41 protein-coding genes (2 of these 41 running past the window's edge) are annotated in these 57,671 nt (G+C 63.4%); 23 read left to right on the forward strand and 18 right to left on the reverse strand.

The features are described 5' to 3' along the window. The 8 genes from PSCI_RS12345 to speA all read left to right on the forward strand — a co-directional run. On the forward strand, positions 1 to 322 hold the end of the coding sequence (locus PSCI_RS12345; protein WP_045487032.1) for a GntR family transcriptional regulator. Its footprint begins 383 nt before the window's first position; 322 of the gene's 705 nt are visible here — the last part of the coding sequence; the start codon falls outside the window, past its left edge; its stop codon occupies positions 320 to 322. A gap of 169 nt (positions 323 to 491) precedes the next feature. Next, entirely contained in the window at positions 492 to 1,199 is a 708-nt protein-coding gene (locus PSCI_RS12350; protein ID WP_045487035.1) for a GntR family transcriptional regulator, read from the forward strand. A gap of 348 nt (positions 1,200 to 1,547) precedes the next feature. Beyond that, positions 1,548 to 3,875, forward strand: a complete 2,328-nt coding sequence (locus PSCI_RS12355) for a TonB-dependent siderophore receptor (RefSeq protein WP_045487036.1) — start codon at positions 1,548 to 1,550, stop codon at positions 3,873 to 3,875. A 69-nt stretch (positions 3,876 to 3,944) separates the two neighbouring features. Further along, positions 3,945 to 5,438: a class I SAM-dependent methyltransferase gene (locus PSCI_RS12360; protein ID WP_045487040.1), complete on the forward strand. Its 1,494-nt coding sequence runs from the start codon at positions 3,945 to 3,947 to the stop codon at positions 5,436 to 5,438. Positions 5,439 to 5,755: 317 nt separating this feature from the next. Beyond that, the gene (locus PSCI_RS12365; protein ID WP_045487043.1) at positions 5,756 to 6,826 is read left to right on the forward strand and encodes a DUF2333 family protein; all 1,071 of its coding nucleotides are present in this window, start codon (positions 5,756 to 5,758) and stop codon (positions 6,824 to 6,826) included. 3 nt (positions 6,827 to 6,829) lie between these two features. After that, positions 6,830 to 7,387: an NUDIX hydrolase gene (locus tag PSCI_RS12370; RefSeq protein WP_373568487.1), complete on the forward strand. Its 558-nt coding sequence runs from the start codon at positions 6,830 to 6,832 to the stop codon at positions 7,385 to 7,387. Between the two features lie 162 nt (positions 7,388 to 7,549). Beyond that, positions 7,550 to 7,921 carry a translation initiation factor Sui1 gene (locus PSCI_RS12375; protein WP_045487045.1) on the forward strand — a complete coding sequence of 124 codons (372 nt, stop codon included), beginning with the start codon at positions 7,550 to 7,552 and terminating at the stop codon, positions 7,919 to 7,921. 96 nt (positions 7,922 to 8,017) lie between these two features. Beyond that, positions 8,018 to 9,931 (forward strand): arginine decarboxylase, encoded by a 1,914-nt coding sequence (speA, locus tag PSCI_RS12380; protein WP_045487048.1) that lies wholly within the window; start codon positions 8,018 to 8,020, stop codon positions 9,929 to 9,931. Between the two features lie 108 nt (positions 9,932 to 10,039). On the opposite strand, the gene PSCI_RS12385 is transcribed toward speA, so the two are convergent. The 5 genes from PSCI_RS12385 to PSCI_RS12405 form a co-directional block, all read right to left on the reverse strand. After that, positions 10,040 to 12,514 (reverse strand): TonB-dependent receptor plug domain-containing protein, encoded by a 2,475-nt coding sequence (locus PSCI_RS12385; RefSeq protein ID WP_045487055.1) that lies wholly within the window; start codon positions 12,512 to 12,514, stop codon positions 10,040 to 10,042. A 161-nt stretch (positions 12,515 to 12,675) separates the two neighbouring features. Next, a complete protein-coding gene (locus PSCI_RS12390; protein ID WP_045487058.1) occupies positions 12,676 to 14,931 on the reverse strand; it encodes a TonB-dependent receptor in 2,256 nt (751 codons plus the stop codon). A 325-nt stretch (positions 14,932 to 15,256) separates the two neighbouring features. Next, on the reverse strand, positions 15,257 to 16,825 hold the full coding sequence (locus PSCI_RS12395) for a hypothetical protein (RefSeq protein ID WP_144403240.1): 1,569 nt from the start codon (positions 16,823 to 16,825) through the stop codon (positions 15,257 to 15,259). Positions 16,826 to 16,891: 66 nt separating this feature from the next. Further along, complete coding sequence (locus PSCI_RS12400; RefSeq protein ID WP_045487061.1) at positions 16,892 to 18,622, reverse strand: hypothetical protein; 1,731 nt, start codon at positions 18,620 to 18,622, stop codon at positions 16,892 to 16,894. 119 nt (positions 18,623 to 18,741) lie between these two features. After that, the gene (locus PSCI_RS12405; protein WP_045487064.1) at positions 18,742 to 19,236 is read right to left on the reverse strand and encodes a hypothetical protein; all 495 of its coding nucleotides are present in this window, start codon (positions 19,234 to 19,236) and stop codon (positions 18,742 to 18,744) included. Between the two features lie 142 nt (positions 19,237 to 19,378). Between PSCI_RS12405 and PSCI_RS12410 the strand changes: the two genes are divergently transcribed. Continuing rightward, positions 19,379 to 19,861: an Lrp/AsnC family transcriptional regulator gene (locus PSCI_RS12410; protein ID WP_173426683.1), complete on the forward strand. Its 483-nt coding sequence runs from the start codon at positions 19,379 to 19,381 to the stop codon at positions 19,859 to 19,861. Between the two features lie 33 nt (positions 19,862 to 19,894). On the opposite strand, the gene PSCI_RS12415 is transcribed toward PSCI_RS12410, so the two are convergent. The 6 genes from PSCI_RS12415 to PSCI_RS12440 form a co-directional block, all read right to left on the reverse strand. Beyond that, positions 19,895 to 20,953 carry an ABC transporter substrate-binding protein gene (locus tag PSCI_RS12415; RefSeq protein ID WP_045487067.1) on the reverse strand — a complete coding sequence of 353 codons (1,059 nt, stop codon included), beginning with the start codon at positions 20,951 to 20,953 and terminating at the stop codon, positions 19,895 to 19,897. Positions 20,954 to 20,974: 21 nt separating this feature from the next. Continuing rightward, on the reverse strand, positions 20,975 to 22,027 hold the full coding sequence (locus PSCI_RS12420) for an ABC transporter substrate-binding protein (RefSeq protein ID WP_045487070.1): 1,053 nt from the start codon (positions 22,025 to 22,027) through the stop codon (positions 20,975 to 20,977). Further along, positions 22,024 to 23,169, reverse strand: a complete 1,146-nt coding sequence (locus tag PSCI_RS12425; protein WP_045487073.1) for an LLM class flavin-dependent oxidoreductase — start codon at positions 23,167 to 23,169, stop codon at positions 22,024 to 22,026. The genes PSCI_RS12420 and PSCI_RS12425 overlap by 4 nt, the downstream gene beginning before the upstream one ends. A 206-nt stretch (positions 23,170 to 23,375) precedes the next feature. Next, entirely contained in the window at positions 23,376 to 25,259 is a 1,884-nt protein-coding gene (locus PSCI_RS12430; protein ID WP_045487077.1) for an ABC transporter ATP-binding protein, read from the reverse strand. Further along, the gene (locus PSCI_RS12435) at positions 25,252 to 27,033 is read right to left on the reverse strand and encodes an ABC transporter ATP-binding protein (protein ID WP_045487080.1); all 1,782 of its coding nucleotides are present in this window, start codon (positions 27,031 to 27,033) and stop codon (positions 25,252 to 25,254) included. Before PSCI_RS12435 ends, PSCI_RS12430 begins: the two co-directional genes overlap by 8 nt. A gap of 108 nt (positions 27,034 to 27,141) precedes the next feature. Next, positions 27,142 to 28,392, reverse strand: coding sequence for an acyl-CoA dehydrogenase family protein (locus tag PSCI_RS12440; protein ID WP_045494189.1), 1,251 nt, complete (start codon positions 28,390 to 28,392; stop codon positions 27,142 to 27,144). Between the two features lie 364 nt (positions 28,393 to 28,756). Here PSCI_RS12440 and PSCI_RS12450 point away from each other — a divergent pair, with 364 nt between their 5' ends. The 7 genes from PSCI_RS12450 to PSCI_RS12480 all read left to right on the forward strand — a co-directional run bounded on the left by PSCI_RS12450 (position 28,757) and on the right by PSCI_RS12480 (position 37,197). Beyond that, a complete protein-coding gene (locus PSCI_RS12450) occupies positions 28,757 to 29,809 on the forward strand; it encodes an ABC transporter substrate-binding protein (RefSeq protein WP_045487084.1) in 1,053 nt (350 codons plus the stop codon). A gap of 14 nt (positions 29,810 to 29,823) precedes the next feature. Next, the gene (locus PSCI_RS12455) at positions 29,824 to 30,564 is read left to right on the forward strand and encodes a class II aldolase/adducin family protein (protein ID WP_045487085.1); all 741 of its coding nucleotides are present in this window, start codon (positions 29,824 to 29,826) and stop codon (positions 30,562 to 30,564) included. A 12-nt stretch (positions 30,565 to 30,576) separates the two neighbouring features. Beyond that, positions 30,577 to 31,758, forward strand: a complete 1,182-nt coding sequence (locus tag PSCI_RS12460; RefSeq protein WP_045487089.1) for an LLM class flavin-dependent oxidoreductase — start codon at positions 30,577 to 30,579, stop codon at positions 31,756 to 31,758. Between the two features lie 83 nt (positions 31,759 to 31,841). Next, entirely contained in the window at positions 31,842 to 33,428 is a 1,587-nt protein-coding gene (locus PSCI_RS12465) for an ABC transporter substrate-binding protein (protein ID WP_045487092.1), read from the forward strand. Then, a complete protein-coding gene (locus tag PSCI_RS12470; RefSeq protein WP_045487095.1) occupies positions 33,421 to 34,512 on the forward strand; it encodes an ABC transporter permease in 1,092 nt (363 codons plus the stop codon). The genes PSCI_RS12465 and PSCI_RS12470 overlap by 8 nt, the downstream gene beginning before the upstream one ends. Before the next feature lie 10 nt (positions 34,513 to 34,522). Next, on the forward strand, positions 34,523 to 35,371 hold the full coding sequence (locus PSCI_RS12475; RefSeq protein ID WP_045487098.1) for an ABC transporter permease: 849 nt from the start codon (positions 34,523 to 34,525) through the stop codon (positions 35,369 to 35,371). 14 nt (positions 35,372 to 35,385) lie between these two features. Then, positions 35,386 to 37,197, forward strand: a complete 1,812-nt coding sequence (locus PSCI_RS12480; protein ID WP_084709950.1) for an ABC transporter ATP-binding protein — start codon at positions 35,386 to 35,388, stop codon at positions 37,195 to 37,197. 221 nt (positions 37,198 to 37,418) lie between these two features. Here PSCI_RS12480 and PSCI_RS12485 read toward each other — a convergent pair whose 3' ends face one another. The 5 genes from PSCI_RS12485 to PSCI_RS12505 all read right to left on the reverse strand — a co-directional run bounded on the left by PSCI_RS12485 (position 37,419) and on the right by PSCI_RS12505 (position 45,365). Beyond that, positions 37,419 to 38,504, reverse strand: coding sequence for an LLM class flavin-dependent oxidoreductase (locus PSCI_RS12485; protein WP_045487101.1), 1,086 nt, complete (start codon positions 38,502 to 38,504; stop codon positions 37,419 to 37,421). A gap of 12 nt (positions 38,505 to 38,516) precedes the next feature. Further along, positions 38,517 to 41,120, reverse strand: a complete 2,604-nt coding sequence (locus PSCI_RS12490) for a TonB-dependent receptor (protein ID WP_045487104.1) — start codon at positions 41,118 to 41,120, stop codon at positions 38,517 to 38,519. 133 nt (positions 41,121 to 41,253) lie between these two features. Continuing rightward, positions 41,254 to 42,825, reverse strand: a complete 1,572-nt coding sequence (locus PSCI_RS12495) for an ABC transporter substrate-binding protein (RefSeq protein ID WP_045487107.1) — start codon at positions 42,823 to 42,825, stop codon at positions 41,254 to 41,256. Positions 42,826 to 42,850: 25 nt separating this feature from the next. Beyond that, on the reverse strand, positions 42,851 to 44,050 hold the full coding sequence (locus PSCI_RS12500; RefSeq protein ID WP_045494195.1) for an LLM class flavin-dependent oxidoreductase: 1,200 nt from the start codon (positions 44,048 to 44,050) through the stop codon (positions 42,851 to 42,853). 85 nt (positions 44,051 to 44,135) lie between these two features. Continuing rightward, positions 44,136 to 45,365 (reverse strand): lipase family protein, encoded by a 1,230-nt coding sequence (locus tag PSCI_RS12505; protein ID WP_045487110.1) that lies wholly within the window; start codon positions 45,363 to 45,365, stop codon positions 44,136 to 44,138. A gap of 335 nt (positions 45,366 to 45,700) precedes the next feature. On the opposite strand from PSCI_RS12505, the gene PSCI_RS12515 reads away from it, so the two are divergent. Continuing rightward, positions 45,701 to 46,774, forward strand: coding sequence for a sigma-54 interaction domain-containing protein (locus PSCI_RS12515; protein ID WP_045494198.1), 1,074 nt, complete (start codon positions 45,701 to 45,703; stop codon positions 46,772 to 46,774). Positions 46,775 to 46,780: 6 nt separating this feature from the next. Here PSCI_RS12515 and tatA read toward each other — a convergent pair whose 3' ends face one another. After that, positions 46,781 to 47,002 (reverse strand): twin-arginine translocase TatA/TatE family subunit, encoded by a 222-nt coding sequence (gene tatA, locus PSCI_RS12520; protein ID WP_045487118.1) that lies wholly within the window; start codon positions 47,000 to 47,002, stop codon positions 46,781 to 46,783. A 149-nt stretch (positions 47,003 to 47,151) separates the two neighbouring features. Here tatA and gspK point away from each other — a divergent pair, with 149 nt between their 5' ends. Beyond that, complete coding sequence (gspK, locus tag PSCI_RS12525) at positions 47,152 to 48,108, forward strand: type II secretion system minor pseudopilin GspK (protein WP_045487119.1); 957 nt, start codon at positions 47,152 to 47,154, stop codon at positions 48,106 to 48,108. 254 nt (positions 48,109 to 48,362) lie between these two features. Then, the gene (locus tag PSCI_RS12530; RefSeq protein WP_045487120.1) at positions 48,363 to 49,586 is read left to right on the forward strand and encodes an RNA-guided endonuclease InsQ/TnpB family protein; all 1,224 of its coding nucleotides are present in this window, start codon (positions 48,363 to 48,365) and stop codon (positions 49,584 to 49,586) included. Positions 49,587 to 49,845: 259 nt separating this feature from the next. Here PSCI_RS12530 and PSCI_RS12540 read toward each other — a convergent pair whose 3' ends face one another. Continuing rightward, on the reverse strand, positions 49,846 to 51,900 hold the full coding sequence (locus PSCI_RS12540) for a PhoX family protein (protein ID WP_045487123.1): 2,055 nt from the start codon (positions 51,898 to 51,900) through the stop codon (positions 49,846 to 49,848). A gap of 431 nt (positions 51,901 to 52,331) precedes the next feature. Here PSCI_RS12540 and PSCI_RS12545 point away from each other — a divergent pair, with 431 nt between their 5' ends. The 4 genes in view from PSCI_RS12545 to PSCI_RS12560 are tightly spaced (at most 5 nt apart) and all read left to right on the forward strand, a layout consistent with a single transcriptional unit that may run on beyond the window. Continuing rightward, positions 52,332 to 53,972: a lipoprotein UxpA gene (locus PSCI_RS12545; RefSeq protein ID WP_045487126.1), complete on the forward strand. Its 1,641-nt coding sequence runs from the start codon at positions 52,332 to 52,334 to the stop codon at positions 53,970 to 53,972. Continuing rightward, the gene (locus PSCI_RS12550) at positions 53,969 to 54,394 is read left to right on the forward strand and encodes a pilus assembly protein PilZ (protein WP_045487129.1); all 426 of its coding nucleotides are present in this window, start codon (positions 53,969 to 53,971) and stop codon (positions 54,392 to 54,394) included. Before PSCI_RS12545 ends, PSCI_RS12550 begins: the two co-directional genes overlap by 4 nt. Positions 54,395 to 54,396: 2 nt before the next feature. Continuing rightward, complete coding sequence (gene gspD / locus PSCI_RS12555; RefSeq protein WP_084709952.1) at positions 54,397 to 56,343, forward strand: type II secretion system secretin GspD; 1,947 nt, start codon at positions 54,397 to 54,399, stop codon at positions 56,341 to 56,343. Positions 56,344 to 56,348: 5 nt separating this feature from the next. After that, positions 56,349 to 57,671, forward strand: the 5' portion of a protein-coding gene (locus tag PSCI_RS12560) for a GspE/PulE family protein (RefSeq protein ID WP_084710227.1). Its footprint extends 126 nt past the window's final position; only the first 1,323 of its 1,449 coding nucleotides appear in the window; its start codon is at positions 56,349 to 56,351; its stop codon lies beyond the right edge, outside the window.

Here is a 57,671-nt window from a genome sequence, read left to right on the forward strand (position 1 = left end):
CGGCAACTTCCAGAACATGTCAGAACTGAACAAGGCTTTTCACATGCAGATCGCCCGTGCCGGGCGCAACGCTTACCTGACCCATGCTTACGAAAAGCTGCTTGGTGAAGGCCAGCGTTTGCTGCACCTGCATTTCGATTTCATCATGAGCACCCAGAGCCACAGTACGCCGCATCAGGATCATGAGCGGATCATTCAGGCTCTGACGAGACGTGACCCCGAAGCCGCCGAAGCGGCCGCCAGCGAGCACACGCTATTGTTCCGTGACCGGTTTTTGGCGTTCATGAAACAGAACATGACGCGATCGATCTCGGTTCAGTGAGCCCTGTACATGACAATCCGCACTTGCCTGTGCCAGCTCAGCCGTACTGATCCAGGCCACCCTTGCCGGCTGCGCTGTCGCAATGCCTGCATCCGACGTGCCGATAGCCTGCGTCAGGTGACTGGATTATCCTTGCGGCCTTGCAGGACCCTTCAGCAGAGAGCGGTAGATGAGTAACGATCAAGCAGTGCCGGAAAGTGGTGGCCGTCGCCACGGCGGGCGATACATCTATGAAGAACTGCGCAAGCAGATCCTCACCCTCAAGCTCAAGCCCGGTGCGCCGCTTGATGAGGTGTCGCTGGCAACCCAGTTCGGCCTGTCGCGCTCGCCGGTGCGCGATGCTCTGGCGCGGCTGGTCACTGAAGGGCTGGTTACCATCCTGCCCAACCGCACCCTGCTGGTCACTCCGTTCGAGATCGAAGAATTTCCGACCTACGTGTCGGCACTGGACCTGATCCAGCGCGCAGTCACCCGGCTGGCAGCGTTGCAGCGTACCGATGAAGAAATGCTACAGATCCGCGCCACCGAAGATGCCTACATGCGCGCCATCGCCGAAGGCGACTTCCAGTCGATGACCGAACTGAACAAGGCTCTGCACCTGGACATCGCCCGGGCCGGCAAGAACCCTTACCTGACCGACTGCTACGAGAAACTGCTCGGCGAAGGCCAGCGCCTGCTGCACTTGCAACTTGACTACATCGTTAACAGTGGCTCGACGACGCGCCTGGGCCGTGACCATGAGGACATCGTCGAAGCCATTGCCGCCAAGGACGCCGATGCCGCCGAACAGGCTGCCCATGAGCATACGATGCTGTTCCAGCGCCGCTTCCTGGATTTCATGCAGCAGAACCTGACCGCGCCGGTTCGGGTTTACTGACCATACAGTTAGGTACTGTTTATCTCGGTGGGAGCGACCTTGGTCGCGAAAGGGCCGGTAAGGTCACAGCATCTGCTGTGAATGTGCCGCAGTCTTCGCAAGCAACCGGAGCGCGGGCCGGCTGCTCCCACCGGTCTAACCGAACAGATTGGCTGATCGCCCGACACTCATTGTGTAAATAACGTAAAAACAATTTACTCCTATATGAGATTAAATATCATTCCGCCCGTTGGAGCGGCGGGGAAGCCTCTGGAGCAAGGTTTCAGGCACTATTAAGCAGGTTTGGATAAAGCCTTTTCCGCCGTTTTTCTGCCCGTCTCGGGCGCACGATCAATGGGGAAGATGGACATGAATCCGAAGTACAAGCCTAACCTGCTGGCGTCAGCCATCGTTCTGGCCTGCAGTGCGCCGGTCGGCGCTGCCGAAGTGATCGGCGCAGCCGCTGACGAAGTCGTCAAACCGGACAGCGTACTGCCTGCCGATGGCTCGCCAGAGGCGCTGGAACTGGGCGATACCCATGTCATCGGCACCGCCGAGCAGGAACTCAAGCAGGCGTCGGGCGTGTCTATCATCACCGCCGAAGACCTCAAAAAGCGTCCGCCGGTCAACGATATTTCCGAGATCGTGCGCAAGATGCCCGGCGTCAACCTGACCGGCAACAGCACCACCGGCAGCCGTGGCAACAACCGGCAGATCGACCTGCGCGGTATGGGGCCGGAAAACACCCTGATCCTGATCGACGGCAAGCCGGTGACTTCGCGTAACTCGGTGCGCATGACCCGTACCGGCGAGCGCGATACCCGTGGCGACAGCAACTGGGTGCCGGCTGAAATGATCGATCGCATCGAGGTGCTGCGCGGCCCGGCGGCGGCCCGTTATGGTTCCGGCTCCATGGGCGGGGTGGTCAATATCATCACCAAGCGCCCGACCGACAAGCTGCAAGGCTCGATTACCGCTTACACCAACCTGCCTGAAGACGACGCCGAAGGGGTGACCAAACGCACCAATTTCAGCCTCGCCGGCCCGCTGACCGACGCCCTGAGCTTCCGGGTCTACGGCAACCTCAACAAAACCGATGCCGACGATCTGGACATCAACTGGGCCAAGACCGATGCGGCAGCGGCGGCTGATGGTATTTCGCCGACCTACGCTGCCGGTCGTGAAGGGGTGCGTAACAAGGACATCAACGGCCTGCTGTCGTGGCGCCTGGATGAAGCGCAGACCATCGACTTCGAAGCCGGCTACAGCCGTCAGGGCAATATCTACGCGGGCGACACCGGTGGCGATGCGATCAACGACTCGGCGGCCCTGCAAGAGCGTATTTCGGCGCTGTATGGCCGTGAAACCAACACCCTGTACCGTCAGACCTACTCGATTACCCATCAGGGCGATTGGGCGTTCGGCACCTCGAAGCTGACCGCGCAGTACGAAGGCACCCAGAACCGCCGCCTGCAGGAAGGCTTGTCGGGCGGCAGCGACGGCAACATCAACGCCGATGCCAGCGAGATCACCAGCGATTACGACAGCTTCCTGGTCAGTGGTGAGGTGAACATCCCGCTGGAGATGCTGGCGCATCAAGTGCTGACCATCGGCGCCGAATGGAACCGGCAGACGCTCGATGACCCGTCGGCGCTTAATCAGACCGTCAGCGGTGCCGGCTCCGGCGGTTCTGCGCTGCCTAATTCGGTGGCCGGGTCGCGGCCGACCGATATGGACGCAACCATCGCCGCCGTGTTCATCGAGGACAACATCGAACTGACCCCGGACTGGATGCTGACCCCCGGCGTGCGCCTGGACCACCATGACCAGTTCGGCTCCAACTGGAGCCCGAGCCTCAACACATCGTACAAACTGACCCCCGATATCACCCTAAAAGGCGGTATCGCCCGGGCCTTCAAGGCGCCGAACCTGTACCAGTCCAACCCCAACTACCTGCTGTTCAGCATGGGCATGGGCTGTGATCCGACCTTCAACCTCGGTGGCGGGTGTTACATCCTGGGCAATGACAGCCTTGAGCCAGAAGTCAGCGTCAACAAGGAAATCGGCATCAGCTTCGATCGTGATGGCTGGAGCGCAGGCCTGACCTACTTCCGCAACGATTACGACAACAAGATCACCTCGGGTATTACCGTGCGTGAACTGGCCACCGGCGGCACCAACGCCTCGCCAGTGCTGCGTTGGGAAAACGCCACCGACGCGGTGGTCAAGGGCTGGGAAGGTAACCTGACCGTGCCGTTGCTGGGCGAACGTGGCGAGACGCTGAGCTGGAGCACCAACTTCACCTATATGGATGAAAATGCTGATCGTACCGGCCAGCCGCTGTCGGTGATCCCGGAGTACACCATCAACTCGTTCCTCGACTGGCAGGCCACTGACAAGCTGGCGCTGAACCTCAATGCCACTTGGTATGGCAAACAGGAGCCGCGTACCCTGAACCCGACCCTGCCGTCTTCGGGGCCGATCACCGCCGCCAATGCCTTGTCCACCCGTGACCCTTACCACCTGTGGGGCGTGGGCGGCAGCTACGAGTTCAGCAAGAACCTGTCGGTGGGTGCCGGTATCAACAACCTGTTCGACAAGCGGATGTACCGTGAAGGGCAGGGCACCAGTCAGGGCGCCAACACCTACAACGAGCCAGGCCGTTCGTTCTACGCTTCGGTTACCGCTTCGTTCTGATGATCCGAGCGTTACCGCCTGCAATGACCGCTTCGCTGTGAGGCGGTCTCTGCGTTTTCAGGGATCACCATGAGTTCTGCCAGCTACCTCACCGACGTTGCCTACCCGCATCACTTCCAGACCCAGGCCACCTCCAACTGGCTGGCCTTTGTTGCCACCGCGCTGGGCCGTGCGGTGCCGGATATCAGCCGCGCTTACCGCAGTTGTGAACTGGGTTGCGGGCAGGGCTATGGCGCCGTTATCAACGCCGCTGCCAACCCCAACGGGCACTTTGTGGCAGTGGATATCAACCCTCGGCATATTGCGCATGGGCGCGCCTTGGCCGCTGCGGCCGGAGTGGCCAATATCGAGTTTATCGAGGCGAACTTCCGTGATTTCGCTGAATCTTGTGCGCATGACACATTCGATTTTGTGATCAGCCACGGGGTCTACTCCTGGGTCAGCCCGGCGGTGCAAGGCGAGATGCGCCAGGCTGTCGCGCAGTTGCTCAAGCCCGGCGGGCTGGCTTACCTGGGGTATATGAGCCAGCCGGGGTTGTTCTTCCTGGGCCCGTTGCAGCAGTTGTTGCGCCGTCATGTGCAAGGGGCGACGGGCAGCCTTGAGCAGCGGGTCAGCGCTGCCCTGAACCTGCTGCAAGGCATGGCCAGCGCCCGCGTGGGGTTCTTCGCCGAGCACCCGCAGGCCAGCATTTACCTGCAAAGCCTGGCCAGCCGCCATGTGCATTACGTGGCCCATGAGCTGTTCAACGAACACTGGAGCTCGATCAACAGCGGCGAACTGATCGAGCAAATGAGTGAACTGGCCTGTGACTTCATCGGCAGCGCCACGGCGCTGGAAAACATCGACGAAGTCTCGGTGCCGGGCAACGTCCTGGCGCTGCTCAATCAACTGCCCGGTGTCGCCGAGCGGGAATTGTTCAAAGACCTGGCACGCAACCAGTCGGACCGTTGCGACCTGTTCCAGAAGCGCGGTGTCGCAGCACTGACCACCGGCCAGCATCGTCAGGCGCTGTGGCAACAATGTGTGACCCGCCTGCCCGGCGCGCCGCTGGCCGGGCCAATCGAATTCGATACCCGGATCGGCCCGGTCCAGGGACCGGCCGGGTTGTTCGGGCCGTTGCTCAAGGCGCTGGCCGATTATCCACAGACCTTCGCCAGCCTGGCCGGGCTGCCAGCGCTTGGCGGCCAGACCGGCGCGATCAGCCCGGCCTTGCAAATGCTGGCCTGGGCTGGCCATGTACATCCGCTGCTGCCGGGCGAACTGGACGTCGAACGTTGCCAGGCCCTGAACCGGGTGATCAGCGAACGCGCGCTCAAGGGCGAAACCTACCAATGGCTGGCCGCCCCGACCCTGGGCTCGGCAGTGGCTGCCAGCCCGCTGCAGATGCTGCTCGCACGGGTCCTGCTGGACTACCCGCAATTGCGCGGCAAGCTGCTCAAACAAACCGTACTGGCCAGCGCCCGGCAACTGGATATTCACGCCACAGAAGTTGGACTGGACGCCGAACTGGAAGCGTTCGAACGACAAGTCTTGCCGGTATGGCAACAACTGGGCGTGGTTTAAAACAGAGGGAAGTTCGCCCGCAGGGCGGACCCAAGCCAGGAGCAAGCGCTTTGGTTCCTTTGGCGCCCCAAAGGAACCCGCCCGTCGGGGCGGAACCCGCGGTCCAGTCAACCGCGGCAAAAAGCCTTGCGCTGGTCGAAAGGTCTTCGCGGATAAATCCGCTCCTACGGCCATTTACCGAAGTCGCATTGCGACGCCCAATCGCTGCCCAGCGACCTGCACACCGACAAAAAACACACAATGGGTGCCGGGCAAACGCACCTTGGGGTAAGGTTGCGGTCACAGCTTCTGAGCCCAACCACCGAAAGGACCCTGACATGCTGGATTGGAAAAACCGCGCAGGCAGCGCGGACGAACGCCCTGCCGACACGGCTGCGGTCAAAAGACGCGGCTATCTGGGCGGGATCTTCTTCAGCCGCGCCCTCGGCGTACTGGTCCTCATCTACCTGTTAGTGACCGCTCTGGTTGGCTGGTACTGGAGCAACGAACCGGGCCTGTTTCCGGTCCAGCAGAACGCCCAGGCCGCCGCCGAGCGTGAAGGCAAACAGATGGTGATCGGCTACACCACCGTTGAAACCCTCAAATCGGTGACCGGCACCCTGCTCAACAAACCCGGTGGTTACCTGGCCAACGACCGCTTTCCACCAGGGGTGTGGCTGGACAACATGCCGAGCTGGGAATACGGCGTACTGGTCCAGGTACGTGACCTGAACCGGGCCCTGCGCAAGGACTTTGCCCGCTCCCAGTCGCAATCGACCGAAGACGGCGATCTGGCACGTGCCGAACAACTGTTCAACTTCAATGATCGCAGCTGGATCATGCCTTCCAGCGAGTCGCAGTACCAGGAAGGGATCAACGCCCTGAGCCGTTACCAGGCTCGTCTGGCGAGCCAGAACGGTGCGCAGTTCTATGCCCGCGCCGACAACCTGAACAGCTGGCTGGGTGATGTCGGAACCCGCCTGGGCTCAATGTCCCAGCGGCTGTCGGCCAGTGTCGGCCAGGTCAAGCTCAATGCTGCTGCGCGCACCGACAACATCAACGTCAAGCCCGGTGAAGTATTGAAGGTTGACGAAGAAGTGGTCGAAACCCCCTGGATGCAGATCGACAACGTGTTCTACGAGGCCCGTGGCCAGGCCTGGGCGCTTTCGCATTTGCTGCGTGCCATCGAGGTCGACTTCGCCGACGTACTGGCCAAGAAGAATGCCACGGTCAGCGTCCGCCAGATCATCCGCGAACTGGAAGCGTCGCAGGCTGCGGTGTGGAGCCCGATGATCCTTAACGGCAACGGCTTCGGCGTGCTGGCCAACCACTCGCTGGTAATGGCCAACTACATCTCGCGGGCCAACGCCGCGGTCATCGACCTGCGTCAGTTGCTGTCGCAGGGTTGAGTGGTGAGTGAGTCAGTGACTACGCTGGAACAGGAGGCCGCTCATCGGGCGGCCTCCGACGCTGAGCTGGTGGCCTGGGTTGATGAACAGGACCGCCTGCTCGGCGGTGTGCCGCGTGCCGAGCTGCGCGACAAGGGTCTGATCGGCCGTGGCACCTTCATCCTGTTATTCAACTCTGTGGGCGAGCTGTGTGTGCATCGTCGCACCTTGAGCAAAGCCGTTTATCCCGGCTACTGGGATGTTGCGGCCGGCGGCATGGTCCAGCCGGATGAAACTTACGCTGAATCAGCGGCCCGCGAACTCGAAGAAGAGCTGGGGGTGGGCGGTGTGGCGTTGCGAGATCACGGCCGTTTCCTGTTTGACGAGCGCGGCAACCGGCTTTGGTGCGCGGTGTTCTCGGCGGTCTCGGACAGCCCGTTGCGGTTGCAGCCAGAAGAGGTCCTGGAAGCCTGTTTCCTGCCCATCGAGCAGGCTCGGCGCCTGAGTGAACAAAAGCCTTGCTGCCCCGACTCGCTGGTGGCGTTGCAGACCTATCTGCAGCAGGTCGCAAAAACCCAGTAAATTGCCGCATTCCGGCCCTTAGCAATCAGGAAATTTGCCGTTACACTGCGCGGCCTTCGGGCAGTGTCGTTGCCCGATCAGCGCTGCCCCTGCCAGAGTGGGGCTTCGCGGCCGCAGGTCCCCTGACGGTCCAGTGTTCAGTCCTCAAGCCGAGGATTTCCCGTGGTCAAGAAAGCCGCTTCCTTCGCAGCCCTCGGTGGGCTGGTGTATTCAACTGACGCCGGGCGCCATTGCCCCGATTGCAGTCAACCCGTCGATGCCTGTATCTGCAAGCAAACGGTTATCCCTGCCGGTGACGGTATCGCTCGCGTGCGCCGCGAAAGTAAAGGCCGTGGTGGCAAAACCGTAACTACAGTTAGCGGTGTGCCACTGGCTGAAGATGCCCTCAAAGACCTGGCCAAAGCGCTCAAGCAGCGTTGCGGCACCGGTGGTTCGCTCAAGGACGGTGTGATCGAGATCCAGGGCGATCATGTCGAACTGCTGATCGCCGAGCTGGTCAAGAAAGGTTTCAAGGCTAAAAAATCCGGCGGCTGAACCGCGCCGCTGGAGCCAAACCGTCATTTCCGCGCTTTAAACTGCGCCCGGTCGGCCTTTGGCCGACGTTTACCGACTTATAGACAGGGGACTTCGATGTCCGTACGACGCACACGCAAAGACGATGGCAGCCAATGGACCGTGGCGGACAGCCGCAGTGTTTATGGAATTCGCCATTGGGGCGCCGGTTATTTCGCGATCAACGAAGCCGGTCGCGTTGAAGTTCGTCCCAACGGTGCCGGTAGCACCCCGATCGACCTCTACGAGCAGGTCGACGACCTGCGCAAAAGCGGCCTGACCCTGCCGTTGCTGGTGCGCTTCCCGGACATTCTGCAAGATCGCGTGCGCAAGCTGACTGGCGCTTTCGATGACAACATCGCGCGCCTGGAATACCAGAGCCGTTACACCGCGTTGTACCCGATCAAGGTCAACCAGCAAGAAGCCGTGGTGGAAAACATCATCGCCACGCAAAACGTTTCCATCGGCCTGGAAGCCGGCTCCAAGCCCGAGCTGATGGCCGTGCTGGCGCTGGCGCCGAAGGGCGGCACCATCGTCTGCAACGGTTACAAGGACCGTGAGTTCATCCGTCTGGCGCTGATGGGCCAGAAGCTGGGCCACAACGTGTTCATCGTCATCGAGAAAGAATCCGAAGTCGAACTGGTGATCGAGGAAGCCGCCGAACTCAAGCTGGCGCCCCAGGTCGGTCTGCGCGTGCGGCTGTCGTCGCTGGCGTCGAGCAAGTGGGCCGACACCGGCGGCGAGAAATCCAAGTTCGGCTTGTCTGCCGCGCAGCTGCTGTCGGTGGTCGAGCGTTTCCGCAAGGCCGGCCTGGATCAGGGCATCCGGCTGGTGCACTTCCACATGGGCTCACAGATCGCCAACCTGGCCGACTACCAGCACGGTTTCAAGGAAGCGATCCGTTACTACGGTGAACTGCGCAGCCTCGGCCTGCCGGTGGACCATATCGACGTCGGCGGCGGCCTGGGCGTCGATTACGACGGCACCCACTCGCGCAACGCCAGTTCGATCAACTACGACATCGACGACTACGCCGGTGTGGTGGTCGGCATGCTCAAGGAATTCTGCGACGCGCAGGGCCTGCCGCACCCGCATATCTTCTCGGAAAGCGGCCGCTCGTTGACCGCTCACCATGCGGTGCTGGTGGTCCAGGTCACCGACGTGGAGCGCCACAACGACCAGGTTCCCGAAATCGAAGACAAGGCCAGCCTGCCGGAAACCGTGCAGTGGCTGGTCGACCTGATCGATCACAACGACATCGAGATGGTCACCGAGACCTATTGGCGCGCCACGCACTACATGAGCGACATCGCCACCCAGTATGCTGATGGCAAGATCACCCTGGCCCAGAAGGCGCTGGGCGAGCAGTGCTACTTTGCCCTGTGCCGACGCCTGCACAACTCGCTCAAGGCTCGCCAGCGTTCGCACCGCCAGGTGCTGGACGAACTCAACGACAAGCTGGCCGACAAGTACATCTGTAACTTCTCGGTATTCCAGAGCCTGCCTGACACCTGGGCCATCGGCCAGGTATTGCCGATCATCCCGCTCAACCGGCTGGACGAAGAGCCGGTGCGCCGCGCTGTGCTGCAAGACCTGACCTGCGACTCGGACGGCAAGATCAACCAGTACGTCGACGAGCAGAGCATCGAGACCAGCATGCCGGTGCATGCCCTCAAGGACGGCGAAGATTACCTGCTGGGGATCTTCCTGGTCGGTGCCTACCAGGAAATTCTCGGTGACATGCACAACCTGTTCGGTGACACCGACTCGGTGAACATCTACCAGAACCAGGACGGCAGCGTGTACCACGCCGGTATCGAGACCCACGACACCATCGAAGACATGCTGCGCTATGTGCACCTGTCGCCGGAGGAGTTGATGACCCACTACCGCGACAAGGTCGCCAGCGCCAGGATCAGCCCGCGTGAACGCACCCAGTACCTCGATGCCCTGCGGCTGGGCCTGACCCGCTCTTCCTACCTGTCGTCCTGACGGGTATACCCCGGCACGCGAGCGGCCAGTTGGCCCGCTCGCGAATGCCTGTTGGCCGGTAGGAGCGGCCGGGCGGCGATCCTACAGGGTCTGGCAGCATTCAACCGATCAGAAGTCGTAACTCACACTCGTGTAGTAGAACGCGCCCTGGGCGCCTTCCGGTGAGGTGATGCTGTACTTCGGCACGCCATACAACTGCGACCCTTCCAGTTTGTCCGGGTGGCTGTCGAACAGGTTGATCGCACCCACGGTCAGCTTTACACCTTTGGCGAAGGTGTATGAGACATCCAGGTCGGTGACCCATTGTGCGCTGAAGGTCTGGTCCAGGGCCGGGTTGGTTGCATTACGGCTTTTCCACTCGCCGTAGCGCCGTTGCGCGACGTTCACGCCCCAGTTGCCATAAGCCCAGTTCGCGCCCAGGGTGAATTTGTTCTCTGGCGTGCCTTCCTCGATCAGGCCTTGCGTGTTGCGGCCCACAATCTGCGAACCGCTGATACCGCCCACATCCCGCAGCCCGGTGATTTTGGTGTCATTCTGGCTGAAGCCGGCATTGAGATTGAGCTTGCCGAATTCATTGAGGTTCAGCCGATAGTTACCGGTCACCTCAATCCCGTTGGTCCGGGTGTCGGCCACGTTGGTGTAGAACGCTGCGCTCTGAATGTTGCTGTACTGGGTGCCGGCAAACACCGGTGCGACCGTGGCGGCGGTCAGTTGGTCCGACAGGGTGATCCGGTTGTCGATCTCGATACGGTAGGCATCGACCGTCACCGAGGCATTTTCCAGCGGTCGCCAGACCAGACCCAGCGAGAAACTGGTCGACTCTTCCGGCTTGAGTGCCTGGCCGCCCAGCAAGCGGGCTTCAGGGCTGTCGGCACGCAGCAGGCGCTGTTGCACCTCGACCCAGTTGCCGCTGCCGGTCGGTTGCTCGACCGCCTGGACGCTGAACGACGACAGGCCGCTCTGCACCAGTGACGGGGCGCGGTAGCCGGTGCTGGCGGTGGCGCGGGCGGCGAGTTGCGGGGTGAAGTCGTAGCGCAGCGACAGCTTGCCGTTGGTGGTGTCGCCGAAGTCAGAGTAGTGCTCGGAGCGCAGCGCGACGCCAGCCTGGAATTTCTCGGTGATCTGCCCCTCGACATCGACATAGCCGCCGAACACCTTGCGCTCCAGCGAGGCCGCGTCAACCTGGGTAATCCCCGAGTAGTAGCCGGCCAGGCGGCGGTTGGTGACCGGGTCCAGGGTATTGAACAGCGGACCGTTGGCCCAGCCTTCGGCTTGCCCCGCACTCAGCTCGTAGTTTTCCTTGCGCCAGGCCACGCCGGCCGAGACCGTCAGCGGCTTGTACAGCAGTCGGGTATCGAAGTCGCGTACCCAGTCCAGGGTCAGGTTGGTCTGGTCGGCTTCACGCTCGCCGGTGTAGATCTTCGATGGGCTGGCGTTGCCGTAGCTGGGGTTGATCGCATTGCGGTCGGTGGACTTGAGCGTGTTGTTGCCGTAGTTCAACGCCAGGTCGAACTTGCCCAGTTGCGCATCCTCCCAGCGCAGGCCGCCGGTGGCCGCGTAGTCTTCAAGGTTGTAGCGGGTGATCGGAATCCGCCCGTCCGGGTAGCGTGCCAGGGCCACGCTGCCGTAGTTGCTGGCCAGGGTGGTGGGTGGATCGTAGAAGTTTTCCGAGTCGGTGTTCTTGTGCCCGTAGCTGGCAAAACCGTAGGCGGTGAGCGAGTCGCTGAGATTGATTTCGCTGTTGGCAATGAAATTGTACTGATCCGAGACCGCGCCCGAGCCCCAGCGCCAGTTGCGGTAACCGTTGTTCTGTTCGCGGGCGGTGTTGATGTTTGGTGAACCGGCATAAAAAATCCGGTTGTCGTCGCGGGTATCGCTGGCCGGGTCCTGATTGCCGGCGTCGAAGCTCAGGGTCAGGAAGCCGTCGTTGGGCAGGGCAAAGCCTTTCCAGCCGCTGAGTTTGCGTTGCAGACCGTCGCCCTTGTCGTAGCCGCCGAAGCGGTAGCCGATGTTGCCGCCTTCATCGCGCTCCTTGAGCACGATGTTGATCACCCCGGCAATGGCATCGGAGCCGTACTGCGCGGCGGCGCCGTCACGCAGGATTTCCACCCGCTCGATGGCACTGAGCGGAATCAGGCTCAGGTCCACGGCCGCCGCACCACGGGCGTTGACCACCCCCTGGCGGGTGACGTTGGCGCTGGCGTGACGGCGCTTGCCGTTGACCAGCACCAGTACCTGGTCAGAGGCCAGGCCCCGCAGCGAAGCGCCCTGGGCGATGGAACCGGCGAATGCGCCTTGGGGCGATTGCGGAAAACTGAACGACGGCGAAAGTGCCGTCAGCGCCGACTGTAAGTCGTTGGCGCCGGTGGTTTGCAGTTGCTCTGAAGACAGCACATCGACCGGTGCGGCACTTTCCAGTGCGGTGAGGTCACTGCGCCGGGTGCCGACCACCACGACGGTGTCGAGTTTACCGGCGCTGTCGCTGGCTGCCGGGCTTGAAGTTTCTGCGGCCAGCGCGGGCAAGGCCAGGCCGCTGGCGACCAGTGCAATGGCACCGGCCAGTGGGTTGAGACGCACGTTCATGATGACCCCTATAGGGAAAGGCAATTTTTCAGGTACGCAGGAGGGCCGTAGGGGGGCGTAGGAGGGGCCGTAGGAGGGGCTTCAGCCCCGAATCTTCTAAACCCCTAAACCCCTAAACCCTAAACCCCGTTCGCGGATCGAGCCGCTCCTGCCGTTGATCCTCAGAACCGCTGGGTCACCGAGACGCCCACGGTGCGTGGGTCGCCGTAGACGATCACGTTCTGCCCGGTGGCGCCGTTGGGGCGGCCGTGAACCTGGTATTCGCGGTTGGTAAGGTTGTTGGCAAAGCCGGTGACGCTGAGTTTTTCGTCCGGGCTGAACCAGGTCAGGCGTGCGTTGGCCAGGGTGTAATGCGGCTGGCTCAGTTCCTTGTCGACACTGCTCTGGCGGTCGGCGAGGAAGTATTCCTTGTCGCGCAAGCTCACGTCGCCGCCCACCACCAGCTTGCCGCCAACCTCAAGCGGTATGGTGTAGTCGGCGCCCAGCGATACCACGTACTTGGGCGAGCGCACGAAGCGGTTGCCGCTGTAGTCGGCGGTCACTGCGCCGGTGGTCGGGTTGACGTTCTTGAAGTCGGTGTATTCGGTGTCCAGATACGACAGCGCGGCGCGCAGGTGCAGGTACTCGGTCGGCTGGCCTTCGAGTTCCAGCTCGGCGCCCTTGACCTTGCCCTTGGCGCCGTTGGTCAGTGCTGTGGTCAGGATGCCGTTGTTGACGGTCAGCAGGTTCACCTGGATGTCGGAGTAGTCGTAGTAGAACACGTTGGCGTTGGCGATCAGCCGGCCCTTGAACCACTCCGACTTCAGGCCCAGCTCGTAGGCATCCAGTTCTTCCGGGTCGACAGTGCTGAGCTGCGCCAGGCTGGTGGACAGGCCGGTGTTGAAACCGCCGGAACGGAAGCCGTGGGCGTAACGGGCGAACACCCGCACGTTGTCGTTGATGCGGTATTCAGGCGTGACGTCGTAGGTCCAGGCGTCCCAGGTCTTGTCGCGCTCGCTGCTGCCGTTCGCCCCGGCGCTGCTCAGCGGGATCAGCGGGCCGGTGGCGGTGGCGCGGGTCAGCTGGGTCAGGTTCAGATCAATGTCTTTCTTTTCCTGGGTGTAGCGCAGGCCGGTGGTCAGGGTGAAATTGTCGGTCAGGTCAAAGGCGACGTTGCCGAACAGCGCGTAGCTGTCGGTGCTGTGGTCAAAATTCAGGTCGCGCAGCACGGTTGCACCGACCTGATTGGAGCCGGTGCCGTTGGGCGAGGTGCCCGGTGCGATGCTGCGGATGCCGGAGCTGTCGAGGTCTTCGTGGAAATAATGCGCGCCTGCCAGCCAGCGCAGGCGCTCCTGCTGCGGCGAGGCCAGGCGCAGTTCCTGGGAGTACTGGCGGTACTCGTTGTCGCTGAGTGAGGTGCCGTTGACTTCGTAAGGGGTGTAGTCGCCGTCGCTGAACGATTTGCTGCGGATGTAGTCGTAAGCAGTGATCGAGGTCAGGGTGTAGTCGCCCAGGTGCCAGTTCAGGGTCAGCGAACTGCCGTCATGGTCCAGGCGCGAGCTTTCATTGACGTTGAGCTCGATCCGGCGGCCTTCAGGGCGCTGGTAGCCAACGTTGTAATAAGTGCCGGTCGGCAGCGAACCGTTGCTGCCGTCGCCCTTGTACTCGCGGCTGTGGATTTTCCACAGGGCGTCCAGGTCCGGGGTCAGTTGAGCGAGAAACTGCACGCGGGCGGCTTTCTTGTTGACGTCGCCGTAGGTGTGATCGTTGGTTTCGTTGGTGGTGAAGCCATCGCGCTCTTCGGAGTACAGCGACACCCGTGCGGCGAGTTTTTCATCCACCAGCGCACCGCCCAGCGCGCCGCTGAGAATACGCTCGTTCTTGCTGCCAAAACCGATGGTGCCGTAGCCGTCAGTGTCGAAGCCGGGTTTCTTCGAAATGATATTCACCGCACCGGCGGTGGTGTTCTTGCCGTACAGGGTGCCTTGCGGGCCACGCAGGATTTCGATGCGCTCAAGGTCAAACAGTGGGCCGCCGCCGGCGATAGGCGCATTGAGGTACACGTCGTCGGCGTAGATACCGACCGGATAAACCGTAGCAGCACCGGTATCGCCAGTGCCCAGGCCGCGAATGTACCAGCGCGGACGACCGTCGCCGTCGGGGTTCTTGGCCGCGGCGTTGGGGACGAAGGTGGTGATGTCGCCCACCGTGCGCACGCCGTCGGCGGTAATGCTCGAACCGTTGACCACCGACACGGCGGCAGGCACTTCCTGCACGGTCTGTTCGCGGCGCTGTGCGGTGACGGTCACGGTTTTCAGGGCTGGCGCCGGTTCGGCGGCGGTGCCGGTCTGCTCGGCAGCCCAGGCCAGGCTGGTGCCGCTGCCACCCAGGGCCAGCGTCAGCCAGATGCCCCGGGTAATCGGATTGATCTTCAACATGATGAAATCCCCATAAGACGCAAGAAGTAACGACTGCGCATTCTTGTCGGTGGTGGATGCGCTAGATGCTCAGAGGGGGAATAGCAGGGTCTGTGCCAGTTGCCGAAGCCATGGCCAGAGAAACTTTTTAATTTTTAACTAATTGATTAAAAAGGATTTTTATTTTCATCAGCAGGCCGCGTGGACGGCTTTTGCGGCCGCGCGGCTCATTGCTCGGGCCAGACTGCGTCCTGGCCGTCAGGGGTTGCTGGCGGGCTGCTTCTGGAGCAGCACTGCGCTGCTGGAGGCGAGACAGCCAGGCAGCCAGCGGCTGCCTGTCGAACGCTCAGGGCAAGCTTCTGATTAACGTCGGCTGCTTGGCCGAGTCGGCGTTTTCGAACAAAAACGAGAAATCCGCGGCCAGGCCGCTCTTGCCGGCGATTTTCGCGTTCTTGTGGCAACCGTCGCACGAGACATTCTGAATATAGGTTTCCAGCACGGTGTTGGCCGCCGGAACATTGCCGTCGCTGTTGAAGGTGCCGTACACCAAGGGTGCAGGCGCGTTGGCGCCAGGTTCGGGGCTCGGTGCGGTCGGCGAGCCATCCCACAGGACGTTGATCAGTTTGTAGTACTGAAACACCGACTGGCCGTTGGTCTTGCTGGCAATGGCCTGCTGCACGGCGCTGTTGAGGGCGTTCATGTAGCTGCTCAGCGGGTACTCGCGGCTGACCTGAACCGGCTCGCTGCGCGGGAAGTTATCGGTGCAGCCGGAGGCATTGCAGGTGATGCGTTCCTGGTTGGGGGGGCAGCTGCTGCCTGTGCAGTTGGGGTTGTTGAAGGTGTAGCCGGCCGCCGGCGCCGGGCCGCCGTCGGGGACGTTGTCGACATGCTCGAAGGTGGTCCAGACGAAGTCCGGCAGGCTTTCGGTCTTGTGAATGATGTGCAGGCCGACCAGGCCCACCACTTCCTGGGCGCACTCGCCAGTGTCGGGACGTTGCAGCCAGGTCACGCTGGTCAGGTAGCGCGAATACAGCTGCGGCTTGCCGGTGAGGATACGCCACGCCGCCTTGATCTCGAATGCCCCCAACTGTTCCTGCGCGACCGGTTTGGCGGGCGGGTTGCGAAAGTGGGCGCCAGCTGGCAGCGACAGGCCTTGCGGGCTCTTGCCATCCTGGTTGGTGGCGACTCGTAGCTGGTCGGCGGCGTCATACAGTGAATTGGCGACAATGTAGTCGAACTCGGCCTTGCCAACCTTGCGCTCGAAGTACACCAGATTGCCGGCCTGGTCGGTCAGCCAGCCGCCAGTGGCCTCAAGGGTCGGATCAGGGGTGGTGGCCGGGGTGCTGGAAGAAATATGAAAGCGGTGTCTGGCGCTCACCGCACTTTCGGAGGTGGCGGTCAGAAATTTGCGCGCACCGCTACGCACCGAGCCGAGGCTGGCCCTGGCCTGGCAGCCGACCGGTGCCGGCGCCTGGACGCCCCAGGCGCTGGGCGGCACCGCGCCGGGCAGGAAGATATCGTTGGCATCTTTATAGCTGGACCACAGCGGCACGATGCTCATCGGCTGGCTGGTATGGGTCGGTACGCCGAACTGGCTGGCAGGGCTGTGCAGGTCTGGCTCGCCGGCCAGGCTCGGGTTGGTTGGCCAGCCTGGATTGACCGGCCAGTTCATCGCGATGAACATCTGCCAGGCGTAACAATTGATGGTTTTCTGCGACAGCAAAAATGGATTGTCGCTGGTCAGAAAGCTGCCACTGTTGGGGTCGAACACCAGCTGCTGTACGCATTGTTCCGGTGTCTGCGGGTTGGCCGCCGCCAGGCTGGTCTGGGCAGTCAGACCCCACGACAGCAGCGCCAGCAAGGTGCCGAGCAGGCCTGCACGGCCTCGTTCGATGAGGGCGGTAAACAAGCGCATGATACTGCTCCCTGCAAGCCGCAGACCCGCGCCAGCGAGTGCGCTGCGCGGGTCCGGCGTGATTGGTTAAAGGACCGGCACGATCGCCAGTGAGCTGGCCCATGGATGCTCGTCAGCACTTGGGTTGGCGGCTTCGGACGGGTTCAGCGCACGCAGTTGCACCAGCCCGGGCGCGGCGTTGGCCGCCACCTTGATGGTCATGACATAGCCTTGGGTACCGTTGGCCGATGTTACCCCCGGAACCGGCGTGGCGTTGGCCAGAAATTCGCTGACCTGCGCTGTCACCCCGGGGTTGGAGAACTCAATGCGCGCCGTTGCGGCGGTGGTGCCGGCGTCGGCGCCTTGCACCACCAGCACGAACTGATGACTGCTGCCGGGCTTGAGCAAGGCCGGCAGGTCGCTGGGCGACTCGCCGTAGAACAGCTCCAGTGGCAGCAACTGCACCGGATAAGGCTGGATCGCCGTGGTGCGGTCAGCCACGCAAGGGGTGATGGGCGGCTCAATGCTGTTCAGTGTGCTGGCCGACAGCGCCACTTTCATCTGGTTGGCAATCTGCCCGATGTACTCGATCGGCTTGCCGTCGATGGTGACGTCGCTGATTGAAAAACCGGCACTTTCCGGGATTTCGAACACCGCATGGAGGATCTGGTCGATGCCGCCAGGGCCTGTACCGGCGCTGCCACGGGTGACTTTCCAGTACTGGCTGACATCCTCGCCCTTGGGGCCTTTCCAGTTCGCGAAGCTCTGCGGCTGCTGCAGATACAGGCCCACCGGGTCGGTCAGGGTGATGCGGTTAGCGCCTGCCAGGCTATTGGCACTGAAACCGATGAACGGGTCGGAGTTACGGAAATTCTGTCCGTACTGTGCACAGCAGATCAGGGTCTGCGCGTTGACGCTGCTGGCGTCGGGACGCTGAATGGTTGCGGCCCCCGCCAGGTAGATTTCGGCGCTCAGGGTATTGGGCCCGGAAGTCAGGTGCAGCGCGCCGCCATATTGGCCGGGAACGCGTGCGGTGCCCGAGTTCCACTTATTGGTCACGTCGTAAGCCGCCCGCCCGGTGGTCGGATCGATCACCGGCTCGCCTTTCTTGCCGGTCGGCTGATCGTAGGCGTAGCGCAGGTACAGGTCTTCAATCACCACCGACGGATCGATGTAGTCCTTGTACAGGCCCAGCACCGCTTCAGGATTGATACGCCACAGGGTCAGGTAATAAGCCGGGTTTTCGCAGGTGAACATGACGCTGCGCAGCTTGCCGTTGGCATCGCGGGTGATCGACCACTCGCAGTATTCGTCCAGCCAGCCACGTGGGCCGGACGGCGAGAACGGCTTGTAGGGGCCGTTCCAGTCGATCTGCGGACAGCGAACGGTTGGCAGGTTGAGCAGGTTGCCAGTGCCTTGCGGGTCATACAGCTTGAGGGCCGTGCCGTTGATGTCGATCTCGCCGTTGTCGGCCAGGGCCATGACCTGTTCCATGCTCAGTGGTTTGCCGCCCAGTTGCGGGTTGGCGGCCGAGCCTGCCTGGGTCAGGTAGACAATCAGGCGGTTGGGGAACGGTGTCCATTCAACCGGCGTTGCGTTGTCGTCGAAGCCCTCGACCAGCGGGTTGTAGTAACCCGCTCGTGGTGCGTCATTGAGGCTGCTCCACGGGTTGCCGATGATCGCCGCCTGGGTCCAGCCATCGAGGTTGTTGCTCCAGTCGGTTTCAAACTGCGGCAACTGCTGCTCCAGGCCCAGTTTCTGAAAGTCCTTCGGGGCCTGCCCGGCGGGTGAGGTGAACTGCTTTAAAGGCGTACTCATGACAACTCTCCAACGGCAAGTGGTGAATGAAAGAGGGAGCAGAAAGCATTACCGGAGGGACTCCGGTCGAAACCTGATGCAGATCCTGTGCATCAGGTCAGCGGCGTGAGGTGTTGAGATCAGAACTGACCGATGCGCCTCGGTGCCTGTTCGGCAAAGAGTGCAGGGGCGCTGCGTGCCTGCTCGCGGCACAGATTCAGGTGGCGCACCGCGAACGGCTTGCGGTCATGGGAATGCAGGCCGGCGTGGCCGTGCCAGGGTTGCTCGGGGAGGGGGCGGCGTGGGCTTCGAGCGATGCGTTCGGCGACGTTCATCGGTGCATGGGCATCGATGCGCCAGCCTTGATTGACCCAGCGGCGGAAGATTTCCAGCGAGTCCTCGAACCACACCGACGGGCTCAGCTCAGGATGCGCGAGCGTTGAGGCCGTCAGATGCTGATAGATAAGCGGCGACCATTGCCGGACCGACTCGATCTGACGCAGATTGATGATTTGGCCTTGCGTGGCTTCAATCCAGGAGGGGCTCAGTGCGACTCTTTGCAGCGGCAATTGCCAGCACGATTCACTGACCAGGCGCTGAATATCCGTCGTCCATGTCGGTTTTGTAGCGCTCATCGGTCCTTCTCCGGCCCTGACTGCTTATTGAGCTGACGTTGATTCGCGCAATGATGTTAATTTGAAGGCGCGACGATTTCGTGCAAAGTGCCACCGTGCAGTGGCTGTTTTTTTGCATTTTTTCAGGGAGGACGCAGTAAATATGGCAGATGCGATAGATCTGAGGATTCTGGGGCGCTTACAGAAGGATTGCAGCCAGAGTCTGGAGTTGCTTAGCGACAACGTGGGCCTGTCACCGACCAGTTGCTATCGACGCATCAAGCGCCTGGAGGACAACGGAGTGATCCGTGCCAGGGTGGCGGTGCTGGACGATAAAAAGCTTGGTCTGCAGGTCACGGCCATGTTCATGATCAAGCTCGACAAGGACACCGCCGACATCGACCGGCGCATGCAGCAGATTCTGGCCAGCCGGCCTGAGGTCCAGGAGTGTTACCTGATCACCGGAGAGTTCGACTTCGTGATGGTGGCGAAGTTGCGTGACGCCACCGAATACACCGACTACATCTACAACTTCCTGGAAACCTACAAAGACATCCCGATCAGGACCTACTCTTCGACCCTGGTGATCCGCACGGTGAAGAAGTCTTTCGAGATTCCGCTCAATGGCCTGGACCAGGGCGCGTGAGCTGCCGCAGGCAAATTGCCGGCGGCAGGTCCGTCAGACCGCCAGCCTTGAGGTGGCGCCGATGACCTTTTCCAGCACGCTGAAGTCCACCCAGTCATTGACATTGAAATGCCGCGGGATGAAGTTCCAGCGATAGAGAAAATCGGTGAAGTCCTGCAAGGCGTCGATCGAGCGCCGGTCCAGGGTTGTGCGCAGGCGCCGGTGGGCGTCTTCACCGTAGGCGGCGGCCACCCAGTATTCACTGGTGTTCAACTCGCGGGCCAGATAGCGCCGGGTTTCTTCCGGGTTGGCCCAGGCCCATTGCTCGGTGCGCAGCACCACGTCGACGATGCGGGTACAGGCGTCGAAATGGTTCTCGAACAGGTGGGAGTCTACGGTCAGCGCCCGAGGCGTGCCGTTATTGCTGCGGATCAGCGGGTCGGGGTGTGAGCCGGTATCGACCACCACCTGCAAGCCGAACTCGTTGGCCAGGTGCGCGGCATGTGCGCCCTTGAGAAAAATCGCGTCGATATCGCCACGCAGCAGGCCAATCAGTTCGTTATTGCGTTTGCGTACGCTGCCGACGTCCAGGTTCACTTCCGAGCCGTATTTATGGTGCTTGCGCTCGTCGCTGTAGGTGCCGCCGTAGGGGTAATCGACCAGTTCGACATCCGAGACGCTCAGGCCTTCGAGGCGCAGGGCGTTTTCCAGGCCGCGCAGCGCCTGCGCGCGGGTAAAGTCGATCTGTACGTTGGCCCACTTGGGCAGCCCGAAGCGGCGGTTTTTCAGGTCGCGGATGGTTTTTACCCCGCTGTCGATGGTGGTCAGGATCAACTGCACCTCATCGCTCCAGGACAGCCCCAGCAGGTGGGTCGGCACGCCGCTGGAATACGCCCAGATTGCCGGAATGTTACCGCCATGGCGCACCGAATTGGGCAGGTGGTGGTCGTAGTGGGCTTCGCGGACATCCTGCTCGCTGGACTCACGCAGCGACTGGATGCGCGTGCCGTAGGGCTGGAAAGCTTCGGCCAGCCGGCCGGACTGCACGGCGATGCCCAGCCCGGTGGGGACCGGGCTGTGGGTGTACCAGAGGGTTTCGAGTGATTGGCTCATAAGTGTCTCGTCGCAAAGTGATCAGCCGGTCAACTTGCCAGGGGCAAGGCTCAGCGCATCAAGGGGGCGGGTGTCGATCCAGTCACGGACATCGAAGCGGGTCGCGATGAAGGCCCAGCGCTGGAGAAAATCGGTGAAATCCTGCAGGCCGGCGATGGCCTGTTCGTCGAAGCCGGTGTTCAGGCGCTGATGGGCATCTTCGCCATAGGCACGCCTGACCCAGTACTCGCTGCTGTTGACCTCATAAGACAGAAAACGTCGTGTCTCTTGCGGGTTGTTGCGCGCCCACTGCTCGGCGCGCAACACCGAGCCGAGAATGCCGGCGGCAACGTCCAGGTGTTGGTCCAGCAAGTGCTGATCGACGCTCAGGGTTCGCGGTGTGGCGTTATTGCTGCGGATCAGCGGCTCGGGATGGGTGCCGGTGTCGATTACTGTCACCAGCGAGAACTCATGGGCCAGTTGCACGCCATGCGCGCCCTTGAGAAAAATCGCATCGACTTCGCCGCGCAACAGGCCGACCAGTTCGGCGTTACGGGTTTCGGCGCGGTGGCTGCTGACCAGAGTGTTATCCACTGCCTCGGCTGGAGCATCGCTGAAGGTGCCGCCGTGGACATAGTCGACCAGCTCCACGTCACCCACCTGCAGACCTTCCAGGCGCAGGGCATTTTCCAGGCCGCGCAGGGCCTGGGCGCGGGTGAAGTCGATCTGCGCGTTGCGCCAGTGCGGCAGGCCGAAGCGCCGGCCCTTGAGGTCCTTGACCGAACGAATGCCGCTGCCGGGCCGGGTCAGAATCAACTGCGCCTCATCCACCCACGACAGGCCGATGACCCGGGTTTCGCGGCCCTGGGCGCGAGCCCAGATGGCCGGGATATTGCCGCCATGGCGTACCGAGTTGCGCAAGGTATGGTCGAAGTGCGACTCGCGCACGCTCTGCTGGCTGGACTCGCGGATTGACTGCAAGGCGGTGCCCAACGGATCAAGCGCCTCTTTGAGCCAGCCTTTCTGGACTGCCAGGCCCAGGCCGGTGGGCACCGGGCAGCGGGTGTACCAAAGGGTATCGAGTGGCTGGCTCATGCCGTGGCTCCTGCCAATGGGGTAGGTGAATGCTGATGGACCAGCGGCAGCACTTGCTGGCCGATGCGCAGGGCTTCTTCAAGATGCGGATTGCCGGCCAGGATAAAGGTCGAGAAACCGGCGTCGCGGTACTCGTTCAAGCGCTCGGCGATCTGCTCATGGCTGCCCACCAGACCGACGGTGGGGCCAGGCTTGGCCTTGGCGAAACCGGCCCACAGGTTCGGGCCGATGATCAGGTCGTCAAAGCGGTCGATGTTCTGGTGATAGGCCGTCTGCCGCGCGCCGCCCACCGAGTCCGAGCCGCCGGCACCGAACGGGCGTGCGCCAGGCTGATGGAAGCGCTCGAACTGGCGGCGCAGGTCGCTCCAGGCCAGGGCTTCGGTTTCCCGGGCGAACAGGTCGACGCGCAGGCCGAACCGCACGCTGCGCCCCTGACGAGCGGCCAGTTCACGAACCCGCTCGATGTGCGGCTTGAGCTTATCGACCGGTTCCGCCCAGTTCAGGTACACATCAGCGTGGCGGGCGGCGACCTCCAGCGCCGCATCAGAGAACCCGGAGAAGTACACGCCGGGTTTGCGCTCGTGGTGCAGGCCCGGCGGCAGGGCGCCGTTCTCCAGACGGTAGATCTCACCTTCATAGGAGAACCGCTGGTTGTGCCACAGGCCGTCGATCACATCGAGGAACTCGCCGGTACGCTTGTAGCGCAGGTCGTGTTCGAGAAAGTCGCCGTTGGCGCGCTGGCTGGCCGGGTTGCCACCGGTGATGATGTTCCAGTCCAGCCGGCCATGGCTCAGATTCTGCAAAATCGCCGCTTGCTGCGCGGCATAGGCCGGCAGCGTCCAGGTGGCCTGGAACGCCACCAGAAACCGGATCCGCCGGGTCTCGCGGGCCAGCGCTGCGGCGACCATCCATGGCTCGGGGCCGGTGGGCAACAGCGCACCTTCAAAGCCTGCCAGCTCGGCAGCCTTGGCCACCTGGGCGATGTAATCGATGTAACCAAAGCCGTCCGCTGCGCCGTCAGGCAGCCGACCGGGGGCAATATGGCCGGGGCGGTGCACAGGGTTGCCACGGTTATGGTTGGCGGTGTTCAGTTGCGGGCCATCGGTACCCAGTGGCAGACGCCAGAAAAATTCAGTGCTCATCGGGACTCCCGGTGTATGGCGATCCTCAATCCGTCAAGGCTTGAGCAACCGCCATGCCACGCTGTGATTAATAGGCCAAAAGCCGTTGTTTCAAGTAGTTGATCAGTGACGTCAGACATATCTTTCATCCTTGATGGTTGTCAGGCAGCACTGCACCAGCAGCGCTGCTGATTACACAGCCTTGTGCGGGGTGGGGTTTTGTGGTTTCAACCCGGCGCCAGCTCTTTGGGTGCGGCGCTGATTTCGTCAATCGCCGAACCGTTCGCCGAGCTGCGTTGCCAGGTGCGATACAGCATCGCGTAGGGGCCGTCCTGTTCGATCAGTTGGCGGTGCGGGCCGAGTTCGACCAACTGGCCTTCGCGGATCACCGCAATGCGGTCGGCATCACGAATGGTCGCCAGGCGGTGGGCGATGATGATCGCCGTTCGGCCCAGGCACAGTCGCCGCAGCGCTTGCTGGATGCGCCGCTCGGTGTGCACATCGACGGCCGAGGTTGCCTCGTCGAGGACCAGCACCACCGGGTCGGCCAGATAAGCACGCACCAGGCACACCAGTTGCCGCTGACCGTGGCTGAGGTAGGAGCCCAGCGGCCCGACCTGCGTGTCGTACTGATGTGGCAGGCGCTCCAGCACCTCGTCGGCGCCCAGTTCGCGGGCCGCGCCGATCAACGCGGCATCGTCGGCCTGCGGTGCGGCCATGCGCAGGTTGTCGAGGATGCTGCCGCTGAACAGCACGTTGTCCTGCAGCACCACGCCGACGTTGCGGCGCAGTTCATGCTGGGCCAGCTCGCGCACATCCGTGCCGTCCAGGCGCACTGCGCCGTCCTGCACGTCGTAGAAACGGGTCAGCAACTGCACCAGGGTACTTTTGCCATGCCCGGACGGGCCGACGATGGCCAGCACCTCGCCGGCCTCGATCACCAGGTTCAACTGGTCGATCACCGGTTTTGCAGCGTTGGGGTTATAGGCAAAGCGCACGTTCTCGAACGACACCTGGCCACGGGCCTTGCCCAGCCGCCGTGGTTGCTGCGGGTCGGTGACCTGCGGTTCGGTGTCGAGCAGCAGGAAGATCCGCTGCGCAGAGGCGGAGCCGGTGGCGTAGCGTTCGAACAGGTCAGACAGCTCCTGCAACGGGCCGAGAAACAGCATCACGTAGAACAGACTCTCGGCCACCTGACCCACGGTCACAGTGCCTTGCGCCAGCCCCTGGGCGCCGACCAGCAACAGCACGGCCATGGCCACCGCTGCCAGCAGCGCGGTGAACGGCGCGAACCAGCCCGAGCGCAAGCTGCCATGGATCAGTGACCAGTTGAATTCGTCGAGCAACTGCCGATAGCGGCGCAGGTTGGGTTGCTGGCGCACGCATTGTTGCAGCATGCGTGCACCGCCGACGCTTTCGACCAGGTGCGCAGTGAAGCGGCTGCGGTTTTCGGCCACCTTGGCCCAGTTGCGCTGCGAGATACGCTTGAACGCCCAGGTAGCGAGAAACAGCAGCGGCACCGCACCGGCCAGGCTGAGCAAAAACAGCGGCGAGATCAGCCACAGCATCACGGCCGCCACGCTGCAGCGCAACACGGCGCCGAGCAGCTCCGGCGGGCCCTGGATCACCAGCGGTTCCAGGCTGTCCACATCACGGTCTACCCGCGAGATGATGCGCCCGGCCTTGGTCCGGTCAAAGTAACCGACACTCAGCGCCTGCACATGGGCAAACACCCGCACCCGCAGCTCATTGAGCACGCGGATCGCGGCACTGCCGGCGATGTATTGCGAGACCCCGGCCAGCGCGAAGCGCGCCAGCCAACTGGCGGCCAGCCCGGCGCCGAGCCAGCCGATCAGGAGCATATCGGCGATCCACTGGCCGTCCTGCCGGATCAGGCCACGGTCGAGCAGTTCACGGACAAACCAGGGGCGCAGGAACACGGTGAACACCAGTGCCAGCTCCAGGCCAATGACCAGCAGGATCGAGGTTTTGATCGGCCGCAGCAACGGTAACAGGCGGCTGAACATGCTGCGGTCCAGTGCCTTTTTCGCCAGCAGCTCTTCGATTTCGATGTCGCTCAGGGCTGACTGGCCCTTCAACGGCTTAGCCATGTTCGATCCCCAGCAGGTCGCGGTAGTGCGGGTTGCGCTGCAGCAGCTCGTCATGGCTGCCGCTGTCAGCGATTTGCCCGCCGTCGAGTACCAGCACCCGGTCGGCGAGCAAAATGGTCGACAGCTTGCTGGAGATCACCAGCAGCGTGGTGACCCGGCCGTGGCTGTGTGGCAAATCACGGATGTTGTCCAGCACCTGGCGTTCGCTGATCGCATCCAGCGCGCTGGTGGCGTCGTCCAGGCACAGAATGTCCGGGCCGGCGAGCAGCGCGCGGGCCAGGTTCAGGCGTTGGCGCTGACCGCCGGAGAGGGTTACGCCCTTGTCCCCCAGCGGCGTGTCCAGCCCTTGTGGCAGGCGTTCCAGCACATCGCTGGCGGCGGCCATCCGCAGCGCTTCGAGCAGTTGCGCGTCACTGGCCTGCGGCGCGCCGAGGCGCAGGTTGGCCGCCAGGGTGTCGGAGAACAGAAAGCTTTCTTGCGGCACCACATGCACCCGTTGGCGTAGCGGGTCGAGTTGCAGGTCGCGCACATCCTGCCAGCCACTGGCATGGCTGCCGAGCAGCACCCGGCCGTCGCTGACATCCACCAGGCGCGGCAGCAGGCTGGCCAACAGGCTTTTGCCGGTGCCGGTGGCGCCGACCAGCGCGACGATTTCGCCGGGTTGCAAGGTCAGGTCGCAGCCTTGCAGGATCGCCCGGCCAGCGCCCGCTGCCTTGACTGTGACCTGCTCCAGGCGCAGGCCCAGCGGGGTGGCCGGCAGGCTGGCGGTGGCGCTGCGGATCGCCGGTTGTTCATCGAGCAGTTGCCAGATCCGCTCGGCCGATGAGCGCGCATCGGCAAAGGTCTGCATGACCCGGCCGATGCCCTCGATACGAAACACCAGGGTGGTGACGATCAACAGTGACGCCACCAGCTCACCGATATTGAGCTGGCCCTGGCTGACCAGATGGGCACCGAACACCAGAATCCAGACATGACTGAGCGCCACCACCACCTGCGGCAACGGGATCCGCGAACTGGCGTAGGCCAACGCCTGGCGGGCATGGCCGGTGAACAGCGTGACCTGGCTGGCAAAGCTGTCGATGCGGCGTTGCTCCAGCGCGAATGACTTGATCACCCGCACCCCGCTGATGCCTTCGGACAGGTCCTGATTGACCCGGTCATAGGCCGCTCCGACCGCCCGGTCGAGGGTCACCAGATGCTCGGTCTGCAACACGAAAATGCTCAGCCCGACCAAGGTCAGCAGCAGCGGCACCAAGCCGAGCAGCGGGTGATACCAGCTCAGCAGCCCGACGGCCGCCAGCACCACCAACGGGGTGTCGAGCACCTGCCGCCAGAAGTTGATCAGCGCATCGCGGACCTTGTCGGCATCGCGGGTGGTCCGGGTGATCATCTCACCCATGCCGTGCTGCCAGTGATAGCCCAGGTGCAGGCCTTGAACCTGGGCCAGGATGCGTTCGCGCAGACGGGTCAGCAGTTCCTGGCTGAGCACCAGCGCCAGCACCCCGGCGGCGTATTGCACCACGCCGCGGGCCAGAGCCACGCCGACAATCAGCCACAGCCAGTGCCAGGCCAGGCTGGCGTCGAAACCACCGTCATCCAGGCGCACCACGGCGCGCCCGGCATTGACGTCATTGAGCGCATGACCGATCAGCCATTGCTGCCAGATCAGGCCCAGGTTAACGGCGACGAACAGCGCCGCGGTAAGACTGAAGCGCCACGGCATCTCGCGGTAGATGGCCAGGCTGCGCAGCAGAGGGTGTTTGTTTATCACATGCGGAACTCAAGGTATTCATGGGCGGTAGGAGCGGCTTGAGCCGCCAATGGCGGTGGCTGGTTCGCGGCTTAAGCCGCTCCTACGGGTTATGCGCCGGGCTGTGGATCACGCCTTGCGGCTGGCACCTTCGGCCTGTTTGGCGTTGAGGATCGCGGTGTATTCGCCGGGGTCGATGCCGTTGAGGTAGTAGTTGCCTACGTGGTGCAGGCGCCAGCGGATCGGGTCGTGGGTGGTGTGCACCCGGGCGTTGCGCCAGAAGCGGTCGAGGTTCCATTTGCTCAGGGTGGAGCTTGCGCCGAGCAGCGAGAAGATGTCGCTGGAGATCTTTAGCGAAGCACCGTCGGAATGGGCGCGGGCGGTGGCCACCGAAAGAATCAGCTCGTCTTGCAGCTCTTTGTTGTCCGGGTCCAGGTTGTGGCGGTCGAACACCTGCGCCGCTTCACGCAGCAGCGATTCGGCGGCGCGCAGCGCCACGGCGTACTCACCGATCTGCTTGATGATGTGCGGCTCTTCATTGGCGCGCTCGACATTGCTTTCCACCCAGGGCCGGGCGTGGTTTTTCAGGTAATCCACGGCGGCGTTGAGGGCGCCGGAGGCAATACCGGTGTCGATGGCGGCGTGAAGAATTTGCGGGAAGGTCAGGCCGGTGCGTTTCATCGGCCCTTCGCGACGGGCAATGAAGTCTTCGTCGAGCACGATATTGTCGAAGATCACCGTGCCGCTGACCGAGTTGTTCTGGCCGAACGCTTCCCAGTCATCGACCAGGGTCAGGCCGGGGGTGTTGCGATTGAGCAGCACCCCGGCGCCGCCGGTGTCTGAGGCGGCGGTCAGCGAGATCCACTCGGCCAGGTAGGAGCCGGTGGAGTAGAACTTGCTGCCATTGAGCACCAGCTTGCCGTCTTCGCGGCGTTCGACCCGGGTCTTGAGGGCGAACTTGTTCTTGCCACCCACTTCAGCCAGGGCATTGCCAAAGCGCTTGCCGGCCAGCACGTCGGCGATCAGCCGGTCGCGCACCGCCGGGCTGTAGCCGGTGAAGATGCCGCGCAGCATCACGTTATGAATCTGCAGCAACTGACCAACGCCGCCGTCGGCCACTGAAATCAGCCGCACGGTCTCGACAATGGTCTGCACCGAGGCGCCCAGGCCACCGAATTCCTTGGGTACCCCAATCGCGGTCAGGCCGCTTTGCGAGAGCAACTCGGCCTGGCGCCAGGGCAGGCTGTTGTTATTGGCCGGGTCGGCAGCCAGCCGGGCAATTTCCACCGCCACTTCACGGGCGGTGGCGATGGCCTGTTCTTCACTGTGCAGGCGCTGGGCGGGCGCTTCGGTTGGCTGGGTGTTGTGCGGCGTACTCATGGCTTCACCTTGATTGCTGATACCTGGGTGTCCCTGCATGCACAGGGCCTTTTCAGGGCTTGAGCAAGTTCTGCGCCAGTGTCCGGCAAGATTCTCAAGGCCTTGTATTTCGCGGCTTTCAGGCCGGCAGGCGGTGAGCTTCAGGCAGGGGTGTTGCTGAATCAGCAACTGTCTGCAGTGGATTGCTGCTGGGCCAGCAGTCGCTGCGCAGTGCTGCTGGAAGATCAGCAAGAAAACCCTTGCCAGTCGCTGGTTTTCAATTTTTATCTATATAAATCAATAGGTTGAATATTTGGCATGAGCGTTGCGTTAGCACAGTCATAGGCCGGCCCTCCTGGCCCTGACCGACTGTCTGGAGCGACTCATGAGTCAAGCTGCAACGGCTTCACCCCTGGCACCTGCTGCCCTGGAGCAAATCTGGTTTACCCGCTGCCCGGTGCCGACCGCCTCGGGCCTGGCGTTTCAACTGGGCTGGCTGAGCGAAGAATTCGCCGCCGATGGCCTGCCGGTTTCGACCTTGCAGGAGGCCCGTCAGCTGGGCCGTCACCACTACGATCATGAACTGCCCGGGCTGTTTCGCGAGGGCGGCAACGTCCCGGCGCTGGCGGCGCGGGCTGCCGGTGCGCCGAGCCGCTTGATCGGCCTGACCTGGATCGAGGAGTGGCAGACCATCCTGGTGCGTCCCGACTCCGGCATCCGCAGCCCGCAGGATCTCAAAGGCAAACGCCTGGCCCTGCCGGCCTGGGGCGACAGCCGCCCGGGCAGTATTGCCCGGGCCATGAGCCTGCACGGCTACAAAGGCGCATTGGCGGTGGCCGGGCTGGGCTTCGACGATGTCGAGCTGGTCGAGGTCGCGCTGCAATCGCAGCAGGATGCACCGAATCCGCAACTGGGCCTGCAACGCCTGTGGTCGGGCCTGGATTACCTGGTGCGCGGTGAGGTCGATGCGGTGTACGTCAAAGGCGCTTCGGCGGCCGATGCCGCGCAGCGTCTGGGCCTGGTGGTGGGCATCGACCTGGACCTGCTGGCTGACCCGCGCCACCGCATCAACAACGGCACGCCACGGCCGATCACCGTGCACCAGAGCCTGCTCGACGATCACTTTGACGTGGTGGTGCGGTTTCTGGCCCAGACCCTGCGCGCCGCCGAATGGGCCGCCGGTAACCGCCAAGCGCTGAACCGCATTCTTGAAGAAGAAACCAGGGCCGGCAGCGCCGGTGTGGCCGCTGCCTATCGCGGCGACTTCCATACCACCCTGGCCCCGGACCTGTCCGCCCAGCGTCTGGAATTTCTCGATACCCAGAAAAAGTTTCTGCACCTGCACGGCTTTCTCGAACGCGACTTCGATATCGCCGCCTGGGTCGATCACGCCCCTCTGCAAGCCGCCCATGAACTGCTGGCCAAGCGCCGCGCCTGAACAGGAATTTCAACATGACCGCTACCATTGCTGAACGCAGCCTGAGCACCGAACAACAGGCTTTTGTCGACAACCTGCTGGTCGAGGCCGACCAGGCCTTCACCGTGTTCCGTGAAACCAACACCATCACCGCCAACGGCACGGTCGGTTTTGTCGAGCGTATTCCCGGCACCGAGCTGCTGGTGTCGGTCAACTACCCAGGCCCGTGGAACTACCGCAAACCGCTGACTGCCACGGTCACTGACTTCGACGGCAATGTCTGGTCGGGCAAGGGCCGTGGTGGCGCCGGGCGCTACACCAAGCTGTTTCAGCAGCACGCTGAGGTCACCACCATCTCCCACGTGCATTCGCCGTACCTCGGCGCCTGGGCGCAGACCCAGCGCAGCTTGCCGTTCAACTACGTGCCGGTGCAGCGCTTCCAGCTGGCCCGTGAACTGCCGGTGTACGTCGACCGCCGCCAGCAGGAAGTCGACTTCATTCTCGACAGCATCAAGGCCAACCCTTTCACCCCGGCGATTCTCGAAGCCAACGGCGGCGCCACGGTGTGGGGCAAGAAGGGCCTGCGCGATCTGGCCGAATTCATCGTGCTGCTGGAGGAAGGCGCACAGATTCAGTTGCTCGCTGAATCCATCGGCGGCTCCCGCGCCTTCGGCCCCGGAGTTCTGACCCAGCAATGGAAAATGAGCGGCCTGTACGAGCAGGCGCAGGGTCTGGGCCTGGTGCCTGCCATCGACCGCCGCCCTGAACAGCAATAAGGATCAAACAGCATGGCCGTGAAAATTCTCTGGTACCTCACCACACCTGACGGGCCTTACCCATGGGAGCCCGAGGGCCGCTGGAACACCGACTTCGAGCACCTCAAGCAACTGGCCGTGGCCAGTGACCGGCTGGGCTACTACGGCTCCTTGCTCGGTTCGAGCCCCAACGAAAGCCTGGCCGTCGCTGCTTCGTTGATTGACGCCACCAAACGCCTGCGCTTTCTGGTGGCCCAGCATCCGGGCGAGCTGTCGCCTGCGGTGCTGGCCAAGTGGGCGCTGACCTTCGATCAGTTCTCCAATGGCCGCCTGCTGTTCAACGTGGTCAATGGCAATGATGCTGGCCTGGCAACCCTGGGCGTGCATTACCCGCACGATGAGCGCTATGACTTCAGCCTCGAATACTGGAAGGCCTTCAAGAGTATTTATGCCGGCGAAACCGACGGCTTTGACGGCAACTACGTCAAGCTGGCGCCGCGCCCGGCAGGCGCTGCCGGGCACCCGTTGGGCGGCTGGCATGCACCGCTGCAAAAACCGGGCATCCCACTGTGGGGCGCCGGCACTTCCGGCCCTGGCGTGGCGCATTCGGTGCAGCTGCTCGATGTGTACCTGAGCTTTGCCAACACCCCACCGAAACTCGGCGAGAAATTCCGCCGGGTAGCCGCCGAGGCGGCGAAGATCGGCCGCGAACTGACCTTTGGTACGCGCCTGCAGATCATCGTCCGCGAGACCGAAGAAGAAGCCTGGGCGCATGCCGAGAAGCTGCTGCAACGCACCTCGCTGCAGACTGCGCTCAACGCTGTGCAGCGCCAGTTGCCGCCGGGTGAAACCCTGCAGACCTTCCACAGTGAAGACCCGCAGATCCAGCGCAATATCGAGACCCTGCGCAGCGGCAAACTGCCCAAGGCCCGTGATCTGGAAATCTACCCCAACGTCTGGGTCGGCCCGAGCCTGTTCGGTTTCAACATTCTTGGCCCTGCGGCCGGCACTTATCTGGTCGGCAGCGCCGAGCAGGTGGCCGAGCGCATCCGCGAATACGAAAGCCAGGGCACCTCGGCGTTCATCCTCTCGGGCTTCCCGCTGATCGACGAAGCCCATCGGGTCGCCGACCTGCTGTTGCCGTTGCTGGAGCTGGATCACGGCTTCGAGGTGCCGTCGCTGGGCGTCGCCCGACGCACCACTGAACCCGCGTAATAACCACGTAGGAGCGGCTTTAGCCGCGAATGGCCGGGCCAAGGTTCCTTATTGAAGTTTCACCGTTTGCAGATGGAGTCAGCATGAGTCACGAATTTTCCCGCCGTATCTTTCTCGGCAACAGCCTGATGGCCGGTGGCGGCCTGCTGCTCGGTGGCCTGCTGGGCGGTTGCGACAACGGCAGCAAGGCCGGCGCGGCAGCGTCTGCCCAGGCCGGTGCCGCCGCTGCGCTGACTCCGGTGCGGGGCGGTCGGCTGCGGGTCGGCATCATTGATGGCGACCAGGCCGGCAACCTCGACGCTCACAAGCCGCTGGGCGGCGGGATCATTCGTGGCTGGGCGCTGTACAGCAAGTTCTGGGAGTGGAACCCGGATGTCAGCACCCGCCTGGCCCTGGCCGAATTCGCCGAACCGAATGCCGACGCCAGTGCCTGGACCATCCGCCTCAAGCAAGGCCTGGAGTTCCACCACGGCAAGACCATCACGGCTGACGATGCGCTGTTTTCGATCCTGCGCCTGACCGATCCAAAACTGGCCTCACCGTTTGCCGGGCTGGTGGGCAGCATCGACCGCAACGCGTTGCGCAAACTCGATGAGCGCACCATCGAGATCCGCTTCAAGCAGGGCCAGAGCTTTTTCCCGCTGGACGAAACCCTGATCAGCTTCGGCGGCATCGTGCCCACCGATTACGACCCGGTGACCAACCCGGTGGGTAGCGGCCCCTACAAGCTCAAGAGCTTCATCCCCGGCCAGCGTTCGCTGTACACCCGTTTCGAGAACTACTACAAACCCAACCAGCCGTACGCCGACGAGCTGGAAATCATCGAGTTCAAAGACCAGGTCTCGCGCCTGGCCGCATTGCGGGCCGGGCAGATCGACGTCGCCAGCGGCGTGACCGCCGAGCACACGGCAACCATCAAGGCTGACTCACGGCTGCGCCTGTACGCCTCGCCGACCACCTCGTTCAGTGGCTTCAACCTCAACGTGGCCAAGGCGCCCTTCGACGACCCGCGGGTGCGTGAGGCCTTCCGCCTGCTGGCCGACCGTGAAGAGTTGGTGGCTCGCGCCCTGAACGGTTTTGGCCGGGTCGGTAACGACCTGTATTCGCCGCACGACCCGACCTTCAACCATGCCATCGCCCAGCGTAAATACGATCTGGAGCGGGCCAAGGCACTGTTGCGCGAAGCCGGCCAGGAGAACCTGCGTGTCGAATTCACCACCCCGCCAGGCGGCACCGCCAACGCAGCGCTGGTGTTCGCCCAGCAGGCCAAGAAGGCCGGCGTCGAGATCAAGGTCACCCAGGTCGACAACTCGGTATTCAACGGCCCGCAACGCGACAACTGGGTGATGTCGCCGGCCTCGACCCCGGCGCGTGGCTTTCTGGCCACCGCGCTGCACAACGAGGCGCCGACCGCGATCTACAACCGCAGCAACTTCCACGATCCGCGTTTCGACGAACTGTTCCTCCAGGCCCTGGCCCAGCCTGACCTGGAGAAACGCAAGGTGCTGGTCCATGAGGCTCAGCGTATCCAGCACGAGCGCGGCTCGCTGCTGATCTGGGGCTTTGCCGATATCCTCGATGCGGCGTCGGCCAGGGTTGGCGGCCTGACGCCGGAACAGACCACCTTCGCCTCCTGGCGCTTTGACAGCCTGTGGTTGAACCATGCCTGACTCTTCTTCTGTACCGGGTTATTCAACGCCAGCACAGCGGCGTTTTCAGGCGCCGGCCTGGCTGTCATGGTTTGTCGGCCGGCTGGGCTATGGCCTGCTGACCGCCTGGGTCATCAGCCTGGTGGTGTTCATCGCCACCCAGGCGCTGCCGTCTGACCCGGCACGGGTGATTCTCGGCCCTGATGCGCCGCTGGAAAGCGTGCTGACCCTGCGCCAGCAACTGGGCCTGGACCAGCCGATTCTGCTGCAGTACTGGCACTGGTTGCTGCGCACCCTGAGCGCTGATCTGGGCACCTCGCTGGACTCCCAGGCGCAGGTCAGCACCATCCTGTTCAGCCGTTTCGGCAACACCCTGGCGCTGTTGCTTGGGGTCTTGCTGACCGCCGTACCGCTGGCCCTGGCCCTTGGCGTGACCCTGGCGTTGCGCCGCGACAGCCGTCTGGACCGCTGGGCGCTGTCGCTGCTGATCTACCTCAAGGCCACGCCGGGCTTTCTGCTGGCCATCGCCCTGGTGCTGCTGTTTTCGATGCCGCACTTCGACTGGCTGCCGGCGGTATCGCTGCTCGACCCGGACCAAGGCCTGCTTGCGCAACTGCACTTTCTGGTGCTGCCGATTTTTGCCCTGTCGCTGTCGGCGCTGCCGTATCTGACCCGCATGGTACGTGCTTCGATGATTGAGGCGCTGGAGTCCGACTACGTGATCGCTGCCCGCCTGCGCGGGGTGCCGGAGCGCCGTATCGTCTGGCTGCACACATTGCCCAATGCGCTGATCCCGGCCATCCAGGGCGTGGCGCTGACCCTGCGCACGCTGATCGGCGGCGCGCTGCTGGCTGAAGTGATTTTCAGCTATCCCGGCATTGGCACCACTCTGAATTCGGCGATCCAGATGCGCGACCTGCCGTTGATTCAGGCAGCGGTGCTGGTCACCACCCTGGGCGTGGTGCTGGTCAACCTGCTGGCCGACCTGCTCACCGTCTTGCTGACCCCGAAACTGCGCACTGCCCGCAAGGTGCACATGATCAACCGTAACCGCCGGGGCATCCGCCCCTGGTGGCGTCGCACCCCGGCCCGCCAGGCCGGTTGAGGAAACCGTTATGAGCACTGCATCCGCTGCTGCCCGCTGGCGCCTGTTATGGCGCGAACCCCAGGTGCGTCGTGGCCTGATCATTACCCTGTTGATGGTCGTGGTGGCGGTGTTCGGGCCGCTGCTGGCACCCCATGCACCGACCGACATGGTCGGGCCGGTGTACGGCGCACCGAGTAGTGAAGCCTGGCTGGGCCATGACTTTCTTGGCCATGATGTGCTGTCGCGCCTGCTCGCCGGTGGCCTGTCGGTGCTGTGGATGTCGCTGGCGGCGGCGCTGATTGCCCTGCTGGTAGGCGTCAGTCTGGGCCTGGCGGCCGGTTTTTCCCGGCGTCGGCTGGACCAGACCATCATGTGGGGCGCGGACATCTCGCTGGCTTTTCCCGACCTGATCCTGGTGCTGCTGATTGTCTCGATGCTCGGGCGCCAGCCTTGGCTGATCGTCCTCACCGTGTCGATTGCCTTTATCCCTGGTGTGATCCGCCTGGCGCGTGGCAGCACCGTGGCGGTGGCCAGCCAGGAGTTCGTCGAGGTGGCGCAGATGATGGGGTACTCCCGGCGGCGGATCCTGTTCAAGGAAATCCTGCCCAACATCCTGACGCCACTGCTGGTGCATTTCGGCAACATGCTGACCTGGGGCGTGGGGATCCTCTCGGGCCTGAGTTTTCTCGGTTACGGCGTGGCGCCGCCGGCGGCCGACTGGGGGTTGATGATCAACGAGAACCAGGCCGGCCTGCTGGTCCAGCCGTGGCCGGTGCTGGCCCCGGCGCTGATGATCGGCATCTTTGCCTATGGCACCAACATCCTCGCTGAAGGCATTGGCCGCAGCGCGGCGCGGATCGGGGACAAGCAAGCATGAGTGTGATCGCAGAAATGAGCCTTGAACAACGCGCCCACGTGGCCAGCGCCCTTGAACCGCAGCTCAGCGAGCCGCCAGTGTTGTCGGTTGCCGGCTTGCGGGTCGAGCTGAGCGCCGATGTCGATGTGCTCGACAAGGTGTCGTTCAGCTTGCGGGCCGGGGAAATCGTCGGTCTGGTCGGCGAGTCCGGTTCCGGCAAGACCACCTTGGCCACAGCGCTGCTGGCCCACGCCCGACGCGGCGCACGGATTACCGCCGGGCGGGTGGAGATTGCCGGCCAGTCATTGCTAAGCCTGCACGGCGAAGCGTTGCGTCAGGCCCGTGGCAGCCTGATCGGCTACGTCCCCCAGGACCCGGCCACCGCGCTGAACCCGGCGCTGCGCATCGGCAGCCTGCTGCGCGAAACCCTGGCGGCCCACGACCCAGACCTGAGCCGTGAGCAGCAGCGCCTGCGTTTGCAGGAAACCCTGCGCGATGTCGGTTTGCCGGACGATGAGCTGTTTCTCAAGCGCTTCGCTCACCAGTTGTCGGGTGGTCAGCAGCAACGGGTGTTGCTGGCCCTGGCCTTTGTGCTGCGACCACGCCTGATCGTTCTGGACGAGCCGACCACCGCGCTGGACGTCACCACCCAGGCGCATATCCTCGACACCCTGCGCCGGCTGTGCAAAAGCCAGGGCGTGGCGGCGGTGTATGTGTCCCACGACCTGGCGGTGATCAAGGACCTGGTCGACCGGGTGATGGTCATGTATGCCGGCCGGCTGGTTGAAACCGCCAGCCGCGAAGAGCTGTTCAGCCGCCCGGCGCATCCCTACACCCGTGGCCTGCTGGCGGCGATTCCGGATGTGGCCGAACGCCGCGAGATCAACGCGATTGCCGGCCATGCGCCGGCCCCGGCGCAGCGCCCGGCCGGATGCTCGTTTGCCCCGCGCTGCCCGCGCAGCACGGCCGCCTGCCAGCAACAACCGACACTGCAGGCGCTCAGCGGCCAGCAGCAGGTCGCCTGCCTGCACCCGCATCTTGAAGCGTTGGCCCTGGTGACCCAGACGCCACCGGCTGCTGCCGTCTTGCAGCACGAGGCCCGGCCGCTGCTGGAGGTGGCCAGCCTCGACGTGGCTTACGACCGCCAGGTGCTGTTCGATATCTCGCTGCAGGTGCGCGCCGGTGAATGCTTGGCACTGGTCGGTGAGTCCGGTTCCGGCAAAACCAGCCTGGCCCGCACCCTGGCCGGTCTGGGCGAGAACGCCGCTGGCACGCTGCACTACGCCGGCCAGGCGCTGAGCCTGCAAGCCCGCCAACGCAGCCCGGAGCTGCGCCACCGCATCCAGTACATCTTCCAGAACCCATACCGCGCCCTGAATCCGCGCCAGACCGTGGGCGAGTGCCTGGGCGCGCCGTTGCAGCACTTCTTCGGTATCAACGGCGCGGCCGCCCGCGAACGCGTGGCGGCGGTACTCAAGCGCGTATCGCTGCCGGCCAGCACCGCCGAGGCGTATCCGCACAGCCTGTCAGGCGGCGAACGCCAGCGCGTGGCAATTGCCCGCGCGCTGATCTGCGAACCGCAACTGCTGATCTGCGACGAAGTGACCTCGGCGCTGGACGTTTCGGTACAAGCCTCGATCCTCGCCCTGCTGCGCGAACTGCAAAGCGAAGGCCTGACCCTGCTGTTCGTCACCCATGACCTGGGCGTGGTCCGCGCCATCGCCGACCGGGTGGTGGTGCTCAAGTCCGGACGGATTCTGGAGCAGGGCAGCGTCGAACAGGTACTGGACCGGCCAGAGAGCGAGTACACCCGTACCTTGGTGAGTAATTCGCCGACGTTGGTTTGAAGCTGGCAGTGCATAGCACTGCCAGGGACCTTTGTGCTGCTATCGCCTGCAGAGCAGCCTCCCACAGTCTGGTGCCGTACATGAAATCCATGCTCGACACATCGCCTGGGTAAGTCAGCTTGCTTGTGTCGTCCATACAACCCATGAGCGGTGTATCACTTGTGGGAGGCAGCTCTGCTGGCGAATGCAGTGCGCAGCGCTGCCAGGTGCCTCAAGGTTCACTAAGCCCGCAGCAACGCTCGCCGCCGCGCCTCTTCGCGCACCGCCGGAATGATCCAGCGACCATAGTCCACCGTGTCATACAGCGGGTCATAGCCGCGATTGAGGAAGGTGGTCACCCCCAGATCCACGTAATCGAGCAGTGCCTCGGCTACGGTTTCCGGGGTGCCGACCAGTGCTGTGGTGTCGCCGTAGGCGCCGACCGCGCTGGCGGTGGGCATCCACAGGGCGCGGTCGTGGCGGTCGCTGGCGGCGGCGGCAGCTAACAGGCGTTCGGTGCCGGTGCCCTTGATGCGTTTGCGCCACGGGCTGCCTTCGGCGAACTGCGGGTTGGCCTTGATCTGCGCCAGGATCTGTTCGGCGCGCTGCCAGGCCAGTTCCTCGGTCGCGCCGAGAATCAGCCGCACCGAAAGACTGACCCGTGGCGCGGGCTTGCCGGCAGCGCTGGCGGCGGCGCGCAGTTTGCCGATCTGTTCGGCCACGCCGTTCAGTGGCTCGCCCCATAGTGCATAGAGGTCGGCATGCTGTACGGCGATCTGATAGGCGATGTCTGACGAGCCGCCAAAGGAAATCGGAATGTGCGGCTTTTGGACCGGTTTGACCGGTGAGAACCCGCCCTTGATCTGGAAATACTGGCCGTCATAGTCAAACGGCTCTTCGCTGGTCCAGGTGCGCCGCACGATATCCAGGTATTCGCCGGCGCGCTTGTAGCGCTCGGTCTTGTCGAGCAGAAAGTCACCTTCCTGCGGCTCGGCGGTGATGCCGGTGATTGCGTGCATGCGCAAACGTCCGCCGCCGGTGGTGTGGTCCAGGGTGGCAAAGGCCCGCGCGGCGACGGTGGGAGCGGTCAGCCCCGGCCGGTGGGCGATCATGAAGCCCAGCCGCTCGGTCTGCGAAGCCGCGTAGGCAGCGATCTGCAGGCTGTCGGCGCTGCCGGGGCCGCTGGCGATCAGCACCCGGTCGAAGCCGGCCTGCTCGTGGGCACGGGCATGATGGCTGATAAACGGCAAGTCGAAATCCGCGCTGCGCTGGCCGTGGGTTTCGGACCATTGGCGGGGAAAGATCATGCCGACAAATTCGATGGACATACGCTGTTCCTCTTAGAACTGATAATCGACCTGGGCCAGCACGGTGCGGCCCTGCATCGGTTGCAGGAAGGTGTTGGTGGAACCGGCCAGGCCGCTGACGAAGTTCAGCTCATCAGTGAGGTTGAGCACCCGCAGCGTGGTGCTCCAGGTCGGCTGGCGGTAGTACAGGGCCAGGTCCAGGTTGTACTCATTGGGGATCTGTACGGTCTTGCTCAGGTTCAGGTACCACTTGCTGGTCCACCAGCCGGACAGCTCGGCACCGAAGCCGTTGTCGAAGCGGTAATCGACAAAGCCGCTGGCGGTGTACTCGGGAATCTGCACGGCGTCGTATTTGCCCGACGGGCGCTGGTTGAGGCTGTTGTTGTCACCGAACACCGTGCCGTTGTCAGGCACGAAACCCGCCGAGGCAAAACCGGCCTGGGAGGTGAACTCGTTATAGGCCTTGAGCTTGCTCAGGTTCACGCCGCTGCGCAGGTTGTCGTTGGGCTGATAACGCACCGTGGACTCCACGCCCTTGATGATCAGCCGGGCAATGTTGTTATTGCTGTCCGGCGCCTGGTCGCGGGCCTGCTTGAAGCCGGCCACGGAGAAGAACAGGGTGTTGGGGATCGCATCGACCTTCAGGCCGACTTCATGCAGCACCGACAGGCTCTGGAACTGCAGCGGGTTGAGCAGGTTGGCTGCCGCGCCGCTGCCCCAGCCGATACCGTTGGAGAAGAACCCGGTATTGACCGCCAGCGAACGGTCGAAGGTGTAGTACAGGGTGCTGTTATCGGTGGGTTTAATGTAGGGGCTGACCTGCACCGAGAACAGCCTGTAGCTGTCGCTGTCCTTGCGCTGGCTGGCGCCGGGCAGGGCGAACGGGTTCTCGATGCGCGCATCGATCCAGCTGCGGCTGGCGCCGATGTTCAGGCCGACGCGCTGGTTGAAACTCAGGTTGTGCTGGCTGAACAGGGTCTTGGTGGTCCAGACGCTTTCGGCGGTGTAGGGCGCCACCGACTCGGCATATAAACCATGGCCGGCCGGGTACATGGCCGGCAGGTTGAGGTAGCCGTAATAGTTGGAGAACTGCGCCACGCCCGGTTGGCCGATCCATGCGCCCTCGCCACCGGCCGGGTTGCTGCCGGTCAGGCCCAGCAGGTCGCCGGGGTTTTTGCCTGCCGGGTCCTGGGTCAGGTCGTAGGCGTAGATATTGCCGCCAAAGCTGTTGTTGGCGGCAATCGACTGGTTGAACTCGCGGCGGTAGATCAGCCCGCTGTTGCTGTCGTCGACCACCTTGATGCCGAACAGCTCACCCTCGTTGCGCCAGCGCAGCTCGAAGCGGTTATCGAAGAGGTTGTCTTTCGATTGCACGTTGAACGAGCCCACGGCATCGGTGATGTCGTTGGAGCGCTCGTAGAACGTGCTGTTGGCCAGGGTGATGTCCGGGCTCAGATCCCACTCGGCGCGCAACTGGGTAATGAAGCGTCGTGAGCTGCTTTGATCCTCGGCGCGCTGGCTGGTTTGCGACGACAGCGAAGTCAGACCGTTACCGGCCAGATTCGGGTCATAGACCCAGCCGCGTACCGTACCGGGACTGGCCTGGGTGTTGGGCGAGGCCGTCTGAAAGCTGTTATTGACCACTGTGTACTGGCCTTGGGCATTGCGCTGGCGCTGGACCCAGCCGGTCACCGGGGCGTTGGCCGCGCCCGATTGCAGCACCGGCGACCACAGGCTGTTGCCGTTCTGGATGATCGGCGTGGCACGCCCGGCGTAGTACTTGCCATGGTCCACCAGCTCCTGGGTGGCGCGGTTCCAGCCGTGGGTGATGTTGTAGTCGTAGTAGTTGTCGTAACTGGCGTTCCAGTTGACCCGCACGCCATCACCGCGCCAGGCGAAGGCGCCGTAGAAGGCGTTGAAGTTGTTGTCGACGTTATCGTAGTAATCCTGGTTGCGCTGCTGGGTGACGCTGAAGCGATAGGCCAGGCTGTCGGTCAGGGGGCCGGTGGTATCGACCGTGTATTTGCCCGAGCCACGCGAGGTGGCACCGGGGTTCCAGCCGCCGAGTTCGGCGCTGATTCGGGTGCGTTGTTCGTCGAAGTCAGGCTTCTTGCTCAGGTAGTTGACGTAGCCACCGCTGCCCGACACCGAGCCGTAGGTCACTGACGAAGGCCCGGCGACAATGTCGGCGCCTTCGATGCCATTGAAGTTGGCCGGGTGACGCACCGCGTAGCCGCGCTGGCCGTCATGGAACACTTCCGAACCCTGGCCACGAAACTGCGGCGCCAGGCCGGCGTTCTGACCGCCGCCACGGGTGATGCCCGGTGCGTATTTGACCAGGTCGTCACTGCTGCGGATCGGGTCGCGGGCCAGTTGCTCGGCGTTGACCTGAGTGACCGAACGCGGGGTGTCGAGCACGCTGGCCTGCAGCCCGCCATACACCGACGTCGGTGGCCGGGTCGGGACGATGGCGGTGTCAGGGTCGGCTGTCTTTTCAGCTTCCACAGTCACTACGCCCAGGGTCGGGTCCTGGGCGTCTTGTGCCCACACCGACGAGGGCAACAGCGCAAGCAGTGCCACCGACAGCAGCGTGGGTTGAAAACCGGCACGGGCCGGGGATGTAGCGATTACAGGCATGAGCGTCTCCCTGCACGGTGGCCTGTCAGCCAGCGTGCTGATTGCTAAAGAGGTGTGCTTTCCTGCCTGTGCGTTCGCTCGGAAAGTCGGCCGGTGTGCGCGCGGCTTCAGCCGCACAGCAAGCGGTTTGGCATCAGGCTTTGCCCGTCAGCCACAGGTTCTCGAAGCGCCAGGTGCTGAACTGGGTGCGTTCCGGGCCGGCGCCGCCGATGTGGCTGGCAAAGCCATCGAGCTGGTCGGTGTAGCCCCAGATCAGCATGCCGCCGCGGTCGTACTGAATGCGCTGCAACTGATGAACCAGCGCGGTGCGTTGGGCCAGGTCCGGTTGGGCCATGGCCTGGTGAAACAGGCGGGTGAATTCCGGGTCCTGGAAGTTGGTCTTGTTGGCCACCGCAAAGGGCGCGTCGGTATGAATCGCGCTGGCCAGAAACGGCGCGCCGATGCTGCCGCCGGTGCTCAGTGGCCATTCGGTTTTCTGCGGGCCCTGGAAGGTCGGCAGGTCGACTTGCCTGACTTTGAGCGTGACTCCCGCTGCGCGGGCCTGCTCGGCCAGCACCAGAGCGGCCGAGGCACCGGGGCCAGGCGTGGTGATCAGCTCCAGTTGCAGGTTTTCCTGGCCGGCATCTTTGAGCAGTTGCCGCGCTGCCGCGACATCGTAGGGGCGTGGCGGCAGGCTGTGATCGAAGGTCGGATCGCTGGGCGAGTACAGGTCATTGGCCACCCGGCCCTGACCGTTGAGCGCACGGCGCACCAGATCCTCGCGATTGGCCAGCAGACGAAACGCCTGACGCACGCGCGGGTCATCGAAGGGTGGCTTGGCGGTGTTCATGTCAAACGACAGCCAGTTACCGGTCACGGAGCTGACCAGTTTGATGCGCGGGTCGCGGCGCAGCACATCGAGCTGCTCGCTGGGCATGCCGTTGGCCATGTCGATCTGCCCGGCGCGCAGTGCGGCCAGGCGTGAGATCTGGTCTTTGAAATCGATGATTTCCAGCTCGTCGGCGTAGGGTTTGCCGTTCTTGAAGTAGTTCTCGAAGCGGCTGAACACCGAGCGCTGGCCGGGGGTGAAACTCTTGAGTTTGTAGGGGCCGGCGCCGACCGGGTTGGTGACCGGGTGATAGTCCACCGGCACGATGCCGCCGAAGTTGACCCAGGTTTCTGCCAGCGGAAAGTAACTGCGCCCGTCGCGGAAACTCAGGCGGATGGTGCGCTTGTCGAGCTTGACCAGATTATCCCGGTCGACCCAGTGCAGCAGCGCCGCATAGGGCGAGGCCAGTTGCGGGTCGGTGAGGCGGCGGATCGAGAAAATCAGGTCATCGGCATCGATGGTCTTGCCGTGGTGGAATTCCAGATCCTGGCGCAGGCGCAGAGTCCAGGTCTTCGCGTCCGGGCTGACCTCGGCTGCTTCGGCCAGGGCCAGACGTGGCTGCATGTTTTCGTCCCACTCCCAGAGTTTGCTGTACAGCGCAAAGCCGCGCACGATGCCGCTGCCCACCGGCTTGTGGGCATCGAGGTTGCCGCTCTGGTTACCATCGATGATGCCCAGCCGCAGCCGCCCGCCATACTGCGGCTGGCCAGTGCCGTGGCCGCTGGCCTGGCTGGTCGGGGCCGCGCCGTCGCAGCCGCTGAGCAGGCCGCTGCCGCCCAGCACCAGGCCGGCCCCCAGCAATGCGGTGTTGTTGAGCAGATGCCTGCGGCTGATCATGCGTGGCGCTCCTTGAGTTCAGGTTTCAGTGGGCGTTGGCGACGGCCGCCAGTGGCGCCACGCTGGCCGAGCTTTTCACCAGTGCGCCACGTTCGCTGCGAAAGTGCGGCAGGATGTGCTGGCCCAGGCGATAGGCTTCTTCCAGGTGCGGGTAACCGGCCAGGAAAAACAGCTCCAGGCCCAGCGCGTTGTACTCGCGAATGCGCGCCACCACGTTTGCGTAACTGCCAACCAGCGCGCAGCCCGGTGGTACACCGATATAGCCGAAGCCGGCCCAGACGTTGGGGTAGATGAAGAAGTCGTCGTACTGTTTGACGTCTTCGCGCTGGCCGAACTGTTCTTCGTAGCTGAGCTTGCGCGCCGTGCGCAGGCCCGAGTGCGCCGCCACGGCCTTGGCCGCGCCACGGGCGATGCCGTCGTCGAAAAAGCGCTTGGCCTCGGCGTGGGCTGCCTCCTCGGTTTCGCGGGTGATCACATCAATCGACAAGCCGAAGCGGATGTCCTGGCGACCATGCTTGAGGGCGCGTTCACGCACATCGGCAATCAGCGCGGCGATCTGCTCGGGGTGCTCGGCGCGCATCAGGTAGTAATCGGCATGCTTGGCGGCAAATTCCCTTGCGGCAATCGATGAACCGGCGGTGCAGATCACCGGCAGTTCGGCCTTGTTCAGCGGATGCCGCAGGCCGCCGCCTTCGGCGCTATAGAACTTGCCCTGATAGTGGAAGTTTTCGTTGTGCCAGAAGCCCTTGACCACATCGAGAAATTCCGTGGCGCGTTCATAGCGCTCATCGTGGTCGCTGAAGTCACCGACCTGGCGCTGGATCGCGTCAGAGCCGCCGTTGATGATGTTCCACACCAGGCGGTTGCCTGTCGCTCGCTGGTAGGTCGCCGCCTGCTGCACGGCCACCCAGGGTGTGTAGTGGTAAGGCTGAAAGGCAGTGACGAACTTCAGGGTGCGGGTTTCCCGGGCCAGCAACGAGCAGACTGTCCACGGTTCTTCACCGCTGGGCGCGTTGACCATCAGCACCCCGCCAAAGCGGTTGATCTCGTTGGCGCGGGCGATCTGGCCCAGGTAATCGATGTAGGTGAACGGGTCACCGACCTTGAAGTCCGACACCGCGCCGGTGCCGTCACTGGGCCCCCAGTCGCCACGGTTGCGCGGGTCGCCCGGCAGGTATTGGGTTTCGCCATGCAGTGGCAGGCGGCTGAAGAATTCGATGCTCATGAGGGTGGTCTCGACAATCAATGGAGGGCCAACGGGAAACTGCCTTGGCAGCTTCCCGGCGGGTGCACACAAGGCCCTTTTTCAATCAGCCTGCGGTGGGTTCGCAGATCGGAGTAATGGTCTGGCCGGCGATGACTTTCTTGGCGAACGGGATCGAATCCTTCAGCGAGGCATTGACCGTTTCACTATGGCCCAGCCCTTTGTATAGATGACCCTCGACCACCGAACCGGCCTTGCAGGCGTCCTTCATCAGTTGCAGTTGCGTTTGGGCCGCAGGCGTTTTGTCTTCGGCGCCGGTGCCGATGAAGATCGGCTGGGCCAGCTTGAGGGTCGGGTAGCTGACTTGGGCAGACCACGGCTTGAGCTTGGCGCCGTCGTTGTCCTTGCGTGCCTGAGCTGGGGTCAGGCCCAGCGCCAGCACGTCGCTGGTCAGCGAGGCCAGGCAACTGGTGCGTGCCTGCTCGAACAGCGGCAGGGCCTTGTCGGTGTAGTGGTCTTTCGGGTCAATGCTCGGGTCGTACTGCTGCGCTGCGAGCAGGGTGTAGAAGCCGTAAGTCAGCGCGGCATCGACCTTGGTCTTGTCCTGATTGCCCACGCTCTTGGCGCCCACGGTGTAGATCACCCCGGTGCCGATGCTGCCCTTGACGCCGAGGTCCGGTGCATAGCTGGCGGCATAGGCACCTGCGGCAAAGGCGCCGGCGCCGCCTTGCGACTGGCCGACGATCAACACCTTGTTGGCCAGCCCCGGCACCGATTTCACGACGGCGCGGGCGGCATCGAGGATGCCGTAGGCAGCGGTGCGGTTGTTCAGCAACGGGTGGCCGCCAGGTACGCCAAGCCCCTGATAGTCAGTGGCGACAATGGCGAAGCCCTCGCGCAGCCAGCGGTCGAGAAACTGTACGTCACGGTACGAGCGGCCGGCCCAGGATGGCGCACAGATATCGGCGACGCCGACCGTGCCATGACCCCAGCTCAGCACCGGCCAGCCGCCTTCAGGCGCGGTGCCCTTGGGAATGAACAGCGCGCCGGAGACGGCGATCGGGGTGCTGCCGTCGATGCCACTGAGTGAGGAGTAGAGGATGCGTTGCTGCGAGGCGGCGCTGGGCAGGCTCAGGGTGGCATCCAGCGGTTCGCTGCGCAGCAACTTGCCGGGGGTGTCAGGAATCACGTCCTCCCAGGTGTAGAACGCCGAGACCCGGCCATCGCCTTGCAGCGGGTCGGGCTTGGGCGCGTGCACACCGGCAGCCAGCACGTTGATCGAGCACAGCACGGCCAGCGTGGCAACCGAATGCTTGAACGGGCGAATCAATTTCATGGCAGTTCCTTAAACGCAAAGGTAGCGAGCGGATGCCGGCGGTGACCGGCTTGCCAGCAGCAGAGCAGGTTGCATGCCATGCCCGGGAAAATCGCCTGCAGGCCTTGTTTGGCGTGGCTTTTCGAGAAATTGGGCGGATGCGGGGTGTTGCCTGGGACGCAGCCCGATGCGCGCTGCAAGGCAACCACTGCTGACCGATTGCTGCTGGAGCAGCAGGGTGAGGGACAGCTTTCGATATATCCCTTTTGGGAATAAACAAATGAAAATTAATAATTAAAGGAGCTATGAACTTTCGTGCAAAGATGGCCGGGCGCTTTCACTGCCAGGTACGCAACATGTCGCTGCTCACTCATCCTCATGCCCGTGAATTGACCAAATCGGTCCGGGCCACCGTGCTGGTGTTCAAGGATCCACGTTCGCAAGAGCTGCTCAGCCGCATCGAGCGCCTGGCGCCCAGTGAAGCCAATACCCTGATCATCGGTGAGACCGGCACCGGCAAAGAGCTGGTGGCGCGGCATATCCACCATCTGAGCCGGCGAGGCCGTGAGCCGTTCGTGGCGGTCAACTGCGGCGCTTTCGCAGAATCACTGGTGGAGAGCGAACTGTTCGGCCATGAAAAGGGCGCCTTTACCGGTGCCACCAACAGCAAGGCCGGCTGGTTCGAGGCCGCTGACGGCGGCACGCTGTTTCTCGATGAAATCGGTGATCTGCCGCTGAACATGCAGGTCAAGCTGCTGCGCGTTTTACAAGAACGCGAGGTGGTGCGGCTGGGCTCACGCACGCCGATTCCGATCAATGTGCGGTTGGTGGCGGCGACCAACGTCAACCTGGCCGACGCCGTGGTGGCCGGGCACTTCCGGGAAGACCTGTTCTATCGCTTGCACGTCGCGACCATTCGCCTGCCGCCGCTGCGCGAGCGGCCGGGCGACATCCTGCCGCTGGCCGATTTCTTCATCGGTGAACACTGCCAGCGGTTGGGCTATAACCGCGCCTCGCTGAGTGAAGAGAGCGAGCGCAAGCTGCTGATGCACAGCTGGCCGGGCAATATTCGTGAGCTGGAAAACGCCATTCACCACGCCTTGCTGGTGTGCCGCAACGAAGTGGTGCAGCCTGCCGACCTGCATCTGGTGGACATGCGTTCATCCGGCATCCGCCAGGAAGAAGCGGTGCAGGCTGCGGCGGCGCCGCGCCCGCTGGCACCGCCGGCCAATCTGGAAAGTGCCCTGATTGCGCTGTTCGAACAGAACATCCCGGACCTGTACGAACACATCGAGGAAACCCTGTTCCGCACCGCCTACCGTTTCTGTCATGGCAACCAGTTGCAGACCGGCCGGTTGCTGGGCATCAGCCGCAATATCGTGCGCGCACGGCTGGAGAAGATCGGCGAGTTGGCCAAGAGCGCAGACTGACCGGCCTCAGTGCTTGCTTTCGGTTTGCTGCGCAGCTGCACGGCTGGCGTCGTTCAGGCTGTTGTGATGCGCGAGGGTGTCGTCGCCCTTGGCGTCGCTCACTGAGTTGCGAAAGCCCTTGATCGTCTCGCCAAGGTCGGCACCGAGGGTTTTCAGGCGGCGGGTGCCAAACAGCAAGACCACCAACAGCAGCACGATCAACAGTTGCCAGATTCCGATACCGCCCATTACGCAACGCTCCAGGTAATTGATTTGCAAAATGAACACGCATCTTGCCGGGCCTGTATGACGGGCACGTGACGTTTTTGCGCGGTTTACATGAGGTTGCAACATTGCCTGTGTTGACTGGTGTTCCAACGCGGCAGACAGGTGTGATGATGGACCGGAATCGACAACAAGGCGCGGCGCTGCTGATGGTGCTGGTGGTCTTGGCCATGCTCGCCGGTGGCTTGACCTGGCTGGTGCAACAGGGCCGTCAGGAGGTCGACGGCGTGCGTCTGATTCAGCAGCGCGTGCAGGCCCGCGCCATCGAGAAGGCCGCCCTGGCGTTTGCCGAACAGGCGCTCAAGGACTCGCTGTGGCGTGCCAGCCCGATGTTCTGGCAGGCGCTGCGCGGCCAGCCGCTGAGCTATGACTTCAAGGGTGGCAGTTCCAGCATCCGCATTATCGACCTGCACACCTGCTTCAACGTCAACAGCCTGATCGGACCGGAAGCAGAGCGCGCTCGCGGCCAGTTGTTGCACCTGCTGGGCGATGACCTGGCCGCCGAGCGGCTGGCCGACAGCCTGATCGACTGGCTGGACGCCAATCATCAGCCACGCCTGCATGGCGCGGAAAACCACGAATACTCACGCCAGTCACCACCGCGGCTGGCGGCCAACCAGCCGATGGCCGACATCAGTGAACTGAACCTGCTGGCGCTGCGCATGCCCGGCGCGGCGGGTGCGTTGTGCGCCTTGCCGGACCACGAAGGCTGGCGGCTCAATGCCAATGCGCTGAACCTTGCGCACTTGCCCTTGCTGGAGGCGTTGTACCAGGGTGATTTGTCCCGCGCCCAACTGACCCGCCTGATCACCGGCCGCCCGGCCAGCGGCTATAAAGACGCCAGCGACCTGCGTCAGGTTATGGGCGCAATGGATGACGATGCCTTTGCCCGGCTGACTGAGGGGCTGTTGCTCAATGGTGATCATTTTCTGCTGCAAATCGACACCCGTCTGGACGGGCAGTTGTTCAGCAGCCAGTACCGGGTGCAAGCGCGGGGTGTGGTGAAGTGGCACGGCCGGGTACCGGCGCAGCAGATGGTGGTGCGAGGACGGGAGGTGTTTGGCCACTGACCATCGAGGCGCGACAAGCCCCGCCGTTCAGGGCGGGGAAGGATAGCGCGGACGGCGTAGCCGTCCCTGGTTGCCGTGGGGGGGCTGCTGCTGTTCGATGGATGCACCGCCGCAGGATGATGCGCAGTAACATGGCGACACAGATGCCCCTCTACGGCGGTATTTCGTTACAAAGACCCCATGGGCATGCACCTTGAAAACACCGTGCCGTCCGCGCCTAATGTCGCCTTCATTGCTCATGGCTCAAGAGCAGCATGCAACGACTTCAAGCCTTCAAGTACGAACTCATGCCAGACGGCCGGCAGGAGCGGCAAATGCGCCGCTTTGCCGGCTCCTGTCGCTTCGTCTTCAACAAGGCGCTGGCGTTGCAGAAGGAGCGCCACGAGCAAGGCGAGAAGAAGCTCGGCTATGCGGGCCTGTGCAAGTTGCTGACCGAATGGCGCAATAGCCCGCAAACCGCATGGCTGGCCGATGCGCCTGTTCACCCGTTGCAACAGAGCCTCAAGGATCTGGAACGGGCCTACACCAACTTCTTCGCCAAGCGAGCCGACTTTCCCCGGTTCAAGAAGAAGGGGCAGCACGACAGTTTCCGCTATCCCGACCCGAAACAGATCAAGCTCGACCAGACCAACAGCCGCCTGTTTCTGCCAAAGCTGGGCTGGCTGCGCTACCGCAACAGCCGCGAGACGCTGGGTACTGTGAAGAACATCACTGTGAGCCAGTCGTGTGGCAAGTGGTTCGTGAGCATCCAGACCGAACGCGAGGTCGATGAGCAGCCCACGGCACAGGGGGCGGCAGTCGGCATCGACATGGGCATTGCCCGCTTCGCCACGCTTTCGGATGGTTCGTTCTACGCACCCCTGAACAGCTTCAAACGCCATGAAACCGCGCTGTGCAAAGCGCAGCAGGCGATGAGCCGCAAGGTCAGATTCAGCCGCAACTGGAAGAAAGCGAAAGCCCGCGTCCAGCGCATTCACTCCCGAATCGGCAATGCCCGCCGCGACTACCTGCACAAGTGCTCCACCACGATCAGCCAAAACCACGCGATGGTGTGTATCGAGGACTTGCAGGTACGCAATATGTCCAGGTCGGCGGCAGGCACGGCAGAGGCACCGGGAAGAAACGTCCGGGCCAAATCTGGCCTGAACAGGGCCATTCTCGATCAGGGCTGGTTCGAGTTCCGCCGCCAACTGGACTACAAGCTGGCGCGGCGCGGCGGCTGGCTGATTGCCGTGCCGCCGCAAAATACCAGCCGCACGTGCCCGTGTTGCGGCCATGTGTCGGCGGCCAACCGCCAGACGCAAGCGCTGTTCAGGTGTCTGGGATGTGGTTTCGAAGGCAACGCCGATGTGGTTGGCGCGATCAATGTACTAAGGGCGGGACACGCCCGGTTAGCCTGTGAAGTGAGCGCAGAGGTCATGGCGCCAGCAGCAGGAACCCACCGAAGCGACTCGGGGGCGGCTCGATGCCGCGCCTGAGCGCCGCAGGAATCTCCGGCCTTCAGGCCGGGGAGGATGTCAAGTATCTGCTTTTTCGGTTAACACCGACGGTGATCCGCTTTAGCCGGGAAGCCTTCGCGACTAAGCTGCTTCGGCACCGCGCTATCGGGCAGAAAACACGGAACCTCGTAGGAGCAGCTTTAGCTGCGAAGCTTTCGCGGCTGAAGCCGCTCCTACGGGGTATCCATTCCATTGCTTCAGCGGCGAAGATATTTGCCGCTGAAGCAACCTGGATCGATTAAACCCCCAGTTCGCCCCCGTCGGCGCGCTGGATCACGACGGTCGACGCCCGTGGTCGTACCTTGCCGACAGTGACGTCAGTGGCCACCTGGGTGGACGGCCAGTTACCCGGGTGCTGGATGTTGATGAACATGCTCTTGTTGTCCGGGGTGAAGGTCACGCCGGTCACTTCGCTGCCGTTGGGGCCGACGAAGAAGCGGCGCAGGTCGGCCTGGTTGCTGGCGTTGACCGGGACTTGCTTGCCGGCGGCGTCCACCATGTTGCTCGGAATCACCGCCAGCATCTGGTCGTTGGTGTAGCTGGTGATGGTCGATTCGCCGTTGTCGGTCTGGATCCACAGGATGCCGCGGCTGTCGAAGGTCATGCCGTCCGGGCTGGCAAACTGGTTGAGTTCGGTCAGGCCGGAGCGGTTCAGGTCGGCAGTGCCCGAGGCGTTGGCGCCGTAGACGAAGATGTCCCAGGTGAACGAGGTCTGGTTGTCGGCGTCGTGCCAGCGGATCACGTGGCCGTGACGGTTCGGCACACGCGGGTTGGCAGCGTTGGCGGTGGTGCGGCTGGAGTTGTTGGTCAGGGTCAGGTACACGTCGCCATTGACCGGGTTGACCGCGGTCCATTCCGGGCGGTCCATCGGCGTGGCACCGACCGCATCGGCTGCGCCGCGGGTGTTGAGGATGATGCCCGGCAGGTCGGTGAATTTGGCGCCCAAGGTGCTGCCGTCGGTGGTCGCGGAAGTGGTGTCGAGCAGCAGCCAGGTGCCGGTGCCGTCCGCGTTGAAGCGCGCCACGTACAGCTTGCCGCTGTCCATGTACTTGGCGCCGGTGGCCAGACGATCACTCGGGTTGGCGTCGGCCGCGCTCCACAGTGCGGTGGAGACGAACTTGTAGAGGTATTCGTTCTGCGAGTCGTCACCCATGTAGAACACCACCGGCTTGCCTTCGGTCAGCAGGCCCGGCCAGCAACCTTCGTGGCGGAAGCGGCCCAGCGCGGTGCGTTTGACCGGCACGCTGGTGTTGTTGTACGGGTCGATCTCGACGATGTAGCCGTAGGTACTGGCTTCGTTGCGGTAGTCCGCCGTGGCGCTGGCACCGGTCGGGGTGATGTTGAAGCGGCGGAACTCGTCGTTGACCTCTGAGCTGTCACCGGCGGCGGTTTCCCACTGGTAGTTGGTCTCGCCGGTGGCCACGCCGATCCGGCGTTGATCGGCCGGTACGGTGCCTTTGTTGACGAAAATGCCCGGCCAGTTTTCTTCACAGGTCAGGTAAGTGCCCCATGGCGTGTAGCCGTTGCCGCAGTTGTTGTTGGTGCCGCGGGTGCGGGTGCCGTCCGGGGAGAACTTGGTTTTGACGTGGTCGGTGCCTTTGAGCGGACCGGACAGGTTCATCACCGAGGCGGTGGTGAAGCGGCGGTTGAGCGGGTCGTTATCGACGATCTGCCAGCGACCATCAACCCGGCGCACATGCATCACACCGGCGCCGTGGGCGTTGATTTCCTTACGCACTTCTTCAACCGGACGCTTGCCGGCAACGGTGGTCGGGCCGTTCGGGTGCAGGGCGTTTTCATCAATGTACTCGTAGTTGATGGCGATGATGCCGTCAGTGGAGCTGCCATTGATCGGGAAGTAATGAATGCCGTCGTGGTGCATGCCGGCCGAGTTGGCCTGGTCGGTAGCGGTGTTGGTACCGTCGTTTTTCCAGGCATTGGCGGTGCTGTTGAACGGGGTGCCCCATGGCGCCAGAACGTGGGCCACGTAACCGGCCGCCACCACACAGGCGTCGGTGCGCGAGCCAGGAATGGAGTTGAAGCCCAGCTTCAGTTTCGGCACTTCCGGGGTCGGGGTGACCGGATTGGTCGGCGTGGTCGGCGCGTCATCACTGGAGCTGCCGCCACCGCTGTCGAAGCAGCCGGTCAGGCCAGTACCGGCAATCAGGGCAATCGCCGCCCCCAGGCCACCGCGCACGACGCTGCGACGGCTCAGGTACGTGTCGATGACTGAACCCATCGGTTCGTTTACGCTCGGGTTGCGGTTCAGGTTATCGCCGGTATCACGACTCATCCATCAGGTCCTTTTATGAGAGTTGGTTTGGAAAAGGAACCGCGGACTTTAAGAGCCAAGTGTGATGATTAATTGGCAGTTTGATTAAATTATGCCACCAGCTTTAGAGGGTTTGTTTCAATATGTAACAGGCGCGTGAGCAAACTCTAATGCAACCTGCTGTTTTTATGAGCCTGACGCAGTGGACTGATTTTTATCAGGTTTAGCGTTATTAAAACGGAGCGCCGCGAGTCCTGAGTTTGATTGTTAGTTTGTCTGACAATCATTGGTTGTCGTAAAGACGGGAAAAATAGATTGCTGTTAGTGGCGCTTTTTCTCAGCTGCTGATGGCACCGATGATGGCTCGTTAGTTGCAAAACTGCCATCAAACTGTCATTTGTCATCGCCAATATGCCGCCCCTGTACTGAAACAGTTCCAGGGTGTGTGAACGATGGTCTCTTTGCGGCGGCGCGGTGTGTTGGGGTGGATGACCATGGGCGCCATGGCTCCCTGGTTATCGGCCTGTTCGACGCTGGGTGGGGCCGCCGGCCAGGGTGGCCAGGTCGACCTGCTGTACGTCGCCGATACCCTGGACGCACGCCAGCCCGGCCTGCCGGTAGTACCTGCCACGCGCCTTGGCCCGGCGACCCGGATCGGCCAGGCCCCCTGGATCAGCGGGGCCAATGCACGGTCCGCGCAGCAACGCATGCTTGACCCGCTGCTCGATGCCAGCCAGGCCGGTGAGGTGCAAACGGGCGGTTACCCGGTGCTTGGTGCCGTGTTGCAGCGCCTGCGCAACGAGGCCGGGGAAGGCAATAGCCTGACTCTGGAGAACGGCCAGTGCTGGAATGGCAGTGGCCTGGCGTACCTGACCCAAGGCTTGTCCGGTGTGCAGGGCAGTGCACTGCTGGGCAGCGACGTGCGGGTCAGCAGTGACGAGCGTCTGCTCTGGCCGCAGGCCTGTGCCGGTTTGTACCGACAGTTCAAACATCCGGTACTGGGCGCGGGGCTGGACGCTGACACCGCGCAGCGTTTCGGTACCCGGTCAGTGAGCTTCTTTAGCCGTGGCGGGCTGCGCATCGCGGTGGTGGGCGTCACCGACCCTTACGCGAAAGATCAAAAACCGTCGCTGCAACAATGGCTGGACAACCTGCGGCCGGCGTTCGAGCAGGCGCGCGCCGAAGCCGATCTGGTGATTGCCTTGGCCGACACGGGCACCGGCCCCGGGCTGTGGCTGGCCGAACGAATTCCCCAACTGGATATTCTGCTCTGTGCCCGTGGCCAGGACCTGTGGCCGCAACCGGTGCAGGCACTGCAAGCGTCTGGCAAACAGGTGCCGGTGATCTTCGGCGGCATGCGAGCCAGCGGCGCCTTTCGTATTCGCTGCCAGCAACGCAACGGCCAGTGGCAGTTCAGTGCGCATTTTTATCCGGCGCTGGAAGGCGCGCTGAGCGCGGCCGATCAGGCCGAGGCCCAGCGGATTCGCCAGCTTGCCCAGCAGCAGCGCGCGGCCCACGCCGGCTGGCTCGACCAGCCGCTGGCGCGAGCACCAGAGCCGCTCTGGCGGCGTGATGTGCGCGGCGGCAGTTGGGACCGCTTGCTGCATCAGGCTCTGGCACAAAAGCCCGACAGCCTGGTGCTGCTGCCCGGCCTGCGGTATGACAGCCCGTTGCAGCGTGGGCAGATGATTACCCGCGAACACCTGCTCAGCCTGACCGGCAGCTATCCGGCGCCGGTGGTCGATGTGTCGGCCAAACAGGTGCCGCAAGTGCTGGAAAACGCCGCCGAGCAACTGTTCGGTGAGCCGCTGTTGCTCGATAACAGCCAGGACCTGCCGCGCTGGTTCGGCCAGCCCTGGCAGGTCACCTACAGCGCCAGTGGCAAACGTGTCAGCGGCCTGGGCGAACCTGAAGGCCTGTGCCGCACCTTTGGTCCGGGCGTCGATGCCCAGGCCGGCCAGCCGCTGTGGCAACACCTGGAAGCCTGGCTGCGCGAACGCCCCGAGGGTTGGCAACTGGCGAGCCTGGCGGTGCCGCCGGTGCGTTACGTACAGGGCCATCCTGGCTGGCACCCGCGCGAGACAAACGCTTGAGCCGCCTCACCCGTGCCAGTCATCTGCTGCTGGTTGCGTTGTGCGGCTGGCTGGCGGCGCAGTGTGTGTTGCAGATCAGCAGCAAGAGCGCCAGCGCCGCCGCGCCGGTCACGCTGGCGCCGCTGCCGCAGTTGTTGAGCGAGCACTGGCACAGCCAGGCGGTGACCTCCGGCGACTTGCCGCTGACCCGCCTGCCGATCGAATACATAGGCGGCCTTAAAAGCCGTGACCTGGCGGCCACCGTGGTGGTGCTGCGCTTCGAACAGCGCCAGCGCACCCTCAGCCGCGGTCAGCGGCTGGCCCCCGGTATCGTGCTGCAAGACATCGACGAACGCGGGCTGATCTTCGACAACCACGGCCAGCGCGAGCGGCTGCCGTGGCCGGCGCAGCGTCCTCCATTTGGCATCAAGCAACAGGGCTGAACATGATCACCAAGCACTTTCGTCATCCCCTGCGCATTATCCTGCTGTGCTGCCTGCTGGGCGTGGGCCAGGCCGGCGCTGAAGAAGAGCCGGTCTACGAGGTCAATTTCGTCGACACCGAACTGTCGGAGTTCATCGACAGCGTGTCGCGCATCACCAACACCACGTTCATCATCGACCCGCGGGTCAAGGGCAAGGTCACGGTGCGCAGCATCGAGATGCTTGGCAGTGACGAGATCTACGCGATCTTCCTTGCGCAATTGCGTGCCCAGGGCTTTGCCGCAGTAGACTTGCCCAACGGCAGTGTGAAGATCGTCCCGGATGAGTCGGCGCGCCTTGAGCCGGTGCCGGTGGAGTCCAAGCGCAGCAACGGCAAGGCCAACGACGGCATGGCCACCCGGGTATTCAATGTGCGTAACGCCGCCAGTGAACAGATGCTCAATATCCTGCGGCCGTTGATCGACCCGCGAGTCGGGGTCATCACGCCGTATCCGTCGGCCAACCTGCTGGTGATTACCGACTGGCGCAGCAACCTGGACCGGATCGACAACCTGCTGGTGCAGCTCGATCAGGTCAGCCAGGAACCGCTGGAAGTCATGGCCCTCAAGCACGCCAGTGCCAACGACACCGCACAACTGATGACGCGGCTGCTGGCCCGTGAACAGGGCGCCGACAGTGCCCAGGTGGTCGCCGACCCGCGCAGCAACGCCTTGCTGGTGCGCGGCAGCAGCGACAGTCGCCAGCGCGTGCGGGCCCTGTTGCGGCAACTGGACAAACCGCGTGATGCCTTGCAAAGCAGCAATACGGTGGTGATGTACCTGCGCCATGCCAATGCCGCCGAGGTGGTCAAGGTGCTGCGCGGCCTGGGTCAGGAAGACAGCGCAGCGCCGCCCGGTACGGCTGGCGAAGGCGAGAAGCCGCTGGTGGTCAGCAGCAACGGCGTGCGCATGGAATATGAAGAGGGCACCAACGCGGTGGTGATGGTCGGTCCCGACAGTGAACTGGCGGCCTATCGCAGTATCGTCGAGCAACTGGACATTCGCCGCGCCCAGGTGGTGGTCGAGGCGATCATTGCCGAGGTAACCGACACCCGCGTGCAAGAGCTTGGCGTGCAGTGGCTGTTCCAGCACGACAGCCTGGGCGGTGGCACGATCAATTTTCCGGGCGGCACCACGCCAAGCGTGGCCGCTGTCGGCGCGCTGGCGCAAAGTGGCGACAGCACCGGGCTGACGCAATTGCTCTCGGGCGTGCAGGGCGCCGCTGCCGGGGTCGGGCATATCGGTGGCGGGCTGAACTTCATCGCCCTGATCAACGCACTCAAAGGCCAGAGCGGCTTCAACCTGCTTTCGACCCCGACCCTGCTGACCCTGGATAACGCCGAGGCGTCGATCCTGGTCGGTCAGGAAGTGCCGTTCGTCACCGGTTCGGTGACCCAGAACAACGCCAACCCCTACCAGACCATCGAGCGTCGTGAAGTGGGGGTGAAGCTGCGCATCAAGCCGCAGATCAACATCGACAATACGGTGCGCATGGACATCGTCCAGGAAGTCTCCTCGATTGCCGAGAGCGCAGCGGCCAGCGATGTGATCACCAACAAGCGCGAGATCAAGACCAAGGTGATGGTCGCCGACAACGGCCTGGTGGTGCTGGGCGGGCTGATTGGCGATGAGACCACCGACAGCGACCAGCGCGTGCCGCTGCTGGGCGATATTCCCGGGGTCGGCCGGCTGTTTCGCTCCAGCGCCAGCCAGCGGGTCAAACAGAATCTGATGGTGTTTATCCGCCCGCGCATTGTCCGTGACGACCAGACCCTGGCGCAGTTGAGCAGCGAGAAGTACCAGAACCTCAAAACCACGACCAACCTGGCGCTGCCCGAGCGCAAGGCCAGCGACAACCTGTTGCAGTTGTTCCCGTCGAGCCGCGAGCGGCTGGGCCAGGTGAGCTGGTGAGTGGTCTGCTGGCTTACCGCCTGGCGCGTCAGGCCGGCGTTGCCCGGGTGCCGACCGAGCAGGGCTGGCAGTTATGGCTGCGCGCCGGGGCGGATACCGACACCTTGCAGGAAGTGTTGCGCGTGCATGGTCGGCCGACGGCGGTCGAGCATCTGAGCGCCGCCGATTACGAGCAGCGGCTGGGCGGCCTGTACCAGGCCGGAGAGTCGGCCACCGCAGCGCTGATCGAAGGCATCGGCGCCCAGGTCGATCTCGACAGCCTGATGAGCGAGCTGCCGAAGATCGAGGACTTGCTGGAAAACGATAACGACGCCCCGGTGATCCGCCTGATCAACGGCCTGTTTGGCGAAGCGCTGCGGCTGCAGGCTTCGGACATTCATGTCGAGACCTTTGAAGCCAGCCTGGTGATCCGTTTGCGGGTCGATGGTCATCTGCGCGAAGTGCTGCGTCCGCCGCGGGCCTTGTCGGCCATGCTGGTGTCGCGGATCAAGGTCATGGCGCGGCTGGACATCGCCGAAAAGCGCCAGCCCCAGGATGGCCGTATCACCCTGCGCGCCGCAGGCCGTGAAGTCGACATCCGGGTTTCGACCTTGCCGGGCATTCACGGCGAGCGGGTGGTGATGCGGGTACTGGACAAGCAGGCCAGCCTGCTGGACCTTGCCAACCTCGGCATGCCCGCAGCTGTCGAGCGCGGCTTGCGCGCCTGTCTGGCACGACCCAACGGTATCGTGCTCAGCACCGGGCCGACCGGCTCGGGCAAGACCACCACGCTGTACGCCAGCCTCAACAGTCTCAATGACGGCTCGTGCAATATCCTCACCGTCGAAGACCCGGTGGAATACGCGATCACCGGCATCGGCCAGACCGCGATCAACCCGCGCGCCGGGCTGACCTTCGCCAGTGGTCTGCGGGCGATTCTGCGTCAGGACCCGGACGTGATCATGCTCGGTGAAATCCGCGACCAGGAAACCGCACAGATCGCCGTGCAGGCCAGCCTGACCGGGCATCTGGTGCTCTCAACGCTGCACACCAACAGCGCGGTGGGGGCGGTGACACGCTTGCGGGACATGGGGGTCGAGCCGTTTCTGATTGCCTCCAGCCTCAAGGGCGTGATGGCCCAGCGGCTGGTACGTCGGCTGTGCCACTGTGCGACCGCGCAGCCCTTGCAGCCGGCCGAGCGCGAACTATGGCCGGAGCTGGCCGAACTGACCCACAGCTACCATCCCGTCGGTTGCGAGCAGTGCCAGGGCAGTGGCTACGACGGGCGAATTGGCCTGTATGAGTTCATCGAACTGGACGACGGCCTGATTCGCCTGCTCTACGACGGC

It is taken from the genome of Pseudomonas sp. StFLB209, from assembly GCF_000829415.1.
Taxonomy (GTDB): Bacteria; Pseudomonadota; Gammaproteobacteria; order Pseudomonadales; family Pseudomonadaceae; genus Aquipseudomonas.

What these genes read in the sequence shown, in the direction of transcription:
- PSCI_RS12400 (WP_045487061.1), bottom strand. Translation starts at nt 18,622, where the DNA reads ATGAGTACGCCTTTAAAGCAGTTCACCTCACCCGCCGGGCAGGCCCCG.
- PSCI_RS12430 (WP_045487077.1), bottom strand. Translation starts at nt 25,259, where the DNA reads ATGGCTAAGCCGTTGAAGGGCCAGTCAGCCCTGAGCGACATCGAAATC.
- PSCI_RS12420 (WP_045487070.1), bottom strand. Translation starts at nt 22,027, where the DNA reads ATGAGCCAGCCACTCGATACCCTTTGGTACACCCGCTGCCCGGTGCCC.
- PSCI_RS12500 (WP_045494195.1), bottom strand. Translation starts at nt 44,050, where the DNA reads ATGAGCATCGAATTCTTCAGCCGCCTGCCACTGCATGGCGAAACCCAA.
- PSCI_RS12470 (WP_045487095.1), top strand. Translation starts at nt 33,421, where the DNA reads ATGCCTGACTCTTCTTCTGTACCGGGTTATTCAACGCCAGCACAGCGG.
- PSCI_RS12460 (WP_045487089.1), top strand. Translation starts at nt 30,577, where the DNA reads ATGGCCGTGAAAATTCTCTGGTACCTCACCACACCTGACGGGCCTTAC.
- PSCI_RS12480 (WP_084709950.1), top strand. Translation starts at nt 35,386, where the DNA reads ATGAGCCTTGAACAACGCGCCCACGTGGCCAGCGCCCTTGAACCGCAG.
- PSCI_RS12350 (WP_045487035.1), top strand. Translation starts at nt 492, where the DNA reads ATGAGTAACGATCAAGCAGTGCCGGAAAGTGGTGGCCGTCGCCACGGC.
- PSCI_RS12410 (WP_173426683.1), top strand. Translation starts at nt 19,379, where the DNA reads ATGGCAGATGCGATAGATCTGAGGATTCTGGGGCGCTTACAGAAGGAT.
- PSCI_RS12425 (WP_045487073.1), bottom strand. Translation starts at nt 23,169, where the DNA reads ATGAGCACTGAATTTTTCTGGCGTCTGCCACTGGGTACCGATGGCCCG.
- PSCI_RS12540 (WP_045487123.1), bottom strand. Translation starts at nt 51,900, where the DNA reads ATGAGTCGTGATACCGGCGATAACCTGAACCGCAACCCGAGCGTAAAC.
- PSCI_RS12465 (WP_045487092.1), top strand. Translation starts at nt 31,842, where the DNA reads ATGAGTCACGAATTTTCCCGCCGTATCTTTCTCGGCAACAGCCTGATG.
- gspD (WP_084709952.1), top strand. Translation starts at nt 54,397, where the DNA reads ATGATCACCAAGCACTTTCGTCATCCCCTGCGCATTATCCTGCTGTGC.
- PSCI_RS12355 (WP_045487036.1), top strand. Translation starts at nt 1,548, where the DNA reads ATGAATCCGAAGTACAAGCCTAACCTGCTGGCGTCAGCCATCGTTCTG.
- PSCI_RS12450 (WP_045487084.1), top strand. Translation starts at nt 28,757, where the DNA reads ATGAGTCAAGCTGCAACGGCTTCACCCCTGGCACCTGCTGCCCTGGAG.
- PSCI_RS12390 (WP_045487058.1), bottom strand. Translation starts at nt 14,931, where the DNA reads ATGTTGAAGATCAATCCGATTACCCGGGGCATCTGGCTGACGCTGGCC.
- PSCI_RS12395 (WP_144403240.1), bottom strand. Translation starts at nt 16,825, where the DNA reads ATGCGCTTGTTTACCGCCCTCATCGAACGAGGCCGTGCAGGCCTGCTC.
- PSCI_RS12415 (WP_045487067.1), bottom strand. Translation starts at nt 20,953, where the DNA reads ATGAGCCAATCACTCGAAACCCTCTGGTACACCCACAGCCCGGTCCCC.
- PSCI_RS12490 (WP_045487104.1), bottom strand. Translation starts at nt 41,120, where the DNA reads ATGCCTGTAATCGCTACATCCCCGGCCCGTGCCGGTTTTCAACCCACG.
- PSCI_RS12405 (WP_045487064.1), bottom strand. Translation starts at nt 19,236, where the DNA reads ATGAGCGCTACAAAACCGACATGGACGACGGATATTCAGCGCCTGGTC.
- PSCI_RS12385 (WP_045487055.1), bottom strand. Translation starts at nt 12,514, where the DNA reads ATGAACGTGCGTCTCAACCCACTGGCCGGTGCCATTGCACTGGTCGCC.
- PSCI_RS12475 (WP_045487098.1), top strand. Translation starts at nt 34,523, where the DNA reads ATGAGCACTGCATCCGCTGCTGCCCGCTGGCGCCTGTTATGGCGCGAA.
- gspK (WP_045487119.1), top strand. Translation starts at nt 47,152, where the DNA reads ATGGACCGGAATCGACAACAAGGCGCGGCGCTGCTGATGGTGCTGGTG.
- PSCI_RS12495 (WP_045487107.1), bottom strand. Translation starts at nt 42,825, where the DNA reads ATGATCAGCCGCAGGCATCTGCTCAACAACACCGCATTGCTGGGGGCC.
- speA (WP_045487048.1), top strand. Translation starts at nt 8,018, where the DNA reads ATGTCCGTACGACGCACACGCAAAGACGATGGCAGCCAATGGACCGTG.
- PSCI_RS12485 (WP_045487101.1), bottom strand. Translation starts at nt 38,504, where the DNA reads ATGTCCATCGAATTTGTCGGCATGATCTTTCCCCGCCAATGGTCCGAA.
- PSCI_RS12505 (WP_045487110.1), bottom strand. Translation starts at nt 45,365, where the DNA reads ATGAAATTGATTCGCCCGTTCAAGCATTCGGTTGCCACGCTGGCCGTG.
- PSCI_RS12530 (WP_045487120.1), top strand. Translation starts at nt 48,363, where the DNA reads ATGCAACGACTTCAAGCCTTCAAGTACGAACTCATGCCAGACGGCCGG.
- tatA (WP_045487118.1), bottom strand. Translation starts at nt 47,002, where the DNA reads ATGGGCGGTATCGGAATCTGGCAACTGTTGATCGTGCTGCTGTTGGTG.
- PSCI_RS12365 (WP_045487043.1), top strand. Translation starts at nt 5,756, where the DNA reads ATGCTGGATTGGAAAAACCGCGCAGGCAGCGCGGACGAACGCCCTGCC.
- PSCI_RS12545 (WP_045487126.1), top strand. Translation starts at nt 52,332, where the DNA reads ATGGTCTCTTTGCGGCGGCGCGGTGTGTTGGGGTGGATGACCATGGGC.
- PSCI_RS12440 (WP_045494189.1), bottom strand. Translation starts at nt 28,392, where the DNA reads ATGAGTACGCCGCACAACACCCAGCCAACCGAAGCGCCCGCCCAGCGC.
- PSCI_RS12455 (WP_045487085.1), top strand. Translation starts at nt 29,824, where the DNA reads ATGACCGCTACCATTGCTGAACGCAGCCTGAGCACCGAACAACAGGCT.
- PSCI_RS12360 (WP_045487040.1), top strand. Translation starts at nt 3,945, where the DNA reads ATGAGTTCTGCCAGCTACCTCACCGACGTTGCCTACCCGCATCACTTC.
- PSCI_RS12515 (WP_045494198.1), top strand. Translation starts at nt 45,701, where the DNA reads ATGTCGCTGCTCACTCATCCTCATGCCCGTGAATTGACCAAATCGGTC.